We start from the raw sequence: 57671 nt of genomic DNA on the forward strand, positions 1-57671 counted from the left end.
AAAAAAAAGAGGTTAAGATTTTGGGTCTTAGATTTTAGATTGTTGAAAATCTGAGATTTGGATTCGAAAATCTCAAATCAGAACTCTCTGCCGGTGTAGCTCAGGGGTAGAGTGCTTCCTTGGTAAGGAAGAGGTCTCGGGTTCAAATCCCGACATTGGCTCAAGTAAGTAGGAAATTGAAAATTAATATATAACTAAGATTAAAAATTAAGTAAAATGGCAAAGGAGAATTTTAATCGTTCCAAACCGCACTTAAACATAGGTACAATTGGACACGTAGATCACGGAAAAACTACATTAACTGCTGCAATTACAAAAGTATTGTCAGATGCTGGTTACTGTCAAGCAAAATCGTTTGATCAAATCGATAACGCTCCAGAGGAGAAAGAAAGAGGTATTACTATCAATACATCTCACGTAGAGTATGAAACAGCTAACCGTCACTACGCTCACGTTGACTGTCCAGGTCACGCGGATTACGTAAAGAACATGGTTACTGGAGCTGCTCAAATGGACGGAGCTATCTTAGTAGTTGCTGCTACAGATGGTCCAATGCCACAAACTCGTGAGCACATCCTTTTAGGTCGTCAGGTTGGTATTCCAAGAATCGTTGTTTTCATGAACAAAGTGGATATGGTTGATGATGCTGAGTTGTTAGAGCTTGTTGAAATGGAAATTAGAGATTTATTATCTTTCTACGAATATGATGGAGATAATGGTCCTGTAGTTCAAGGTTCTGCTTTAGGAGGATTAAACAATGATCCAAACTGGGTACCTAAAATTATCGAATTAATGGAAGCTGTTGACAACTGGATCGAAGAGCCAGTACGTGACGTTGCTAAACCATTCTTGATGCCAGTTGAGGACGTATTTACAATTACAGGTCGTGGAACTGTTGCTACAGGTCGTATCGAAACTGGAGTTGCTAACACTGGAGATCCTGTTGAAATCATTGGTATGGGAGCTGAAAAATTAACTTCTACTATTACTGGAGTTGAGATGTTCCGTAAAATCCTTGATAGAGGTGAAGCTGGAGATAACGTAGGTTTATTGTTAAGAGGTATTGATAAAGCTGATATCAAAAGAGGTATGGTTATTATTAAGCCAGGTTCAGTAAAACCACACGCTAAATTCAAAGCTGAGGTTTATATCTTGAAAAAAGAAGAAGGTGGACGTCACACTCCATTCCACAATAACTACCGTCCACAGTTCTACGTACGTACAACTGACGTAACTGGAGTTATTACTTTACCAGCAGGTGTAGAGATGGTAATGCCAGGTGATAACTTAACTATTGAGGTTGCTTTATTAAGCCCAATCGCTATGAACGTAGGTTTACGTTTCGCTATCCGTGAAGGTGGTAGAACAGTTGGTGCTGGTCAGGTTACTGAAATCGTAGAGTAATTCTATAAATAAATAAAAGCCAGTGATTTCTTATTTGAAATCACTGGCTTTAATTACGGGCGTAGTTCAAGGGTAGAATAGCGGTCTCCAAAACCGTTGATGGGGGTTCGAATCCCTCCGCCCGTGCAATAAAAAATATATCAAATGACAAAAGTTACTAATTATTTATCAGAGGCTTTCGAAGAGTTAAAGTCAAATGTTACTTGGCCAGCTTGGGCTGAAGTTCAAAAATTGACAATTGTTGTGGCTGTATTTTCGATTTTATTCGCTTTGGCAACATGGGGAGTAGACGAATTTTTTGCAAAAGCTTTGGCTGGATTTTTTAACTGGTTAAAAGGATAATTTTTTTGTGATGGCAGATAATAATGTGAAAAAATGGTACGTAGTTAGAGCGGTTAGTGGTCAAGAGAATAAAGTGAAAGCTTATATCGAGACTGAGATTGCGAGATTAGGTATGGAGGATTATGTTTCTCAGGTTTTGGTTCCTACTGAAAAAGTAGTTACTGTAAAAGATGGGAAAAAATCATCTAAGGATAAAGTTTACTTTCCTGGATATGTTATGATTGAAGCTAACTTAGTTGGTGAAATCCCTCATATTATTAAGTCAATTACTAGTGTTATTGGATTTTTGGGAGAAACTAAAGGTGGTGAACCTGTTCCTTTAAGACTTTCTGAAGTAAACCGTATGTTAGGTAAAGTAGATGAGTTGGCTGTAAATACAGATACTCGTTCTATTCCATTTAGTGTTGGAGAAACGGTTAAGGTTATTGATGGACCTTTCAATGGGTTTAACGGATCTGTTGAGAAAATCAATGAAGAAAAGCGTAAACTTGAGGTAATGGTTAAGATTTTCGGAAGAAAAACTCCATTGGAATTAAGTTTTATGCAAGTTGAAAAAGTATAATTTTTTGTTACACTATAATAAACCATTGTGATCGCTTCCATTGATCACAGTGTTAAATTTTTTAAAAATGGCTAAAGAAATTAGTAAGGTAGTTAAACTACAAGTTAAGGGAGGTGCTGCGAACCCGTCGCCACCGGTTGGACCTGCTTTAGGAGCTGCTGGGGTTAACATCATGGAGTTTTGTAAGCAATTTAATGCTAGAACTCAAGATAAACCTGGCAAAATTTGTCCAGTGCAAATCACTGTGTACAAAGACAAATCATTTGATTTTGTTGTTAAGACTCCTCCAGCAGCAGTTCAGTTAATGGAAGCTGCAAAGCTAAAATCTGGTTCTGGTGAGCCTAATCGTAAAAAAGTAGCTAGCGTTACTTGGGAACAAATTAGAACTATTGCTGAAGACAAAATGCCTGACTTAAATGCTTTCACAATTGAGAAAGCTATGAGTATGGTTGCTGGAACAGCTAGATCTATGGGTATAACTGTATCAGGAGATGCTCCTTTTTAATTAAGAAAAAGAAATGGCAAAATTAACAAAAAAGCAAAAAGAGGCTGCTTCAAAAATTGAAAAGAACAAATTATACTCTTTAAAAGATGCTGCTGCATTAATTAAAGTTGTTGCTTCTGCAAAATTTGATGAGTCTGTTGATATCGCAGTTCGTTTGGGTGTTGATCCAAGAAAAGCGAATCAAATGGTAAGAGGTGTGGTAACTTTACCTCACGGAACAGGAAAAGACGTTAAAGTATTAGCGTTGGTTACTCCAGATAAAGAGGCTGAAGCAAGAGAGGCTGGAGCAGATCACGTTGGTCTTGATGATTACTTACAAAAAATTAAAGACGGTTGGACAGATGTTGATGTTATCATCACTATGCCTGCTGTAATGGGTAAATTAGGTCCATTAGGTCGTATTTTAGGACCTAGAGGTTTAATGCCAAACCCTAAAACAGGTACTGTAACTATGGATGTTGCAAAAGCTGTTCAAGAGGTTAAAGCTGGTAAAATTGACTTTAAAGTTGATAAAACTGGTATCGTACACGCAGGAATCGGTAAAGTTTCTTTTGGAGCTGAGCAGATTGTTGACAACGCACACGAAATTATTCAAACATTAATAAAACTTAAACCAACTGCTGCTAAAGGTACATACATCAAAGGTATTCACCTTACAAGCACAATGAGTCCTGCTATCGCATTAGACCCAAAAGCAGTATAATTGGTAGTTAAAAATTTTTAGTATGACTAGAGAAGAAAAATCAATCGCGATTGAAAATTTAACTGCGCAGTTAGCTGGTACAAATATCATTTATGTATCTGATATTTCTGGTTTAAACGCAGAGACAACTTCAAACTTACGTAGAGCTTGTTTTAAAGCAGGTATCAAATTAGAGGTTGTAAAGAACACTTTGCTTGCAAAAGCAATGGAAGCTTCTTCTAATGATTATGGTGATTTACCTACAGTTTTAAGTGGTAACAGTGCTATCTTTATTTCTGATGTTGCTAACGCACCTGGAAAAATTATCAAAGATTTCCGTAAGAAATCTGATAAACCAGTTTTAAAAGGAGCTTACATCAATTCTGAAGTATATATTGGGGACAACCAATTAGATGCATTAGCTACTATTAAATCTAAAGAAGAGCTTATTGGAGAAATCATTGGATTATTACAATCTCCAGCTCAAAGAATTATTTCTGCTTTACAAAACAAATTCGCAGGAAGCGAGGAAGAAGGAGCAGAGTAATTATCGTAAGGGAGTTTGCTTCCTTACTGCTTAATTAGCGCACAATAATTAAATTATATTTTTTACACAAATCATTTTAAACGATAGAAAAAATGGCAGATTTGAAACAATTCGCAGAACAATTAGTTAACTTAACAGTTAAAGAAGTTAACGAATTAGCAACAATATTAAAAGATGAGTACGGAATCGAGCCTGCTGCTGCTGCTGTAGTAGTTGCTGCTGGTGGAGGAGACGGTGCTGCTGAAGAAGCACAAACTGAATTTACAGTTGTATTGAAAGATGCAGGAGCTTCTAAATTAGCTGTTGTAAAATTAGTTAAAGAATTAACTGGTTTAGGTCTTAAAGAAGCTAAAGATGTAGTTGACGGTGCACCAAGCAACGTTAAAGAAGGTGTTTCTAAAGAAGAGGCTGAAGGTCTTAAAAAATCTTTAGAAGAGGCTGGAGCTACTGTTGAGCTTAAATAATTAAACTCAGTTTAAGAACTAGGTTTAGGTCTTGAGTTAACACTCAAAGGCCTAAACCATTTTTCGTATAATAAAATATATCAATTTTATTATCCCATAGTTTAAAATACGAAAAAGTTTTTGATCAATACGAAGAAAGAAAATTAGACTTAATTTATAGAACTAATTTTTAAAGATGTATTGATTATAATAAGAAAGTATAGATTAAACAATGTGTATTCACACAAAAATAAATTACTTTTTTTTAATCAAAATTTTGTCCATTGATGATAACAAATCAGACTGAAAGATTGAATTTTGCCTCTACAAAAAATATCCCTGACTATCCTGATTTCTTGGATGTTCAGGTTAAATCTTTTAAAGATTTCTTTCAATTAGAAACGAAATCTGACGAAAGAGGCAACGAAGGGTTATACAATACCTTCATGGAAAACTTCCCAATTACAGATACAAGAAACAACTTTGTATTGGAATTCCTAGATTATTTTGTTGACCCGCCACGTTATACAATTCAAGAATGTATAGAGAGAGGTCTTACTTATAGTGTGCCTTTAAAAGCTAGGTTAAAACTATACTGTACAGATCCAGAACACGAAGATTTTGAAACAATTGTACAAGATGTTTATCTTGGAACAATTCCTTACATGACTCCTAGTGGTACTTTTGTTATTAATGGTGCCGAGCGTGTTGTAGTATCTCAATTACACCGTTCTCCAGGGGTTTTCTTTGGACAGTCATTCCACGCAAATGGAACTAAACTTTATTCTGCAAGAGTAATTCCTTTTAAAGGTTCTTGGATAGAATTCTCTACTGATATCAACAGCGTAATGTACGCATATATCGATAGAAAGAAAAAATTACCTGTAACAACTTTATTCCGTGCTATCGGTTTCGAAAGAGATAAGGATATCCTTGAAATTTTCGACTTAGCTGAAGAAATTAAAGTTTCTAAAACTGGTATTAAGAAATATATTGGAAGAAGACTTGCTGCGCGTGTTTTGAATACATGGCACGAGGATTTCGTAGATGAAGATACTGGAGAGGTAGTTTCTATCGAGCGTAACGAAATCATCCTTGATCGTGATACGATTATCGACAAAGATAATGTTGAAGAGATTATTGATTCTAACGTAAAATCTATTTTGTTACACAAAGAGGATAATAACCAAGCAGATTATGCTATTATCCACAACACGTTACAAAAAGATCCAACAAACTCTGAAAAAGAAGCTGTTGAGCATATTTACCGTCAGTTGCGTAACGCTGAACCGCCTGATGAGGAAACTGCTCGTGGTATTATAGATAAATTGTTCTTCTCTGATCAACGTTATAACTTAGGTGAAGTTGGTCGTTACAGAATGAACAAAAAATTAGATTTAGATATCCCTATGGATAAGCAAGTGCTTACTAAAGAAGATATCATTACAATCGTTAAATATTTGATCGAATTGATCAACTCTAAAGCAGAGATTGATGATATCGATCACTTGTCAAACCGTCGTGTTAGAACAGTTGGAGAACAATTGTCTCAACAATTCGGTGTTGGTTTAGCACGTATGGCTAGAACTATTCGTGAGAGAATGAACGTTAGAGATAACGAGGTGTTTACACCAATTGATTTGATTAATGCTAAAACATTATCATCAGTTATCAACTCTTTCTTTGGTACTAACCAGTTATCTCAATTTATGGACCAAACGAATCCATTAGCTGAGATTACACACAAAAGAAGACTTTCTGCACTTGGGCCAGGTGGACTTTCGAGAGAGAGAGCTGGTTTCGAGGTTCGTGACGTTCACTATACTCACTATGGTCGTTTATGTCCGATTGAAACTCCTGAGGGACCAAACATTGGTTTGATTTCATCTCTTGGTGTTTATGCAAAAGTTAACGGAATGGGATTCATCGAAACTCCTTACCGTAAAGTAACTAATGGTGTAGTTGATTTAGAAAGTACTCCAGTTTACTTAAGTGCTGAAGAAGAAGAAGGTAAAATGATTGCTCAGGCAAACATTGAAATGGATGCTTCTGGTAAAATTACAGCTAGTAATGTTATTGCTCGTGAGGAAGGTGACTTCCCAGTTGTTGAGCCATCAGTTGTTCATTATACAGACGTTGCGCCAAACCAAATCGCTTCGATTTCTGCATCTTTGATTCCTTTCTTGGAGCATGATGATGCGAACCGTGCGTTGATGGGATCAAACATGATGCGTCAGGCAGTTCCTTTGATCCGTCCTGAAGCTCCGATTGTTGGTACAGGTTTAGAGCGTCAGGTAGCTTCAGATTCAAGAGTATTGATCAATGCTGAAGGGCATGGAACTGTTGAATATGTAGATGCTAATATCATTACTATTAAATACGATCGTACAGAAGACGAGAGAATGGTAAGTTTTGATGCTGATGAGAAAACATACAACTTAATTAAATTTAGAAAAACCAATCAAGGTACAAGTATCAACTTGAAACCTATCGTAAGAAGAGGTGATAGAGTTGTTCCTGGACAAGTATTGTCTGAAGGATATGCTACTCAAAATGGAGAATTAGCTTTAGGTAGAAACTTAAAAGTTGCGTTCATGCCATGGAAAGGATACAACTTCGAGGATGCGATTGTAATTTCTGAAAAAGTAGTTCGTGATGATATTTTTACTTCTATCCACGTTGATGATTATTCATTAGAGGTTAGAGATACTAAGTTAGGAAACGAAGAGTTAACAAACGATATTCCTAACGTTTCTGAAGAAGCTACTAAAGATTTAGATGAAAACGGTATGATTAGAATTGGAGCAGAGGTTAAGCCTGGCGACATTCTTATCGGAAAAATTACACCAAAAGGAGAATCAGATCCTACTCCAGAGGAGAAATTGCTTCGTGCAATCTTTGGAGATAAAGCAGGTGATGTAAAAGATGCTTCATTAAAAGCTTCTCCATCTTTACACGGTGTAGTTCTTGACAAAAAATTATTTGCAAGAGCCGTAAAAGATAAACGTAAACGTACTCAAGATAAAGATGCTTTAGGCGCTTTAGAAATGGAGTTCGAAACTAAATTTGTTGAATTAAAAGACAGATTGGTTGAGAAATTGTTCCTGATCGTTAATGGAAAAACATCTCAAGGTGTAATGAATGATTTGGGTGAAGAAGTTTTGCCAAAAGGTAAAAAATATACTCAAAAAATGCTTTACGCAGTAGAAGATTTTGCTCACTTAAGCAAAGGTCAATGGGTTGCTGATGATGCTACTAATAAAATGGTTAATGATTTAATTCATAACTATAAGATTAAGCTGAACGACTTACAAGGGGCTTTAAGGAGAGAGAAATTCACTATTACAGTTGGAGATGAATTACCATCTGGAATCTTGAAATTGGCTAAAATCTATATCGCTAAAAAACGTAAGTTAAAAGTTGGTGATAAAATGGCGGGACGTCACGGTAACAAAGGTATTGTTGCAAGAATCGTTCGTCACGAAGATATGCCTTTCTTAGAAGACGGAACACCAGTAGATATCGTATTGAATCCACTTGGGGTACCTTCACGTATGAACATTGGTCAGATTTATGAGACTGTATTAGGATGGGCTGGTATGAACTTGGGTAGAAAATTTGCTACTCCAATTTTCGACGGAGCTTCTCTTGATGAGATCAACGCTTTGACTGATGAAGCTGGAGTACCACGTTTTGGACATACTTACCTATTTGATGGTGGAACTGGAGAGCGTTTTGCACAAAAAGCTACTGTGGGTGTAATTTACATGCTTAAATTAGGACACATGGTTGATGATAAGATGCACGCACGTTCTATCGGACCATACTCATTGATTACGCAACAGCCACTTGGAGGTAAGGCTCAATTTGGAGGTCAGCGTTTTGGAGAGATGGAGGTTTGGGCACTTGAGGCTTATGGAGCTTCTAGTACACTACGTGAAATCTTAACTGTTAAGTCTGATGACGTTATTGGTAGAGCTAAGACTTACGAGGCTATCGTTAAGGGTGAAACTATGCCAGAGCCAGGTTTACCAGAATCATTCAACGTATTAATGCACGAATTGAAAGGTCTAGGTTTAGATCTTCGTTTGGAAGAATAATAAAAGTTTTGAAATCAGTCTCATTTTTTAATGGGACTGATTACTCATTTATAATAAGTTTTTAAAGATTTATACCCGTAACCCGTTCCGATTTTTTATAATAATGCGAGGCATTTTATAACTAGCACTTCAGATAAGAATTTGAGGTTTAGAGAAGTAACCCGAGGTAGTAGCTGAATGATTAACTCTTAATTTTCTTAAGAGTAGATTATAAATCTAAAATCAATTTTTTAATTGCAAATAAATCAATAGTAAAAACTATGATGAATAACAGAAACAATAAAGATAAGAATCCAGTAAAAAGATTTAACAAAATCTCTATTGGATTGGCTTCGCCAGAATCTATCTTGAAAGAATCAAGAGGAGAGGTTTTAAAGCCAGAAACAATCAACTATAGAACTCACAAACCAGAGCGTGACGGACTTTTCTGCGAAAGAATCTTCGGACCAGTAAAAGATTTTGAATGTGCTTGTGGTAAGTATAAAAGAATTCGCTACAAAGGTATCATTTGTGACCGTTGTGGTGTTGAAGTTACTGAGAAAAAAGTACGTCGTGATAGAGTAGGGCACATCAACCTTGTTGTGCCAATTGCTCACATCTGGTACTTCCGTTCTCTTCCAAACAAAATTGGTTATATCCTTGGTCTTCCTTCTAAGAAATTAGATATGATCATTTACTACGAAAGATACGTAGTAATTCAGCCAGGTATTGCTAAAAATGCAGATGGAGAATCATTACAAAGATTAGATTTCTTAACTGAAGAAGAATACTTAAATATTTTAGATACTCTTCCGCAAGAAAACCAATATTTAGATGATTTAGATCCTAATAAATTTGTTGCCAAAATGGGAGCAGAGTGTATTATGGATTTATTAGCTCGTATTGATCTAGATGCTTTATCTTATGAATTAAGACACAGCGCTAACAATGAGACTTCTAAACAAAGAAAAACTGAAGCTTTAAAAAGATTACAAGTTGTTGAGTCTTTCCGTGAGTCTAACGAAAACCGCGAAAACCGTCCAGAATGGATGATTATGAAAGTGGTTCCAGTTATCCCACCAGAATTACGTCCGCTTGTACCGCTTGATGGAGGTCGTTTTGCAACTTCAGATTTGAACGATTTATATCGTCGTGTAATCATCCGTAACAACCGTTTGAAAAGATTAATGGAGATTAAAGCTCCAGAAGTTATCTTAAGAAACGAGAAACGTATGTTACAAGAATCTGTAGATTCATTATTCGATAACACACGTAAAGCTTCTGCTGTTAAAACAGAATCAAACAGACCATTAAAATCATTATCTGACTCATTAAAAGGTAAGCAAGGACGTTTCCGTCAAAACTTACTTGGTAAACGTGTGGATTATTCTGCTCGTTCGGTAATTGTCGTTGGTCCTGAATTAAAATTGTATGAGTGCGGATTGCCAAAAGATATGGCTTCTGAGTTATACAAACCTTTCGTTATCCGTAAATTGATTGAAAGAGGTATTGTAAAAACAGTAAAATCTGCTAAGAAAATCATCGATAAAAAAGAGCCTGTAGTTTGGGATATCCTTGAAAACGTAATTAAAGGACACCCAGTATTGCTAAACCGTGCTCCTACTTTGCATAGACTTGGTATTCAGGCTTTCCAGCCAAAATTAATTGAAGGAAAAGCGATCCAGTTGCACCCATTAGTATGTACGGCTTTCAACGCCGATTTCGATGGTGACCAGATGGCGGTTCACTTACCATTAGGACCAGAAGCTATTTTAGAAGCTCAATTATTAATGTTGGCTTCTCACAATATCCTTAACCCTGCAAATGGTGCTCCAATTACTGTACCTTCTCAGGACATGGTCTTGGGTCTATACTATATGACCAAAGAGCGTATCTCAACAGAAGATCACAAAATTATTGGTCAGGATTTGACTTTCTATTCTGCTGAAGAAGTAAACATTGCATTAAACGAAGGAAGATTAGAATTGAATGCTCGTGTTAAAATTAGAGCAAAAGATTTTAATGACGCTGGAGAATTAGTGTACAAAATCATTCAAACAACTGCAGGACGTGTATTATTTAACGAAGTAGTACCTGAAGCAGCTGGATATATCAACGACGTATTGACTAAGAAAAACCTTAGAGATATTATTGGACACATTTTAAGTGTGACTGATGTACCTACAACGGCAGCTTTCTTGGATAATATGAAAGATATGGGGTATAAATTCGCATTTAGAGGAGGTTTATCATTCTCTTTAGGTGATATTAGAATTCCAGAACAAAAAACTAAGTTAATTGCAGATGCTAGAGAGCAAGTTGAAGGTATCTCAACTAACTATAACATGGGTCTTATCACAAATAACGAGCGTTATAACCAAGTTATTGACGTATGGACTTCAGCAAATGCTCAGTTAACAGAGTTAGCAATGAAAAATATTAGAGAAGACCAACAAGGTTTCAACTCTGTATATATGATGCTTGACTCTGGGGCGAGGGGTTCTAAGGAGCAGATTCGTCAGTTAACTGGTATGCGTGGTTTGATGGCTAAGCCTAAAAAATCTACTGCTGGTGGTGGTGAGATTATTGAAAACCCGATTCTTTCTAACTTTAAGGAAGGTCTTTCGATTCTTGAGTACTTCATTTCTACTCACGGTGCTCGTAAAGGTCTTGCGGATACGGCTCTTAAAACAGCCGATGCTGGTTACTTGACAAGAAGGCTTCATGACGTTTCTCAAGATGTTATTGTTAACATCGAAGATTGTGGAACTTTAAGAGGTGTTGAAGTTGCGGCATTGAAGAAAAATGAGGAAATCGTTGAATCTTTAGGAGAGAGAATTCTTGGACGTGTTGCATTACAAGACGTTATTAATCCTCTTACTAATGAAGTAATGGTTAAATCTGGAGAACAAATTACTGAGTCAATTATGAGAACTATTGAAGCTTCTCCAATTGAGAAAGTTGAAGTTAGATCTCCATTAACTTGTGAAGCTTTAAAAGGTATTTGTGCTAAATGTTACGGTAGAAACTTAGCTACTGGTAAGATGACACAAAGAGGTGAAGCTGTCGGAGTTATAGCAGCTCAGTCTATTGGAGAGCCAGGTACACAGTTAACACTTCGTACGTTCCACGTTGGAGGGGTTGCTGGAGGTATTTCTGAAGAGTCTAGTATTGTTACAAGATTCAACGGTAGACTTGAAATCGAAGATTTAAAAACAGTTAAAGGTGAAGATAGTGAAGGTAACGAAGTTGATATCGTTGTATCACGTTCTACGGAGTTGAAATTAATTGACGAAGGAACCGGAATTGTTTTAAATACGCATAACATTCCTTACGGATCTAGTATTTTTGTAAATGATGGAGATGTAGTTACTAAAGGAACTGTAATCTGTAAATGGGATCCATATAATGGTGTAATTGTTTCTGAATTTACTGGTAAGATTGCTTACGAAGATTTAGAGCAAGGACAATCATACATGGTTGAAATTGATGAGCAGACTGGTTTCCAAGAAAAAGTAATTTCTGAGGCTAGAAACAAAAAATTAATCCCAACTTTATTAGTTTATGGTAAAGAAGGTGAATTGATTCGTTCATACAACTTACCAGTAGGTGCACACTTAATGGTTGAGAATGGTGAGAAAATTAAAGCAGGTAAAGTATTAGTAAAAATTCCTCGTCGTTCTTCTAAAGCAGGCGATATCACGGGAGGTTTACCAAGAATTACTGAGCTTCTAGAGGCTCGTAACCCTTCAAACCCAGCGGTTGTATCTGAAATTGATGGTGTTGTATCATTCGGAAAAATTAAGAGAGGTAACCGTGAGATTGTTATTGAATCTAAATTTGGTGAGATTAAAAAGTATCTAGTTAAACTTTCAAGCCAAATCTTAGTACAAGAGAATGACTTCGTAAGAGCGGGAGTTCCATTATCTGATGGTGCTATTACACCAGATGATATCTTAAGAATTCAAGGTCCAGCTGCTGTACAACAGTACTTGGTAAATGAAATTCAAGAGGTTTACCGTTTACAAGGGGTAAAAATTAATGACAAGCACTTTGAGGTTGTAATTCGTCAAATGATGCGTAAAGTAAGAGTTGAAGATCCAGGAGATACTTTATTCTTAGAAGATCAATTAATTCATACTAAAGATTTTATTGTTCAAAACGATAAATTATATGGTATGAAAGTGGTTGAAGATGCTGGAGATTCTTCAGTATTGAAACCAGGTCAGATCATTACACCTCGTGAATTGCGTGATGAAAATTCATTATTGAAACGTACAGATAAAAATCTTGTTGTAGCAAGAGACGTAATTACTGCAACTGCAACGCCAGTTCTACAAGGTATTACAAGAGCTTCGTTACAAACTAAATCATTCATTTCTGCGGCTTCATTCCAGGAGACAACGAAAGTACTTAACGAAGCTGCAGTAGCTGGTAAAGTAGATGATTTAGAAGGATTAAAAGAAAATGTAATTGTTGGACATAGAATTCCTGCGGGAACTGGTATGAGAGAATACGATAACACTATCGTAGGATCTAAAGATGATTACAACGAAATGATGGCTAATAAAGAAGAATACATTTATTAATTAAGGAAACTATGAGTAATCCGAAACAACAACAAGAGCAAATTAACATTGAGTTAGACGAAACGATTGCAGAAGGAATTTATTCTAATCTTGCAATTATAAATCACTCATCATCTGAGTTTGTTTTAGATTTTGTGAGTATTATGCCAGGTATTCCTAAAGCCAAGGTAAAATCAAGAATTGTCTTGACGCCACAACATGCTAAAAGATTATTAAAAGCAATAGGTGAAAATATCCATAGATTTGAGGCAGCTCATGGCGAAATCAAAGAAACGGAACAAGCACCAATTCCGCTTAATTTTGGTCCAACAGGACAAGCATAAATTTTAAAGCCCCTTGAAAAAGGGGCTTTTTTTATGGATAATGATAAAGATTGTAGTTTATCGGATTTAATTTACTTTGGTCGAGTAATTTTCTTTTCGGATAAGTATTGTTTTAACTTGCTATAGCCTAAAAAAGATTGAATTTTGAAATATTAATGACTTAGTAAGGTTGATTTAATTCAAATTATTAAAAGTGCTAATTATATTAGCGCTTTTTTTTATGCTTTTTTTATTTCTTTCCCAACCTTTTGTTCAAAAACATACTCTATATAAGTATAATGATCTCTTTGAGGTATTAACTTAAATGATTACAGTATGAAAAAGAAATTCACCTTAGAAATAGCAAGTCCATGTTCTGAAAACTTCGATAAAATGATTCCGAATGCAAACGGTTCGTTTTGTAATTCCTGCATGAAAAATGTAATTGATTTAAGTAAGAAAACCAATTCAGAAGTTGCTAAATTCATTACTGAAAACGAAGGAAAATCTATCTGTGCGAGGTTGAGAACAACACAATTAGATGAACAGTTTGTATACAATGAAGCTTCTAAAATGAATACTTTAAAATATGCAGCAGTTGCCGCATCTGTTTTGTTGGCATCAAATCTTTCAGCACAAGAAAAAGAGCCTATTCAAACTGAAGTAAGCAGTCCGCAACCCAATACTTATAAAGTAGGGAAAGTGGCTTATAATCAAACTCGAAATAAAGAGATTTTGATAACAATAAAAGGAAAATTATTAGAGACTAAAACTAATAAACCTTTTGATAAAGAAGTGTATTCAAACTTAATGCTTGCTGTTGACGGTTCGCAGAATCCTGTTAAAGTAAATCCTAAAACAGGAGAGTTTATTATAGAAACCAAAGTTTTAAAGGATAGTAATGCGTTAATGGTTACAATTACAGCAAATGACTATTATTTATCAAAGGAAATAGCTTTTGATATAAAATCTGCTAAAAATAATGTTGTGATAAAAAATATAATTGTTGATTCGGGTGAGCTTATCAGAATCTATATCGCGGGTGGATTAGGAATTAATTATACTCGTTAATAATCAAATTTACATATTGGGGAATGTAAATAGAAAAGGCTGTCTAAATAAATTGACAGCCTTTTTATATTTTTAGTATAAACTAAATTAATCGAACTCAGATGTAAAGTACAACTTAACAGTTGGATATTTGCTTTGTGTCATTTGAATTGTGAAATCAGAATCAGCTAAGAATACCAGCTGTCCATATTTGTCATGAGCCAAGAATTTTTGTTTAATACGCTTAAATTCTTTGAATTCTTCGTTTTTAGCATCGTCAGGTTTTACCCAGCAAGCTTTGTGTACAGGAAAGTTTTCGTAAGTACATTTTGCACCATATTCGTGCTCCAAACGGTATTGGATAACCTCGTACTGAAGTGCTCCCACAGTTCCAATAACTTTACGGTTATTCATTTCCAAAGTAAATAACTGTGCGACACCTTCATCCATTAATTGATCGACACCTTTATCTAGTTGTTTTGCTTTCAGTGGATCAGCATTATTGATATATCTAAAGTGTTCTGGAGAGAAGCTCGGAATTCCTTTAAAACTCATGATTTCACCTTCTGTCAAAGTATCACCAATTTTAAAGTTTCCTGTATCGTGCAAACCTACAATATCACCTGGATAAGAAACATCGACAATCTCTTTTTTCTCGGCAAAGAATGCATTTGGACTAGAGAATTTTAAATTTTTCTTTTGACGAACGTGGTAATATGGTTTATTTCTTTCGAAAGTTCCAGAAACGATTTTAATGAAAGCTAAACGATCTCTATGTTTAGGATCCATATTGGCGTGAATTTTAAACACAAATCCACTCATTTTTTCTTCTGTTGGATCAACCAAACGAGTTTCAGAATCTTTTGGTCTTGGAGATGGAGCGATTGTAATGAAACAATCTAACAATTCACGAACCCCAAAATTATTTAATGCAGAACCAAAGAATACTGGTTGAATTTTTCCATCTAAATAATCCTGACGTTCAAATTTTGGATAGACTTCATCGATTAATTCTAGTTCTTCACGAAGTTTTGTTGCTGCTTTTTCACCAACAATTTTATCTAGTTCAGGATTATTTTGGACATCAGAAAAAGCAATCGTTTCCTCTATGTTTTTACGGCTGTCTCCGCTGAAAAGATTAATGTTTTCTTCCCATAAGTTGTAAATTCCTTGGAAATCATAACCCATACCAATAGGGAAGCTTAATGGCGTTACTTTTAAACCTAATTTTTGCTCCACTTCATCCATAAGATCAAAAGCATCTTTACCTTCACGATCTAATTTATTGATGAAAACAATCATCGGAATGTTACGCATTCTACAAACTGCAACCAATTTTTCAGTTTGCTCCTCAACCCCTTTTGCAACGTCAATTACAACAATTACACTGTCAACAGCAGTTAAAGTTCTAAAGGTATCTTCAGCAAAATCCTTGTGTCCGGGAGTATCAAGGATGTTGATTTTTTTATCTTTATAATTAAAAGCAAGTACAGAAGTCGAAACCGAGATACCTCTTTGGCGTTCAATTTCCATAAAGTCACTCGTTGCTCCTTTTTTAATCTTATTACTTTTTACCGCTCCAGCTTCCTGAATAGCACCTCCAAACAACAGTAATTTTTCAGTTAAAGTTGTTTTACCGGCATCGGGGTGCGAGATAATTCCAAATGTTCTTCTGCGTTGTATTTCTTTTAAAAAGCTCATATTTCGTATAAATAGGTTGCAAAAGTACTATTAAATACGGCTTTATAAAAATATTCACTTCCTAAATTTGGAAGTCTTTTGTCTTAAGCGGTTTTTTAGAGCAAAAAATAAGGCTGTTTTTGCAACAGCCTTAAATAGTCATTTTTAAAATTACTGATTAATTGACCAAATTGAATATCCTTTAGGAGGACATTGTATTTTTACCCATTTGTCTGCTTGAGTTGTTGGATACCAAGATGAGTTTCCTGTAAAATCTTTAATTTGAGTATTAGCCCAATTGGTCTGAATCCATCTTTCTTGCCAAACATCTGAATTGTTAATGTAAACTACTAATCCAGGATTGCCGTTGTAGCCATTTCTTCTTGCAACATATTCATCATTATCAGAATATAAAATAGAAGTTGTTCCAGTTGCTTTGTTATTATGAATCCAAATTAGATTATTCAGTTTGTTTTTGTCTAGCCATTCTTCATAATCTCTATAGAAAATTGTTGGATAACCCTCATGAGTTAATATATAGGAGTAAGCTAACATTTTGCTCCAGATTTCATCTGTATCATGATTGGTTACAAAAGTTACCGCTTTATATGGATTACGTTTCCACATCATATCATCATTCAAAAGAGCAAGATTGTTTCCATCAAATGCATCATTCATTTTGTAGTAACAAGCAAAGTCAAATACAGAACTATTGGCAGCGTTTGCCCAGTCATTTAAGACATTTACATTTGAATCCCATAATTCTCCAACAGAAAATCCGCCAACATTGGCATTCCATGAATTTACAACCCATGCACCAAAACCTTTTACATAGTCGAATCTCCAGCCATCAAATTTCATAGTGTTTTTATAATATTTACCAACTCCGTCAGTACGCAACCACAACCAGTTTTGTACATTTGGCGCAGCGTGACATAGATCAGGGAAACCTCCAAAAGATCCTTCGTCATTATTTCCATAGCTGTTTTTATAAAAATCATTATAGTTACGAGGAAATTTACCTGAAGCAACTCCTGTAAAATTAGTCCAAGTATTTGTTCCTGTAAACGGATTTGCTTCAGATTGCCCGCCACTGTTATGGTTGATTACGATATCTGCATAAACTTTGATGTTCTCGTTGTGAGCAGCTGTGATTAGATTTACTAATTCAGTTTTTGACCCAAATCTGGTTTCAATACTTCCATTCTGATTGTAATCTCCAAAATCAAAATAATCTGTTGGATCGTATCCCATAGAAAATGCTCCGTTTTGTGCTTTTGAAGCTGGCGGTAACCAGATAGAACCAATTCCAGCATTACCCCAAGCCGTAACTTTACTGCTTACGGTATTCCACCAAGTTCCTCCAGAAGGAACATCCCAATAAAAAGCTTGCATCATCACACCTCCACCAGGATTATCGACATATTTTCCTGTTGAAGAAGAATTGGAAGTTCCTGTGCTAAACGGTTTTCCATCGTGATGCGTAACATCAATGACTTTAAAATTTTGGCTTTCAGCTTTTGAATCGGATTCGCTCATTTCGTTCTGAGAACACGAATACAACAGTCCAGTGAATGCCGTAATAAGGCATAATTTTAAAATAGGTTTTTTCATAATAGATGTGGTTAAGTTAAATAGTGAGTTTTGTAATTGTCAAATTCAAGCTTTAAAAAAGTAAAAATTGTTATTTTTTAATACTGTAAAATGATAATTACGCATCTAAAGTAATTTTTTTTTGATTTAATTTTAATTTGTAAGAAAACAACCCTTCACGAAAACGTTGTAGTGTTGAGAACTTTTTTTTAGAGCGCTTATAACTAAGTGTTTATTCGCTATTAAAATTCAAATTTTAGAAGGATTTATAAAGATGCCTTTCGTTGTATTATGAAAATTGAAATAACTGATTTGGTATACTATTATAGAACTATCCTATAATTTTTTGTTAATAGTATATCGGATAGTTGGATTATGTAATTGAATTGTTATTTTTGTTCGTTATAAGTTACGAAAGAACTATACTTTAATTATTTATGTTTATGTCGGACATATGTAATTTTAGAGGGATTATCTAAAAAAGGCTTTACATTCAAATAAAAATTAAAATAATGTTATTAAAAAAATTACAGCTAAAAACAATTGATTTCAAGTTTGCACTAACAGTTTGTTTTTTTCTTTTTTTAACTCCAATTATCACAGCGCAAGAAATTATTCCTGATGTTGTTGCTCAAAAGCCAGTTGAAACTCCTTCTGGTGGGAAATTGAAGATCGATGGAATTATTGCTACAGTAGGAGATTATATTGTTTTAGATTCTGATATCGATAAAGGATTTTTGGAAATTACTGCGCAAGGCGGATCTGTAAAAGATATTACAAGATGCCAGATGCTTGGTAAACTTTTAGAGGATAAATTATATGCTCACCAAGCCATTCAAGATAGTATTATTGTGAGCGATGCTGAAGTTAGAAGCATGATGGAAGAGCGTCTGAATTATATGACACAACAAGTTGGTGACATCAATAAAGTAGTTGAGTACTATAAAAAAAGCTCTGTAGAAGAATTTAAAACTTATTTTGCTGACATCTTGAAGGAGCAAAAATTGGCTTCGGAGATGAGAGATAAGATTGTAAAAGATGTTGAGATTACTCCAGAAGAGGTTCGTAATTTCTTTAAGAAAATCCCAAAAGATGAATTGCCAACTTTTGGAGCCGAAATGGAAGTAGCACAAATTGTTGTAGAACCTAAAATTTCTAAAGAAGACAAGCAAAAAGTAATTGATAGATTAAATGCTATAAGAAAAGATGTTCTTGAAGGTTCTAGTTTTGCTACAAAAGCCGTTTTATACTCTCAAGATCCAGGATCATCACCAAATGGAGGGTATTACAAAATGACAAGAAAAACTCCTTTTGTTAAAGAATTTAAAGATGTAGCGTTTAGTTTGCAGGCTGGAGAAATTTCAGAGCCATTTGAAACAACTTTTGGATATCATATTATTATGGTAGAAAAAATTAAAGGGCAGGAAGTTGAGCTTCGTCATATTTTGATTGCTCCAACCGTATCAGAAGCGGCTTTAAAAGAAGCAAAAGAAAGAATTACCAATATTAGAAATAAAATTGTTAATAAAGAGATAACTTTTGCTGAAGCTGCAAGAACAGAATCTGACGAAAAAGAGACTAGAACAAACGGTGGAACATTGGTGAATCCAACAACACAAGATACTCGTTTTGAATTGACAAAAATGGATCCGACTTTGTATAGCCAAGTTTCAAATTTAAAAGGAGACGAAGTTTCTCAACCACTTTTAAATACGGATGACAAAGGTAAAAAGACATATAAGTTAATTACTGTTACAAATAGAATTGACGAGCACACTGCTGATTATGCTAAAGATTATACTAAGATTAAAGAATTAGCATTAAAAGAAAAGCAGATCAATGCAATTGCAAAATGGTTTGATACTAAAATTAAAGATACTTACATCAAAATCATTGGAGAGTATAAAGATTGTACTTTTGCGAACAATTGGTTGAAAAAATAAGTTTTAATAAATAAATAAAAAGAGTTAGTTTTATGATTTCATAGAATTAACTCTTTTTAATTTTAAATACATTCATAAATGTCTGACGTAACAGCAATTCACAATTTAGTTCAAAAAAGAAACGAATTAAAAAAAGAAATAGCGAAAATCATTGTAGGGCAGGACGCCGTTGTTGATCAAATTTTACTTTGTATATTTTCTGGAGGACATGCACTTTTAATTGGAGTTCCTGGTTTGGCAAAAACCTTGATGATAAATACTTTGTCTCAGGCGTTAGGTCTAGATTTTAAAAGAATTCAGTTTACACCAGATTTAATGCCTTCCGATATTTTAGGAAGTGAAATTTTGGATGAAAATAGAAACTTCAAATTCATTAAAGGGCCAATTTTCTCTAACATCATTCTAGCTGACGAGATCAACAGAACACCTCCAAAAACTCAAGCAGCGTTGTTGGAAGCTATGCAGGAGAGATCGGTAACTATTGCTGGCCAGCATCACAAATTAGATTTGCCATATTTTGTTTTGGCAACTCAAAACCCAATTGAGCAGGAGGGAACTTATCCTTTGCCAGAAGCTCAGTTAGACCGTTTTATGTTTGCTATTAAATTAGAATATCCAACTTTTGAAGAAGAAGTTCAAGTAGTAAAAAGAACAACATCTGATGTTAAAACAGAAATTAACCCGTTGTTTACTGCACAGGAAATAATCGATTTTCAGCATTTAATCCGTAGAATTCCAGTTGCAGACAATGTTATTGAATATGCCGTAACACTAGTAAGCAAAACACGTCCAGATAATAGTTTGACTAACGACTTTGTGAAAAATTATTTAGATTGGGGAGCGGGACCAAGAGCTTCGCAAAATTTAATTTTGGCAGCGAAAGCGCATGCTGCTTTCAATGGAAAGTTTTCGCCAGATATTGAAGATGTTCAGGCAGTGGCAACAGGAATCCTTCGTCATAGAATTATTAAAAATTATAAAGCAGATGCTGAAGGAATTACAGAAGAAACAATCATTAAAAAACTGATGTAATTTCTACAAAATATATTTACTAAATCCCGATAAGCTATTATCGGGATTTTTTGTTTTAGTCTGGAATTTTAAAATCGATCGGCGAAGCTCAAATGACGGTAAATAGACCAACTATAACGTTATAATTGCTTATTTAGAAAGATTCTTTGTGAAAATTGAGGTAAAAACTTACTTGCTTTATAACATCGAATTTCGACTTTGTTAAAGAAAAGATCTTTAAATGTTAATAATTCATTATTTTAATTCAAAATTGATTTTTTAGCAAAAACAAGCAGTGAAAATCGTTTTTTAGCAATAATAATTTTTGAAAAGGCTTGTTCTATTATATTTTTTTTAATTATCGGGTTTAATGCTTAAATTTGCCTCAAAAAAATAAATCCGCTTTTATTATGAATATTTATCAGGATTACCTTCAAGAAATTGAAGAAAGAAAAAATCAAGGGTTACACCCTAAACCAATCGATGGAGCTGAATTATTAAGCGAAATCATTGCTCAAATTAAAGATGTTGATAACGCAAATCGCGAAGACTCTCTTAAGTTTTTTATTTACAATACTTTACCAGGTACGACAAGTGCCGCAGGTGAAAAAGCTAAGTTCTTAAAAGAAATTATTTTAGGTCAATCTGTAGTAAAAGAAATCACTCCGACTTTTGCTTTTGAATTATTATCACACATGAAGGGTGGACCTTCTATTGAGGTATTATTAGATTTAGCTTTAGGAAATGATGCTGCGATTGCTCAGCAAGCTGCAGATGTTCTTAAAACGCAAGTTTTCCTTTACGATGCAGATACTGATCGTTTGAAAGAAGCTTTCAAAGCTGGTAACTCATTCGCTAAAGAAATCATTGAAAGTTATGCAAAAGCTGAATTCTTCACTAAACTTCCAGAAATAGCAGAAGAAATTAAAGTTGTTACTTATATCGCTGGTGAAGGAGATATCTCTACAGATTTGCTTTCTCCAGGAAACCAAGCTCACTCTCGTTCAGATCGTGAACTTCATGGTAAATGTATGATCACTCCTCAAGCACAAGAGGAAATTCAAGCATTACAAGCAAAACATCCAGATGCAAGCGTAATGTTAATTGCTGAAAAAGGAACAATGGGTGTTGGTTCTTCTAGAATGTCAGGTGTAAACAACGTGGCACTTTGGACAGGAAAACAAGCAAGTGAGTATGTTCCATTCGTAAATATTGCTCCAATTGTTGGAGGAACAAATGGTATTTCGCCAATTTTCCTTACTACGGTTGACGTAACAGGAGGTATTGGAATTGACCTTAAAAACTGGGTTAAAAAATTAGATTCAGACGGAAAACCAGTATTGAACGAGAACAACGAACCAATTCTTGAGCAAGCTTATTCTGTTGCTACAGGAACTGTTCTGACTATTAATACTCAAACTAAAAAATTATACAACGGTGATCAAGAATTAATTGATATTTCTAGATCATTTACTCCTCAGAAAAAAGAGTTCATTAGAGCTGGAGGATCGTATGCAATTGTATTTGGTAAAAAACTTCAAACATTTGCTGCAAAAGTTTTAGATATTGAAGCTCCAGCTGTATTTGCTCCGTCTAAAGAAATTTCTAACGAGGGACAAGGTTTAACTGCAGTTGAAAAAATCTTCAACAAAAATGCTGTAGGTATTGCTCCAGGAAAAGTTTTACACGCAGGATCAGATGTTCGTGTAGAAGTAAACATTGTAGGTTCTCAAGATACTACAGGTCTTATGACGGCTCAAGAATTAGAGTCTATGGCAGCCACAGTTATTTCTCCAATTGTTGATGGTGCTTACCAATCTGGTTGTCATACTGCTTCTGTTTGGGATAAAAAAGCTCAGGCTAACATTCCTAAATTGATGAAGTTCATGAACAACTTCGGTTTGATCACCGCTCGTGACCCAAAAGGTGTTTATCACTCAATGACAGACGTAATCCATAAAGTACTTAATGATATTACTATCGACGAATGGGCAATCATTATCGGTGGTGACTCTCACACGAGAATGTCTAAAGGTGTTGCTTTTGGTGCTGACTCAGGAACTGTTGCTCTTGCATTGGCTACGGGAGAGGCTTCTATGCCAATTCCAGAATCTGTAAAAGTGACTTTCAAAGGAGATATGAAAGGTTATATGGATTTCCGTGATGTGGTTCATGCTACACAAGCTCAAATGCTTAAGCAATTCAATGGTGAGAACGTATTCCAAGGAAGAATCATTGAGGTTCACATCGGAACTCTTACTGCTGATCAAGCATTTACATTTACAGACTGGACTGCAGAGATGAAAGCAAAAGCTTCTATCTGTATTTCAGAAGATGATACTTTGATCGAATCATTGGAAATTGCTAAAGGCAGAATCCAAATCATGATCGATAAAGGAATGGATAACGACAGACAAGTTCTTCAAGGTTTAATCAACAAAGCAGATAAGAGAATTGCAGAAATTAAATCTGGAGAAAAACCAGCTTTAACTCCAGATGCAAACGCTAAATATTATGCTGAAGTTGTAGTTGATTTGGATCAAATTGCTGAGCCAATGATTGCTGACCCAGATGTTAATAATAAAGACGTTTCTAAACGTTATACTCACGATACTATTAGACCATTATCTTTCTATGGTGGAGAGAAAAAAGTAGATCTTGGATTTATTGGTTCTTGTATGGTTCACAAAGGAGATATGAAAATCCTTGCTCAAATGTTGAAAAACGTTGAAGCACAAACAGGAAAAGTAGAATTTAATGCGCCTCTTGTAGTTGCTCCTCCAACTTACAACATCGTTGATGAATTGAAAGCTGAAGGTGACTGGGAAGTTTTACAAAAATACTCAGGTTTCGAATTTGATGATAACGCTCCTAAAGGTGCAGCTCGTACTGAATACGAAAACATGTTATACTTAGAGCGTCCAGGATGTAACCTTTGTATGGGTAACCAAGAGAAAGCGGCTAAAGGAGATACTGTAATGGCAACTTCAACACGTCTTTTCCAAGGTAGAGTTGTAGAAGATGCTGAAGGTAAAAAAGGTGAATCATTGCTTTCTTCTACTCCAGTCGTGGTTCTTTCTACAATTTTAGGTAGAACTCCAACTATGGAAGAATATACTGCAGCGGTAGACGGAATCAACTTAACTAAGTTTGCTCCTTCTAACAAACAATTAGTTATGTAATCAAAAGATTATTTATTAATATTTTAAAAGCCCGAGTCGTAAAACTCGGGCTTTTTTAGTAATAATTGTTCTATTTTTTGTAACTTGTCATGTTCAAAAAAGAATAATAAAAAACAAAAAATCTATGGCTTTTGATATCGAAATGATTAAAAAAGTGTACGAAAACATGCCAGCGCGAGTTGATAAAGCGCGAGAAATTGTTGGACGTCCGCTTACTTTAACAGAGAAAATTTTATACAATCACCTTTGGGACGGAAATCCGACTAAGGCGTTTGGAAGAGGAATTGATTATGTTGACTTTGCACCGGACCGCGTTGCTTGTCAAGATGCGACAGCACAAATGGCCTTATTGCAGTTTATGCATGCAGGTAAATCTAAAGTGGCAGTGCCTACAACGGTTCACTGTGATCACTTGATTCAGGCAAAAGTAGATGCTGCAACAGATTTGGCTAGAGCTAAAACTCAAAGTAATGAGGTTTTTGATTTCTTGTCGTCAGTTTCTAATAAATACGGAATCGGTTTCTGGAAGCCAGGAGCTGGAATTATTCACCAAGTTGTACTTGAAAATTATGCTTTCCCAGGAGGAATGATGATTGGTACCGACTCTCACACTGTAAATGCAGGTGGTTTAGGAATGGTGGCAATTGGTGTAGGTGGGGCAGATGCTGTAGATGTTATGTCTGGAATGGCTTGGGAACTTAAATTCCCTAAATTGATCGGAGTTAAATTAACTGGTAAACTATCTGGCTGGACAGCTCCAAAAGATGTTATTCTTAAAGTTGCTGGTATTCTTACTGTAAAAGGTGGTACTGGAGCAATCGTAGAATATTTTGGAGAAGGTGCAAAAGCAATGTCTTGTACGGGTAAAGGAACTATTTGTAATATGGGAGCTGAAATTGGAGCTACAACTTCGACTTTTGGCTACGATGATTCAATGGGGCGTTACCTTCGTTCTACAAATAGAGCAGATGTTGCTGATGCAGCAGATAAAATTGCTCCTTATTTAACAGGAGATGCAGAAGTATATGCTAATCCTGAAAAATATTTTGATCAAGTAATTGAAATCAACTTATCTACTTTAGAGCCACACTTAAATGGTCCTTTTACACCAGATTTGGCTACTCCAATTTCTAAAATGAAAGAAGAGGCAATCAAAAATAACTGGCCATTACAAGTTCAGTATGGTTTGATTGGTTCTTGTACAAACTCATCTTACGAGGATATTTCTCGTGCAGCTTCTTTGGCAAAACAAGTAGCTGCTAAAAACTTAAAAACGAAGGCGAAATTTACAATTACGCCAGGTTCTGAAGTAGTGCGCTCTACAATAGAAAGAGACGGATTTATTGATACGTTTAATAAAATCAATGCAACTGTATTTGCAAATGCATGCGGACCATGTATTGGTATGTGGGATAGAGAAGGGGCAGAGAAAGAAGAAAGAAATACTATTGTGCATTCTTTCAACCGTAACTTCTCAAAACGTGCCGATGGTAACCCAAATACTTTAGCTTTCGTAGGTTCTCCTGAATTGGTGACTGCTTTGGCTATTGCAGGTGATTTAGGATTTAATCCATTAACAGATAAATTAATCAACGAAGATGGTGAAGAAGTAATGCTTGAAGAGCCAACAGGAGATGAGCTTCCTGCTAAAGGTTTCTACGCTGAAGATCCAGGATTCCAAGCGCCAGCTGAAGACGGATCAAATGTTCAAGTCGTAGTTAATCCAACTTCAGAGCGTTTGCAACTATTGGCTCCATTTGATCCTTGGGATGGAAAAAATATTGCAGGAGCTAAATTGTTAATCAAAGCATTCGGAAAATGTACAACTGACCACATTTCTATGGCCGGACCATGGTTGCGTTTCCGCGGACATTTAGATAACATTTCAAACAATATGTTGATCGGAGCTGTAAATGCTTACAATCAAAAAACAAACTCTGTTAAGAACCAATTGACAGGTCAATATGATGCTGTTCCTGCTGTAGCTCGTGCATACAAAGCGGCTGGAGTTCCGTCAATCGTAGTTGGAGATCATAACTATGGTGAAGGGTCTTCTCGTGAACATGCGGCTATGGAACCTCGTTTCTTAGGTGTAAAGGCGGTATTGGTAAAATCTTTTGCTCGTATCCATGAAACTAATCTTAAAAAACAAGGTCTTTTAGGATTGACTTTTGCAAATGAAGCAGATTATGATAAAATTCAAGAAGATGATACAATCAACTTCTTAGATTTAACAGAATTTGCTCCTGGCAAACCTTTAACATTAGAATTTGTTCATGCAGATGGTACAAAAGATATTATCTTGGCTAACCATACATATAACGAAGGACAGATTGGTTGGTTTGTTGCAGGTTCTGCATTAAACTTAATTGCAGCTGGAAAAGCTTAATGTTACACTTATATATTGCAAAATGCCCTGTTTTTACAGGGCATTTTTATTATGATTAATTTACTTTGCTAATTTGCGGTAGAGAAATTCAAGCCGGATGACAAAACTTTGATATGATTGAGTTGTGTTTTGTCAAATTCTTCCATGTCAATGCTATAAATGTTTTGAGAAGGAGTGTTTGAATAATCATTTTGAAGAGTTCCACCAAGTATGTATAATTTGTTATTGTAATAATGCATACTGGAATTTTTTAATTGAATGTCAACCAGATATTCTTTTAATTGTTTTGTTTTAATGTCATACAGGTAGATCTGATTGTTTTCAAAGAAATAAATTATATTTTCATGAAAGGTTACAGCTGGTCTTTCTAATCCTGCAAATAATTCACCTTCAGTCTGCCATTTTTCAGTTTTGAGATCAAAAGTTTCAATTTGAGATAAAGAATTTTCATTGCTTCCTCCAATTAAATAAATTTTATCAGCTATTAGAACGCCTGAAGTTTCTTTGGCCACAGGCATACTTGCAAGCTCATACCAATAGCCCGAAGTGATATTGTATTGATGTACTTTATTTGTAAATGTTTTTTTGTCTTTGTCATTCATTTTTATTGAACCACCAATCACAATTATATTATCATTATAAGTAAATGTAGCAGCATTAGATGCTTGATGCGGATTTGTTTTATCAATTGTGATACTTTGTTTTTTAGTATCAAATACCTCAATCTCATTTTGTAGATATTCAAAAACTCCATTATCGGAAATCTTTTTCCCTCCTAAAATATAGATTTTACCCTCGTAATAATTGAGGTTATGGTAAGCTCTTTTGTTGAATTTTAGATTTGATTCTTCCCAAGAATTATTTTGAATGTCATATACCAGTAAATTTCCTTTATAAGAGAAATAATTTGGATTAGTGCGAATTTCTCGGAGGTAATCTTTCAAGGTAAAATCTGGCCGTTCTCGTTTGACTTTTTCCCAAGGATCTGTTTTATAACTTGCATCTCCTCCTATAATATAGATTTTATTGTCTTGTAAAACTGATCCAAAAGAGGTAATTCTATATTGCAAAGGAGCTAATTTGGTTGTATTCAATTTAGATTTTAATCTTAATTTGTGGTTTTTTCGAATAACTAAGCCTTCTAAATTTTCTACATTTTCTTGAAGAAGAATTTTGAAGTCTGTTTTTTTTAAATCGCTTAAAGCAATTTTTGTGGTAATAAATCCAATATGCGAAAATTGTAAACTATCTTGATCTTTGAAATTAGAAGGGAGTTTTAAAGTGAATTCACCATTGCTATTCGTTAAAGTTCCAAAACTTCCTGATATGCTTGTAATGTTGGTGTCTTCTAAAGCTTTTTTGTTTTTTCGAGAAATGACCATCCCTTTTATAATTTGTGCATTTATAATAAAAGGAAAGAAAATGATGATATAGAATAGTTTTTTCAAAATATCTTAGTTTTTTTATTAGGTTAAATTTAATAAAAAAATATATTTTTTGTAAAAAACTGCCTTTCAAAAAGTTGAATTAATTTCTATTCCGAGACTGTTAATTCGAGGTAAAATAATTGTTAAAAACACAGGTTTTTTTACTTTAAAAAGTTAAATTCGCTTTTAAGGCAATATATTTGTCTTTTTTGAGTTGGTATTAATGTATAATATAGAAAAAGTTGTAAAAACTTTAAGAAAGAGAGTATGGTTTACAGGTTAATAATAGTATTGTTTTTTTTCAGTGTTGGAGCCTTTGCGCAAGATAATTTTATTAAGCACAAAATTTCACAAGGAGATAACCTTTCTGTTATTGCTAAAAAATATGGAGTAAAAGTAAAAGACATTGCAGATGCAAATCCGAATGCTCCTAAAATATTAAAACTAAATTCCACTCTTTTAATTCCGAACAAAAATAAAACTGCTGCAAAGACAAAAAATAAAAATGTTGAAGTTGCAGATAATACTACTTCTTCTGTAACTTCTTCTGGTACTCATGAAGTGGCTTCCAAAGAAACGCTTTGGGGGATTTCTAAAAAATATAATGTTTCTGTTGATGATTTAAAGAAAGCGAATCCATCTCTGGAAAGCGAAGGCTTAAAAATCGGACAGCAAATAAATATTCCTTCAAATAATTTAGTGTCAAATAGTAGTTCACCAAGTGATACTCCTGTTAGTTCGGAAGTGGTTTCGACGGATGTAGAGTTTATAAGAGAAGTGAAAACCAAAGAAACAAAATATGGCATTTCTAAAGAATATGGAATTACGGTTGCAGAACTAGAACGCCAGAATCCATCAATTAAAGGAAAAGTGCCAGTTGGATATTTGTTGAAAATTCGTGTTCCAAAAGAAAAAGCAGATGCTATTCAAGCAACAAAAACTTTGCAAGAAGCTAATGTGCAAGGAGATGCTTCTTCTGGTCAAATAGCAGAAACGGCTCCAGATATAAAAAGAGATTCAACTATTGTGAGGACGGGAGATTATTCTGGATTAATTGATCAGCTTATAGCAAGTGCAACAGGGAATATAGGTATTAGATATAGATCAGGTGGAACAACAAAAGCAGGTTTTGACTGTTCAGGATTAATGTTTTGCACTTTTGGAAATTTTGATATTAAATTGCCTAGAAGTTCAATAGAACAATCTCGAATAGGAACAAAAGTAGCTTCAGACGAGGCGCAAAAAGGAGATTTAATTTTCTTTAGAACCAATGGTAGACGCCATATAAATCACGTAGGTATGGTTGTTGAAAATGTTGATGGCGAGATTAAATTCGTGCATTCATCTACTCATGGAGGCGTTATGATTTCCTCAACAAAAGAGCCGTATTACACAAGAGCTTTTTCTCAAGTAAATCGTGTTTTGAATTAAGCTTCAAGAAAAACACTTTTTAATGTTTCTAATCTAAAAGGTTTATTCCAGAAATCAGATACATATTTATTTTCTTTAACTTTTTTGATTTCGTCACTATCTAAAGTAGAAGAGAGTACAAAAATTTCGATATTTTCTTTTACATCTTCTGGGAGATTGTCAAATTCTTTCAAAAATTCAAATCCATCCATAACAGGCATTTGAATGTCTAAAAGAATAATCAATGGGTTTTGATTCTGATTTTTTAGAATCCAGTTCATACCTTCCCTTCCATTGTTTGCAATATAAACAGGATTAACATCAAGCCCTTTTTTCAGTAGCTTTTTAATGACAAATTGATCAATCAAGTTGTCTTCTATAATTATAAATTGAGATCTATACGGCATAAGAATTTGGTATTGTTACTATAAATTTACTTCCCACACTGCTTTCGGAAAAAACAGAAATATCACCTCTGATATTTTCAACTGCTTCTTTTACGATATATAAACCTAGGCCAGAGCCTTTGTTTTTATTTGTTCCAAAATACATATCAAAAATATTCGCTTTGTAATCGTCATGAATTCCGATTCCATTATCTGTCACTTCAAGTTTATTTAAACCGTCACTAAAATAAGTTTTTATCGTAATAAACATTTCTGGCTTGTTACAATCTGCATACTTAATAGCGTTAGAAAGCAGGTTGTTAATGATAATTTTTAAACGAAGCCCATCACTTTCAATATGATCCACTAAAAGCTCTTGTGTGAATTTAATTTTGTTTGCATTTTCAATATGCATTAATTGTTGAATAGCTTCATTGCAAAGCTCTTTTAAACTCACAGGCTCCATTATTATTTGTTTTCTTTTGTTTTTAGAGTAATCAATAATATCGCTAATAAATTGATCTTGCCTTGCTAGGCTCTGATGCATCATTTGCAAATAATTTCGAACCTGCTCCACATCATCTTCTAATGCTGTTATTTCGATAAGACCTTTTAATGAAGTAATAGGAGATCTCAAGTCGTGTGATGCGCTGTAAACAAATCGGTCCAATTCTCGATTTACGGTAACAAGGTTTTCATTTTTTACCTCTATTTCTTTTTTCGAAACTAATAGTCTTTTTACCATTATCGAATAATAAAGACAAACGCTGCATACTATAACCAAAATGAAAAAGATATTTGTGATAATTAGTAAATCCTTTATTTTTCGTGTTCCTTCTCCTAATGTGTTCGAAAAATTCCGTTCGTTAACCGTTAATCGGTCACTTATCGCACTTATTTCTTTTAAATATTTCTTCTGATCTTCAGCAGTTAAAATGTCATGCTCAATTTTGGCGTTAATCTGCTGGCCAATAACAAATAAATCGAAAATTAGTTTATCTCCTTGTCCCCATTCATTTATGGCTTTAGATAAAAATTCCACATTTTTAAAGTTTTCAAATAGCCATATAATATCATCTAAATCATCTTCATTATTTCGGCCAGTTAAAAATCCTTTTCGTGCAATTTCATTATCTCCAGCTTTCAATAGTGTAACTCGTGCAATGCCATCTCCTTGTGGTACTTTTAATTCTTCGAGATACAATTTCCATTGTGCGTGGTTTTTGGTGAATAAATAGGTAATTAAATGTCTAGATGCATCTTTTTGTCCTTTAGAATAATGTGATTCCCCATTTACGTAAGCCCTATTTGCTGATAAGATTTTAATAGTAAAAAAATTGATACAGATTAATAATGCGCACGAAATGAATACTATTAAAATAAGAATGAAAACATTTGGAAAACGAAAATTTTTTAAAGCTTGCAATTTAGACATAATCTTAAAATTAGTAGGTTAATAAAACGTGCCTTTTGCGTGTTCTGCAAGTATGAATGAAAAATTATGGGGGATAATTTAATTCACGTTTTGTTAAACACTTGTTAAGATATTTTGCTATTTATAAATGCTTATAAAATGATTCTCTCAAATATAATAAAATTTATCTTATGATTTTTGCAAAAAAGATGTTATGAAAGTGAAAAAAGTTCTAATGCTAGTGTTTTTGTTTAAGTGTTGATTAGTAGTTGAGCTGAATTGTTTGATTAAAATTTAGCATAAATAATCAATCTTCTAAAGGCGTAAATAGACGGGACTATTGGAAAATAAGTATCTATTCTTTTTTTGAATTCAGCTGATAATGCTGCAAATTCCTTTTCTCCCAATTTTTCTTGATATACAGTTAATGCAGAGCCTGAAATGAAGTTAAAAAAATCATCTTTTTTATTAGAAATTATAGGGTAAACTTTCTCGTAAAGAACCAAATTGTTGCCGCCATTTTCGAACAGGATTTTTGCGTATTCATCTAAAGTCAATACTGGAGAAGGACGTGTCCAATTTTTGAGATATGTGGCAAAAGGCTCTTCTTGAACAAGCTGTAGAAGTATTTTATTCAAGATGTTTTCATTTTGCTGTGGCATCTGGACTGCCAGTTGTCCGCCTGGATTTATTCGGGAGATAATTTTCGGAAAAAGTTCGTTGTGGTTATCAATCCATTGCAATGCGGCGTTCGAAAAAATTAAATCCCATTTGGTTTCGTCGTTGATCTGCTCTAAAATCGTTTTTTCTTTAAATTCAAGATTTTCTTGCACTGGAGCTTTTGCCAGCATTTCAGCAGAATTATCAATGCCAAGAACAAACGGATTAGTTAATTTTTGATGCAATTTTTGGGTAAGTTCACCCGTTCCGCATCCGAGGTCTACAACTTTCAGATTGGGTTTGTCAATAATATGACTTGTTAGATCATCAAACGGTTTAGAACGTTCTTCTTTAAACTCATTGTATTTTTTCGGATCCCAAGTCATGATTTTCTTTTTCTTTTAAAGTTAAAGAAAATTTCTTTTGCTTCTAAAGGAAGATATGGTACATCTCATTTATCTTAAAAGCTAATATGTTTATTAAGAATCTTTAGTCAAGTTCATGCCAAAAATGACCACAACCATTTTTGCATTCTGTATTTCTTCTTTCTGTATCTGTAATTTTAAAAATCCAAAGTAAAGAGATTATTACTTTTTTATTTTCATTTTTGGGTAATGAAGCCAATTTATTGAAAGCAATTTTAGTGGAAAAACTTTTTAAGATTACAATTGGCGTATAAGTTGGTTTTAGAGGAATAGTATTTATTGCTCTTTGATAAGTTTCTGAATTATAATCGGTTTTATTTGGAATAGAGTTTAGAATATAAACTTGAAGTGTTTCAAAAATCTTGTCAAAACTATTCTTTTCCAATAATAGTTCTAAACCAATATTGAAATCCACTTTGTCTTGAGCAATTTTATTGATTATTTCTTCCATTCTTTTCAAGTTCTTTATTTTTCATTAGGCAATTCGTAAAAATCAAATATATAAAAGTTGGAATTACTAATGTTGGTTTATATATCGTTTTTGAATGCACTTTTTGTTTGCGTGAGGGATAGGAGAGGCATCCTTTTATGGTGGGGTTCACCATAAAAGATAAAGTGGATAGCCCGACCAGTCTTTTTCGATGAGATACGCCCAAAAGATTTTAATAAAGATTTGGGTTAAATCTTGATAAATATGATCTTTTTTAAGAATATATAGAATTTATAATTTAAAGATTAAGATTTCAGAAAAAAGTATATCTTTAGCCAACTTAAACCAATAAAAATGCAAGAAAACGACCAAGAACATTTTAAAAGAGAACTCGGACTCTTAGACGGAACCATGCTTGTGGTTGGCTCTATGATCGGATCCGGGATATTTATTGTAAGCGCCGATATCGCTAGACAAGTAGGTTCGGCAGGATGGCTTACTTTAATCTGGCTTTTGTCTGGATTTATTACCGTTGTCGCAGCAGTCAGTTACGGCGAATTGAGTGCTATGTTCCCAAAAGCGGGAGGCCAATACGTTTACCTAAAAGAAGCTTATAACAAGCTGATTGCCTTTTTGTATGGCTGGAGTTTTTTTGCAGTTATTCAGACCGGAACTATTGCGGCTGTAGGAGTGGCTTTTTCTAAATTTGCTGCTTATTTGTATGAACCGCTAAGTGATGAAAATATTCTTTACCAACTTGGTGCTTTTAAACTGAATGCAGCTCAACTAGTTTCGATTTTAACCATTATCATTCTGACTTTTATTAATAGTCGAGGGGTAAAAAATGGAAAAATTCTACAAACTGTTTTAACAATAATTAAAATTTTGTCGCTTCTTGGATTAGTCGTTTTCGGATTAACGCTTGCCGCGAAAGCTTCTGTTTGGGATGCAAACTGGGCAGACGGATGGAGCACAAAAACATTTAACAAAGAAAGCGGATCATGGCTGCCAATTAGTGGAACAGCTTTGATTTCTGGAATTTCAGCGGCAATGGTTGGATCTTTATTCTCTAGTGATGCTTGGAACGGTGTGACTTTTATTGCTGGTGAAATTAAAAATCCGAAACGAAACGTGGGACTTAGTCTGTTTCTAGGAACTTTTATTGTGACTTCTCTTTATGTTGTGACAAATCTTATGTATTTGGCTGTAGTACCGTTTGATGAAATAGCAACAGCAAAATTTGATCGTGTTGCAGTTGTGGCTTCAGATTATATTTTTGGAAATATTGGAGCGCTTATTATTGCAATTATGATTATGATTTCAACTTTTGCCTGCAATAACGGATTAATTATGGCTGGTGCGAGAGTATATTATACTATGGCAAAAGATGGTTTGTTTTTCAAAAAAGCAGCTGTTTTAAACAGTTCGAGCGTTCCTGCTTGGGCACTTTGGGCACAGTGTATTTGGGCTTCGGCTTTGTGCTTGACAGGGAAATATGGAGATTTGCTTGATTTTGTAATTATCATTGTATTGATTTTTTACATACTTACGATCTACGGAATTTTTATTCTAAGAAAAAAAATGCCTGATGCAGAAAGACCTTATAAAGCATTTGGATATCCGTTTTTACCAATGTTATATATTGTTGTAGCATCAGCAATTTGTATTTCGTTATTAATTACAAAATTCTCAACCTGTGGTTGGGGAGTATTAATTATGTTAACTGGAATTCCAGTGTATTATTTAACAAAACCAAGTGAATAATATTTTAGCTTCAATTAAAATTTAATAAAAAAAGCATCTTGATCTTTCAAGATGCTTTTTTTTTGCTTTATAGGTTTTAAGAATTAGATAAATCATTCGTAATTCTTTCTTCGGTTGGTCTTAAATAAAGAAGATAAACAATGAGAAGTATTCCAAACAAGATGAATTCGGGTTTAATGAATAATATCAAAAAAGCGGCGCCTTCAAGAACCGCCCATCGCATAATAGAAGCAGTCTGGTAAACGGGAAGCTTGTCTTCGAGTTTTAGTTTCGGGTCGATCTGTTTTAATTGGGCTTTAAATAATATGCTGCTTGAAACAAAGGCAAGAATCGGAATAAGAAGATATAGTATTGAATTCGAGTCAATAGCAGGAATATTTAGTGTTTCTAATGAAATATCTCCTACAATGAAATATACAATAATTGTCCCGGCACAAATGCCAAAATGAATAATTTGTAAGGTTCTGATTTTTTCAGTCATAATTTGGTTTAGATTTGAGGTTGATTATGCAAGTTAATGCTAATTATTTTTAAATAAACAAATTAAGATCTTGATTTTAGCAAATGATGTAGTTGTAAACAAAAAAAAGACACTAGAATTAGTGTCTTTTAAATGTAAATAATCGCTGTAAACTCGAGTTATATTGTAACTGGTTCATCAACAGATTTTATAGTTGAATTAATAATAGACAAAGTAAGCGGATCGTTTTCTCCAGAGAAGAAAGCTTCCAGAATTTCCTGAAATATCGGATTTGCATTTTCTACCAAAGAAAACAAAGTCATGCAAGAACGTAATTTTCGGGCATCTAAGTCTCCAAAAATTCCATCAGCCGATTTCATTTTAAAGGTCAATAGCAATTCTGAAATTTCAATTAAATGTTTTCCTAGAATAGGATGTTCCAAATAATCTGAAGCTTCTTTTAAATCATTAATGGCATAAAGATTTGCAGTATCGCTTTTGCCCAATCCTTTAATTTGAGGAAAAATAAACCACATCCAATGCGTCTCTTTTTTCCCTTTTCCTATTTCAGAAAGAGCAGTAAGATAAAGTTTGTTTTGCGCATCTAAGAAGCGCGCTAAATCGTTGTTTGAATAAGCCATTACGGTATTATATTTTTTTAAAAGGTTGCAAAAATAGTAAAAAAGGAAGGTTCAGCCTAATAAAACGTTCATACAATCAGTATTTTAACTTTTTTCGACAGAATTTTCCTCGTTGAAATTAAGCTAATAAATCAGCTAGTTTTTAGTTCTGAATGCATTACGTATTACGTTGCGTTTGCCTAAAAGTTAAATTTATTCTAGGCAAAACTTTGCGCGCTGTTTTGGGTACATGATGTTGCCAAAAACTATTGGTAGTCCCCGCCATCAGTAGGAAAGATCCATGATGAAGCGGAATTTCAACCAATGGAATATCCTTTCTAAATTTGTGGCGAAGTTTAAACATTCTGGTTTCTCCAAAAGTCACAGAAGCTATAATTGGATCTTTGCCAGATTTGTCTTCTCGGTCACTATGCCAGCCTACGCCGTCTTTTCCGTTTCGGTATAAATTTAACAGAAGACTGTTAAAATCGAGTTGGGTTTCTTTTTCCACGCGACTTCTGATTTTTAATAATTCATACGTCCAATCAGGTCCGTTTGGATCTGCTCCTTCGTTGTCTTTATCTTCGTACCACGCAATCATTCTGGGAACAGTATAGGTTTTATCATAAATTTCCATTTCATATTCTCTCCATTTCGTTTTACGCAGTATTCTTTCATAAAAAGAATCCGATTCTTCTTTGCTGAAGAAATTTTCAATCAGAATTAGTTCGCAATCCGGAAGATCAAATATTTTTTTACCTCCGTGCCCAGTGGTAAATAATTCGGTGTCGGTAAATAGTGTCATAATTTTGATTTTTACAGCTCTATTTTTCTCTAATTTTGATTTTAGACTAAGAAATGCTTTTTAAAGAATACTTTTCTAGGATGCTTTTCTGCATAAGAAAAAATCAGTTGCTCAATATATTGATTGCTTTTATAGGGCGTAACATAATTTTTTACGTCTGAAGGCTCATGAATCGAAACATCAGAAGGAAGATATCCCATGCCATAAAAATGCCCGTTTTCGATCCAAATACAGCTGCGTTCTTCTTTTGATTTTCCTTTGTCAATAATGGCAAAAGAAGGTCTGTTATTCAATAGATAATCAATGGCATTATCGACTTGTGCATTATGCATTATAGCATCGGGAAGACTTTGAGGACTATTATTATAGAAAAAATCTCCCTCTTCAGATCTTGAATATTTGCAGAAACGATGATCGATTTCAAAACGTTCGGCAAGATTTCGAAGTAAATTGATGCCTTCATGCAAACTGCTAAATTCATGAATGCAAACCTGAAACTTACTTACTTTGCCAATAGCGAGATATTTGTAGCCATTTCTAGCTTCGTACTGATAAATACCAAATTTAGCTTCAAAGCGTTTTAAGGCTCTATTATAAGTCGGCCAAAGTTTTTTGATTTCGGTACATTCTAAAAGAAGCGCCATTAATTCAGTAGCGCAGATTTCAAAAGAAATTCCGTGAATATCTCTCAGAAAATGTTGTCTCTGCGGATTGATATTATTACCACTGAAATGAGAAGAAACACGTTTTTTTAAATTAATCGCTTTTCCAACATAAATCACTTTTTTTGCCTGATTGTAGAAATAATACACGCCGGGTTTATCGGGTAAATTATTGAAATCATCTGGCGGAAGATTAGGAGGCAAGCGCTGGTCCTGTGCTGTTTTTTTAATCATTTTTTCGATTTCTCCAGCATCGTCCCATTCTAGCAAAAGAGAAAACAAAAGTGCAGTAGCATCTGCATCTCCGCCGGCACGGTGTCTGTTTTCTAAATTGATATTTAAAGAATTGCAAAGATTCCCTAAACTGTAAGAACCCAATCCAGGTTTGATTTTTCTGGCAGCGCGAACCGTACAAAGCTTTTTGGCGGACCATTTAAAGCCGGCTTGTTCCAGCTGATGATGAACGAATGAATAATCGAAATTGACATTATGTGCAACGAAAATGCGATCAGTAAGCATTTCCAAAACTTTCTCAGAAATATCGTCAAAGATTGGCGCATTGGCTACCATTTCGTTATTAATGCCCGTTAATCCAAAAATAGAAGGAGGTATGTCCTGTTCGGGATTTACAAGTGTTTCGTAACGATCCAGTACATTTTTACCATCATGAATAATGATCGCAATTTCTGTAATGCGGCTGCCACTGGCATTTCCGCCTGTGGTTTCAATATCGACTATAGCATATTCCGTATTTTTCATCTTTATATAACGTAAGTTGTTCTTTAGTTATTTAAAATTTAACACATAGATTTAAAGTTAAAAATGGCATTTCTACAAGCTAATAAACTATTTTTCTATGTGTTAAATCATTCTACTTATTTAAAACTTCATTCGGTGTCTCGGCAAATTAATTTCATGTCCCTGCGGATAAGGTTTTCTATGAGTAAGGCTTATATCTTCTTTAATTTGGTTTTGTGTTCTATATTGATCTTTCGAATCCATATAGCGCGGATCTGGAATAAAAGGCATTTTTGCCATTTTGAGAATCGTAATGGTCGGAAAATGATAATCAACCTCAACATTTCCTAACAAAAGATAACAGCCTCCTCCCTGAAATGGATATTTTTCTAAACTATCAGGAAAATGTGCTGTGTCAAAATAAGTGCCTTCATGATCGATCCAGGTTCCAAAATACATGGTTCCTTTTTTGGTTGGGACGTGTTTTCTGGAAATGAGATAGGCCAGCATTCTAACTTGTTTTTTATGATATTGAACTAAATCTTTAGCCATCACATCACCGCGATGTTTGGTTTGTAAAAGATCAAAAACCGTACAGGAAACAGGAAAACTCAAAAGCTCAATTTCGTCAAAAGCGTCTTCAAAAACAGAACGTTCCAATGTTGGGAGTTTATATTCTTTGACTGGTTCCTGCAGTAATTTTAAATCTCTATTTTCAGGTTTAAAATTATTCAACAGTAGACTGGCAGTTACCAAAAGCTGATTTTTGGTTTTTCCTGTAAAACGAAAAGCGTCAATGAAAATCATAGTTTTAACGCCTTCGATTCCAATTGGAATTCGGTTGATAAAATCTTCCAGAGAATTAAAATCACCCTTTTTATTTCGATCTTCTTCAATTAAATGCGCGATTTTAGATTCTAAACTTTGAATGTGCATAAAACCTAAATAAATATCTGTACCATACAAAGTGGTCTGATATTCACTTTTATTCACACACGGATTATGAATTGTTCCGCCAGACATTCTTGCTTCGTGTACATACACTTCAGTTCTGTAAAATCCGCCCTGATTGTTGATTACTGCCGTCATAAATTCAACAGGATAATTGACTTTCAGATATAAACTCTGATAACTTTCGACCGCATAAGAAGCCGAGTGTGCCTTGCAAAAAGAATATCCTGCGAAAGATTCAATTTGGCGATAAATTTCCTGACTCAAAGTTTCAGGATGCCCTTTTTGAGCACAGCTCGCAAAGAAATTATCTTTTACTTTTTGCAACGCTTCCAAAGATCTTCCTTTTCCCGACATGGCACGACGAAGAATATCACCGTCAGGAGCGGGAAGTCCGCCGTAATGCTGGGCAATTTTAATGACATCTTCCTGATAAACCATAATGCCGTAAGTTTCGCCAAGATGTTCCTTGAAAACCTCATGAAAATACTCAAACTGAGTTGGGTTATTATGACGGAAAATATACTCCTTCATCATTCCTGATTGTGCTACTCCGGGACGAATAATAGACGACGCGGCAACCAGAATTTTATAATTATCACAATTTAGTCGACGCAATAATCCTCGCATCGCAGGACTTTCGATATAAAAACAGCCAATCGTATTTCCTTTTGCTAAATAAGAATTGCAAACAGCCTCGTCTTTAGAGATTGAAGTATCTCGAATATCTACTTTTATACCTCGGTTTTTGGCGATCAGTTTTACGCTGTCGTCAATATGGCCAATGCCTCGCTGACTTAGAATATCAAATTTGTCGAAACCAATTTCTTCGGCAATGTGCATATCAAAAAGCACAATTGGAAATCCTTTTGGAGGCATTTCCAATGGTGTATAATTCGTAATTGGTTCTTCAGAAATCAAAATTCCACACGCATGCATACTTCGTTGGTTGGGATATTTCTGCATCATTTTTCCGTATTCCTGAACCAATTTTACAATTTTGTTTGTTGGATGAAGTTCTTCTGGATTTTTTGCCAAAAGATCTAATTCTTCTTTAGGAAGACCAAAAACTTTTCCGACTTCTCTAAAAATGGATCTATATTTAAACTCGACGTTCGTTCCGCAAAAAGCAACATGATCTTTACCGTATTTTCCAAAGATATATTCTAAAATTGTGTTACGCTCCTGCCAACTCCAGTCAATATCAAAATCGGGTGGTGTTTTACGGTTTAGATTTAAAAAGCGTTCAAAATATAAATCGAGTTCAATAGGGCAGATATCGGTAATTCCGAGACAATAGGCAATGATGCTGTTGGCACCGCTTCCGCGACCAATGTGCATAAAACCTTGGCTATTGCTATATTGAATAATATCCCAAGTGATTAAAAAATAACCACTGAATTCTAATTCATCAATAACTTTTAATTCTTTTTCTACGCGAGCTTTTGCTTCAATATTTTCGTTTCCGTAACGTTTGTAGAATCCTTCCCAAGCCAATTCGGTTAGTTTTTCTAAATCTTTTTGACGGTTTTCAGTATAGAACTTTTTATTTCTTTTAGCCGAAAAATCGTATTGAAAATTACACTCGTCAATGATACGTTGTGTATTTAAAATAATTTCAGGGTATTTTTCATAAAAAGGCAAAAGAGATTCTATTGGTTTCATCACATCAGAAACTTTGCAATAATCAGCTTCTGTAAGTTTCGATAAAATAATATTCGTATCAATAGCACGAAGTACTTTATGCAGGTTATATTCTTTTTTATTGCTAAAAGTAACAGGCTGTAAAATCACCATTTTGGAGATTTTATTTTTATGTTTTGAAGTTAAAAGACTTGAAACTTCTTCGGGACGAACTCCGATAAATTCATTTTCAAAAAGTGTTTCGGGAGCATTTTCTAAAGTATAGATCACAAAAACCGATTTGAATTTTGGAGCACGCAAAGGCAAAGTTTCTCCGCTGAAATTATGGTCAGTTAAGAATCTGTTCATCTCTGCTAAGCCTTCTGCATTTTTAGCAAGACCAATATATCGGAATTGATGATTGCATCGAAATTCTATTCCAACCAATGGTTTAATTTCTTTTTCCTGACACGCTTTTATAAAATCGTAAATTCCTGTAACGGTATTAATATCTGTCAATGCCATTGCTTTTAGGCCATGCAAAACGGCTTCAGCAATCAATTCCTTAAGCGGAATTGTGCCGTAACGTAATGAATGGTAGGAATGACAATTGAGATACATTATTTCTTGCGTTTTAAAATTTCGTCTTTAGTATTTGGTTTAAAATGAGCTCCGGCACAACGCATTACGGCGTCAAAACCATAACGGCTTTTCATTTTATCCATAGCTTCATAAAGGGATAGCATTTCCTGTGTATCTTCAAAAAGATCAATTTGATAAGTGCCGCGTACCAATCCGCTAAAGCGAACGCCAATCAAACGCAGACGCATTCTACGCTGATACACTTTTTCAAAAAGTTCTATTACGTTTTTAGTCAAAATATGATCGGCCGAAGTATAAGCTACTCGGCATTGTTTGGTTTCAGTATCAAAATTGGCGTAACGTATTTTAACGGTAACAGTCGAAGTCAGCCATTGTTCTGCACGAAGCTGAAATGCCAGTTTTTCGACCATTCCTAATAATATTCTTCTCAGTTTTGCAAGATCAATTGTATCCTGAGAAAAAGTGGTTTCAGTCGAAATTGATTTTCTTTCGGCATAAGGTTCAACAGGCGTGTGGTCAATTCCGTGCGCTTTTTTCCAAAGTTCCAGACCATTTTTACCAATCATTTGCTGTAAAACCTCAGCAGGCATTTCTGCCAAAGTCTGAATTTTACGAACGCCAATTCGGGACAAAAGCTGAAAAGTAACTGCTCCAACCATTGGTATTTTCTGTATCGAAAGCGGATTTAAGAAGTCCTGAACTTTTTGTTCTGGAATTTCAAGATTTCCGACAGGTTTGCCTTCTCCGGTTGCAATTTTAGAAACAGTTTTATTGATTGATAATGAAAAACTAATAGGAAGTCCTGTTTCTTTAATTACTTTTTGTGCCAATTCATTTGTCCATTTATAACTTCCGTGAAATTTATCCATTCCGGTAATATCCATATAGAATTCATCGATGCTGGCTTTTTCTAAAACAGGCGCTTTTTCCTGAAGAATTTCAGTAACATCATGAGATAATTGCGAATATAATTCCATGTCTCCTTTCATTACTTTAGCATCTGGGCAAAGTTTTAACGCCATGCGAATTGGCATCGCAGAGCGCACTCCAAATTTGCGGGCTTCATAAGAGCAAGAAGCAACAACACCGCGGTCTCCGCCACCTATAATAAGCGGAATTCCATTGAGTTCTGAGTTGGTGCGCCTTTCGCAGGATACAAAAAAGGTATCCAAATCCATATGTACAATTGCCCGTGCCATTTTTTCCTTTTGTTTTTGTATGAAACAAAATTAGTACAGATGATAACATTTTTAGTATATTTGCTGTTCCAAATTATAACAAATTTATTATGTCCTTATTTTCAGACAACATCAGAGCATTAAGGGTTAAGCATAAAATATCTCAGGAAAAATTAGCTGAAAACCTGAGTATTACCCGAGGAAGATATGTGAAATACGAAGACGGAACTTCAGAAGCACCGTACGATATTTTAAAGAAGATTGCATTATATTTTCATATGAGTATTGACTTGATATTATCTGTCGATATACGTAAAATCGATGTGCAAAATTTGATAAAACTAGAAGGCAACCGACTTATTTTGCCAATTCAAGTGGATAGTTTTGGAGAAAATTATATCGAAATTGTATCTCAAAAAGCAAAAGCAGGTTACCTAAACGGATATGCTGATCCAGAATATATTGAAAGTTTACAGCAGATTACACTTCCTTTCTTGGGACCTGGAAAACATCGCGGATTTCCTGTAGAAGGCGATTCTATGCCTCCACACGAAGATGGTTCTATCATCATTGGCCGTTATGTGGAAAAGCTAGGAGAGGTGATGGATGGCAAAACCTATATTCTTATTACTAAAAATGAAGGAATGGTTTATAAGCGTCTCAATAAAAACAAAAAAAACGCTTTGGTTTTAGAATCCGATAATAGTTTTTATCCAAATTATGAAGTGAAGGCTTCTGATATTTTGGAAATATGGGAATACGAATGCAACATTGGCCGTTCGGATAAAAAACAAGAAACTACGGAAACTGGAGCAATGAAAGATTTGCTTTTAGAATTGAAAAGGGAAGTTCGAGAGATTAAGAATAATACTTCGAATACGTAATATTTTTTTCGCCACAAATTCACGAATTATTTTAAATCAAAATTGGTGAATTTGTGGCGAAAAATAACTTATTTAATTCCCCTTCACAATCGCCGATGCAATTTGCCCGCAATGATGTGAATTGTGAAAAAGAATGATAGAAAATAATTTAAGTTTTTGAATTTTCCCAAAAAAAGGAGCTTCAATTTCTTCGAACCAATCGCTATCTAAAGATTTTTTTATGGTATTTTCCAACATTTGATAACCTTGTTCAATAAGCTGATGACTGGTTTCAAGGTCATATTTGTTTCCAGTATCTGATTGCCCAATTGTAGTGTTTTCAACATTCGTTTCAGTTCCGAAAGCCTGTCCTAAAATATTTGCGGTTTCTCCTATATGTTGGTAAATAAATCCAACCGAAGCTGTTTTTTCAGTCAATCGAAAAGTAGCGTTTTCTTCCGTAATGTTTTTAAAAGTGGCCTGACAGCCTTTGCGGTTTTGATCTAAAAGACCAAATAATATTTCCTTTTGCATAATTCTAATATTTTGATCAATCTTTCTTTTTGTTCAGAATAGTTTCCAGTTTGCTAAGTTTATTTTCCCAGAACTGGTCAAAATGACTAATAAGCGCTTTAACATCATTAAATCCTTTTTGATTTAAAACACAATGACGTTCCCTCCCAATTTCCTGAATAGAGATAAAACCTGCTTGTTGCAATATTTTAATATGCTTTGAAACAGCAGGGCGGCTCATATCAAAATTTTCAGCCAAAGCGTTTATGTTATACGTTTCTTGGGTAAGCAATTGCAGAATCTGTCTACGGCTCGGATCTGCAATTACTTGTAAGGCATCAAGATTAGGTAATGACATTATTTTTCGTTTAAAAGATTCTCGATTTTTTCCATTTTTTTCAACCAGCCTTCTGTCATTCCAGTTAGGATAGAAACATTTTCTTCTTTAAATCCAGTATGAAGAAGACGTAATTCGGTACCATTATCTTTCTTTTCCAGAGTCCATTCGACAATAGTGTCAAAGATCGTTTCATTATTTCCCGGTCCGCCTTTCCAGCTGTAAACAAGCTTTTTCAAAGGAACAATTTCTAGTATTTTGCAATGAAAAATTCCATCAAGATTTAAACTTGGAATAGGATTGGTGCGAAATGTAAAATGATGCCCTAAGAGAAGTTTAAAATCATTTGGCATAATCCATTGGGCAATTAATTCTGGCTCTGTAAGATACATCCAAATTTCTTCAGGAGCTTGGCTGTAAAACCATTTGTGGTTAATTTCTGTTTTCATATTTAAGTAACTTTAAGGTTACGCAAATGTATATGTAACTTTTGAGTTACGCAAATATTTTTTAATATTTTTCATGAATGTTGTTAAGAATAAACTACTTAACTTTATTGATTAGATGAAAATAAGATATAAATGAATATCCTAAAAGCCACAACTGAAGATCATATTCTACTAACAGAAATCACCAAAAGGTCAAAAGCCTACTGGGGATATTCTGAAGAACAAATTGAAAAATGGAATAATAATCTAACTGTAACGGCAGATTATATTGAAAAGAATAATGTTTGTAATTTAGTTGTTGAAAATCAAATAATTGGATATTATTCTTATTTGAAATTAGAAGAGAATCAGGTAAAATTGGACAATTTATTTATTTTACCTGAATATATAGGAAAAGGATTTGGTTCTTATTTAATGAATGATTTTTTGGAAAGAATGCGAAATGAAAAATGCCAAAAAATTATTTTGGACTCAGAACCAAATGCAGAACAATTTTACCAGAAAATTGGATTTACAAAAATCGGAGAATTTGAAACTTCAATAAAAAATAGATTCATGCCGATTATGGAAATGAAGTTATAATTTCGAAGAAAAAAATCCGCCATGAATTCACGAATTTTAATTTAAAATAATTCGTGAATTCGTGGCTAATAAATTTACACAAAGCGATTCAAAATTTTTTTTAATCTGTGAAATCTGTGGCTTTTAAAAAAGTTACTACTTAGTGCTTTCGTGGCTATAAAAAAACTAAAAGACCTTCGCAAATCCCAATCCATATTGCTGTCCATTATAGAAAGGCATTATCATAGAAGTTGATTTATTTTCGGCTGATGATTTGAATAGTTTTTTTGTGATATACGGATTAATCCAATAAGCAATTTTGGTACTCAAAATCCCGATTCCTGCTCCAGCCGCGACATCAGTTAGCCAATGGCGGTTGTTGTAAATTCTGAAAAGTCCAGTTCCAGTTGCAACGGCATAACCTGCAATTCCGTACCAAATCGATTTGTCTTTGTATTCTTGATATAAAAATTCTGCTCCGGCAAAAGCAGTTGCAGTATGCCCAGAAGGAAAAGAATTATTAGAACTTCCATCTGGTCTTTCTTCATGAACAATCGATTTTAAGCTTAAAACCGTTGTTGCCATAATGATATACGAAGTTGCAAATATGACCGAACGATCACGCATATTATTTTTCCCTTCTACGCCAAAAGCATTCAAAGCATAAACAGAGGCAGCAGGCGCATATTGAGAGAAGTCATCAATTGTGATTTTTTCGTCAATATCTTCTTTAACTTCATCCCTTATTTGGTGGTTGAAACTTAAAAGTTGATCATTTCCAATTCCAATAACGCCGTACCCAATCAAAACCGATGGAATAATTAGCTGTTTGTAATTGAATTTCAAATTATTTGACGTACTGTCAATTTTTGCAATGGAATCATTTTGCTGCGCATTGGCAGAAAAGAATCCGAAAAAAAATAGAAGGGAAATCGCTTTGTAGAACATTTTTTTGGCTGTTATATTTTACAAATTAACGAATGTTTTGAACCTAGTATTTTGTGCTTAATTGAACCTTAAGTGAATATTAATTAAAGACAAAATTCAATTATAAATATATTATATTTTTTTAAATTTTATAAGAATTGTTTTATTTTTTTTTAAAATAATTTAGATAGTTGTAAAAATGAATCTTTAAATCAGATCGGTAAAACTTTACACTTTCAGTGTAAACCAAAAAGTACTGCCCAATCCGAGATTACTTTCTACACCAACACTTCCATTTTGCGCTTCAATAAATTCTTTGCTAATTGCCAAGCCCAATCCCGTTCCAGATTTCTGACTTCCTGGAACTTGAAAATATTTATCAAAAACCCTGTCTTTGTACCGTGTATCAATTCCTTTTCCGGTGTCAATAACCTGAAAAACCATTTGATTATTTTCTTCTTTTAATTTAATGAGAACCGTACTTTTTTCAGACGAATATCTGATGGCATTCGATAAAAAATTAATCAAAACCCAGCCTGTTTTTTCGGCATCGGCTTTTACATTTTTGAGGTTTTCATGGGCGTCAACAACCAACTGAATCTGTTTTTGGTCTGCCTGAACCTTTACTGCTTCAACAGCATATTTCACAATTTCATGTGGATTGCTTTTACCGATATTCAGCTGAATATTTCCAGTTTCCAATTGCGATAAATTCAGTAATTCGCCTGTAATTTTCAATAAGCGCTGACTGTCTTCTTTTATACTTTCAACCAGTTGTTTCTGATCGTCATTCATATCGCCCGTTTTTCCATTTTCAAGCAATTGGAGACTTAATTTTATTGAAGCAATTGGCGTTTTTAATTCGTGTGAAACGGTGGCAATGAAATTCGTTTTAGCAAAATCTAATTCTTTAAAGAGCGTAATATTTCGCAGAATAATCACATCGCCGATATTAATTTCTTTTTCTTCGCCAGTTGGTGTTATCGTTATGTTGTGAATCTCTTTTTCGAAATAACTTTCTTTTCCATGAGCAAAAATTTTGAGAGGCTGTTTTTTCGGAGTTTCACTTTCTTTCAGAATCAATGAACGAATCAAATCATTAGAAACGGCTAATTCAGATGCAGGTTTTCCAATAATATCTTCCGATTTTAGACCGATAATTTTCAGTGCTTCATCATTCACAAACAAAACAATTTCTTCATTATCCAAACCAATAATCGGGTCGTTCATATTATTAATCAGGGTTTCCAGTCGTTTTTTCTCAAAAAGAAGTTTATAAACATTGCTGTCATGATATTCTTCGAGTTTTTGTGCCATCGTATTGAATGATTTCGCAAGATCTCCAAATTCGCTATGGCTTGTAAAATGAACTCTTTCAGAATAATTTTTATTCGCAATTTCTTTAATACTCAGCGTTAATTCCCTAATTGGATTCGCAATATTATTAGGTAGATTAACTAATAAATTAAACGCAATCAAAAAGCATAAAGATCCTACAATGGCAATCGACAAATTAGCCGTTTCAGCTGAATGCTTAGCAATATCGCTTTTCTGTTTTATGGCGTCAAGATTTAGCTTCATAATCGCAAAAATGTCTTGACGGATTTGCACTTTTACAGTTTCATCTGCATTGTTTTTGGCTAAAAGGGCAAAACTGGCTTTCAGCTTTTCAGTAGCTTGTTTTTCGCCTGGTTCAGTAATGTTTTGAGTCTGTTTTTCGAGATTTTCCTCGAAACTCTGAATCGTTTCTGTTGAACCCGATTTCATTCCATCCAAAGCAAAAATCATATTTCTGGAATATTCCAGCGTATTGTAATTGGATTTCAGAATGTTTTCAGTGTCCTGCTTAATCAGAAAAACAGAATAAGCACTCACTAATGAGAGAATGATGATCATTAAAAATAATAATCCAACACCCAGATTCAATTTGGTTTTAATTCTCATGACGTTTATTTAAAAACAAGTTTTTTTTATTTGAACCATTAAGATATTAAGGAAATTAAGCTTTGAACTTAATGAAGCTTACAAAGAGAAAATTAAGTATAGCCTTTATTTTCTTAATATCTTAATGGTTAGAAAAATTACGACAGTATTACAAGATCAACGTTTGACAAAGACAATTTGTTTAGCAAACGTCTGAAAATTGTTGTAGACAAAATTACTTTAAACAAATTAAAATGTGGTTTTCCGATACAGACAGTTGTAATTTGTTTTTGCTCTACCGTTTTTAAAATAGCATCTGTAATATTTGAATTTTCCAATTTAATAACCTCAGCGCCTAATTGCACAGCGAGTTTAAAGTTATTAATTAAATGTCTTTGTTTGTCGAGTGCAATTCTGTTACTGCTTTCTTTTGGCGTTTCGACATACAAAACATACCACGATCCGTTGTAATAACTGGCTAATCTTGCTGCTTTTCTAATAATGATTTTAGCCGTTTTTTCATTACTGCTAATGCAGGCTAAAAGCTTTTCATGTCGCAAAGCATGCAGATTCGGGACTTCACTTTCTACTTTTCGAACTACCTGACTTGCCACTTCTTTCAAAGCCAATTCACGCAATTGCAGAATTTGTTCCGATTTAAAAAAGTTCGCCAAAGCAGTCGGAATTTTATCTGCCGTATAAATTTTTCCTTCTTTGAGACGGGCAATCAAATCTTCTGAAGTTAAATCAATATTTACAACCTCATCAGCCAAACGTAAAACATTGTCGGGAATTCGCTCCTGAACATCAATATTTGTAATACGTTTTACATCTTCGTTTAAACTCTCAATATGCTGGATATTAACCGCCGAAATCACATTAATTCCTGCATCCAAAATCTCCAGAACATCCTGCCAGCGTTTTTCGTTTTTGCTTCCCTCAACATTTGTATGCGCCAATTCATCAACAATAACCACTTCTGGTCTAAGGTTGATGATAGCCTGAACATCGAGCTCATCGAGTTCTTTTCCTTTATAAAAAATAGTCCGCCTCGGAATAATCGGCAAACCCGCCAATAACTCATGCGTTTCCTTCCGCATGTGCGTTTCGATGTAGCCAATTTTTACATCGATTCCGTTTTTCAATAACGAATGCGCTTCCTGAAGCATACGAAAAGTTTTGCCCACACCGGCGCTCATCCCAATGTAGATTTTAAATTTTCCTTTCCGAGACTTCTGAATTAAATCGAGAAAATGCTGTGCGTTGTTATTTTCGTTTTCCATATTTTTTGCCACGAAGGCGCTAAGTCACAAAGTTTTTTTTAAGCCACAGATTAGAAAGATTAGAAAGATTATTTGAATGGCTCTGTGTTGATTTATCTGCCACGAATTACACGAATTTTCACGAATTATATTTAATAAAAATTAGCGAAAATTTGTGTAATTCGTGGCGAAAAAAAATCCTTTTAATCTGTGAAATCTGTGGCAAAAGTATTTCTAGAAACTAATAGCCAATGAAGTTGTCACAAACGTATTCGTATCCGTTGGAAGATTGTCTTTATTTGTGAAAATTTCATCCTTGCTTGAAAGATTTCTCGCTTCAATTCTAAACATAACATTATCAGTTACTAGGTAATCAAAGTTAGCTGAAAAACCGTAAGTTTTAAATCCGTTTGGAGTTTCAGTTGAGATAATCACGCCTTTTTCGTCGCTATAATATTCTCCTCGAGCTGCAAGCTGAATTTTATCAGTTGGTTTGTATTGCAGAATCAAGACTGGCGAAAACCAAGTATCGTATTTGTTACTGTTTTTTGCCGATTGCTGTGAACCAATATCAAAACCAGTTGTCAAATTTACTTTTTCAGCCACTTTAAATTGTCCATAGAAATTATTAAAATAACGCCATTTTTTATCTACATCAGGTTGTTCGTTTCCAATATATGTACTCCAGTTTAAAACAACCCGATCAGATGGTTTGTACGTAACTTGAGTTCCAAATGCAGGTGTTTGATTACCGTCAATTTTCTGAATTCTCTGCCAGCCGTTCAAATACATTGCCGCCAAATACCATTTTCCAGAATCAGAAGTATAGCCAATTTTAACTCCTGCTTCATAATAAGGCGAATTCTCAGCCAAAATGCTTCGGGTTAAAGTCTGACAGTCTTTTCCAATCGCACTTTCAAAACCAATATGCGAAGGCATAATTCCTGCATCAATCCATAAATCATGTTTTTGAGAAATCTTCACACCTACATTCGCTTCATAAACATTCTGTAGTAAATCCTGTTCAGCCGACGTATTATATTGCGTATAAGTTCCCGCCATCAGTGCTAAATTTGCTCGAACATTTCCCTTCGAATAATTCACTTTCGCCAGACCTAAATTCAGGTTTACTTCATTGCTTCGATTATAATTGTAAAAAAATCCTGGTTTTGTATGATTTTCTGGTTTCGCGAAATCATAACTGTAATAAACATCTATATATCCAGAAAACGTAAACGGACTTTTAGATTCTTCTTGTGCGTGTAAATTGCTAAAACCAAAAGCGATTAAAGCAGTAAGTATTATTTTTTTCATTGTGGTATTCTATTATTTGTTTAGTAGATTTTTTAGGAGCTATTTCCCGCTATCCGTTTCAATCTTTTGTGCCGAACCCCGGCACAAAAGGATTTCCACTACTATCGGGGCTAGGGCATTTGGGGTAAAAAGGCGTTTTTGTTTCCTGCAAGGTTTTCAAAACCTTGTAGGTATTATTATAATTTTAGTTTTTCGATTCCAATTCTCGCCACAGTTTGTCATCCTGAGGAACGAAGGATCACACTAGAAGCTCGACAAAGATTGGTGATCATGCGGACGGAGTTTCTCGTGTGATCCTTCGTTCCTCAGGATGACAAACTACACGGTTACTTCATGATAATACTTGATACAGATTTTTCATACCTAACAGGTTTCTAAAACCTGTTAGGATAAAAATCTTAAAACCTTAGCAACTCAGTCCCGAAGCTTCGGGATCAGAACCTTTTCTAGCGAAGCGAATCTACAGCCACATTCAATTCCAGAACATTAACCGTTTCAGGTCCAACAACAGCCGAATTAATTTTAGATTCTACCAAAGCTTTTACTTTAGCTTCATCCAGTTTTCGTTCTTTAGCCACACGTTTCACTTGGATCAAAGCACCTTGTGGAGAAACATTTGGATCTAAACCGCTTCCAGAAGCCGTAACCATATCGGCAGGAATATCAGATTTTTTCAAGTACGGATGAACCAATAAAAGGGTATCAATTCTTTTTTGAACCAAAGCTAAATATTCAGCGTTGCTTGGGCCTTTATTGCTTCCTGCACTTCCCGCAGCATTGTAATCAACAGCCGAAGGTCTTCCCCAGAAATAATTTGATTTATCGAACTTCTGTCCGATTTTTTGATAACCGACAACTTTTCCCTTAACAGAAATAGTTTCTCCTTTTCCTTGATTTGGAGCCACTTGTGCAATTGCATAAATGGCTAGAGGATAAATAACGGCTAGTAAAATAAAAGTAACCGCAGTAAGTTTTAGTATTGAGAATATAGATTTCATTTTTTTTATTTTTAGAGGTTCTAAGGTTCTAAGGTTCTGAGGTTCTGAGGTTCTGAGGAAAAAAAACTTAGTATCTCAGAACCTTAGCACCTTTTGTTTACATAAATAAGGCAACAATTACGTCAATCAGTTTGATTCCGATAAAAGGAACAATCAATCCGCCAAGACCATAAATCAAAAGATTACGTTTTAGAATGGCACTTGCCCCAATCGGACGATATTCAACACCTTTCAATGCCAGCGGAATCAAAATCGGAATGATAATCGCGTTGAAAATTACAGCTGATAAAATCGCACTTTCTGGACTGTGCAAGTGCATAATATTTAAACCTTGAAGCGCAGGAATCGCAGTAATAAACAATGCAGGAACAATCGCAAAATATTTGGCAACATCATTGGCGATTGAGAAAGTTGTCAACGTTCCTCGAGTCATTAAAAGTTGTTTTCCAATTTCAACAATTTCAATTAGTTTCGTTGGGTCATTATCAAGATCGACCATATTTCCGGCTTCTTTTGCCGCTTGAGTTCCACTGTTCATTGCAACTCCAACATTCGCTTGCGCAAGGGCAGGAGCATCATTTGTTCCGTCTCCCATCATGGCAACCAAACGACCTTCAGCTTGTTCTTTTCTGATGTAGTTCATTTTATCTTCAGGCTTAGCTTCAGCAATAAAATCATCAACACCAGCAGCTTCGGCAATAAATTTCGCTGTCAGCGGATTATCGCCAGTAACCATAACTGTTTTGATTCCCATTCGGCGTAAACGCTCAAAACGTTCTTTCATTCCAGTTTTAATAATATCCTGAAGTTCAATAACACCTTGAATTTCATTGTTTTTGATTACAACTAATGGTGTTCCTCCGTTAGACGAAATAGAAATTACTTGCTGTGCTGTATCTTCAGGGAAAGAATTTCCAGCTTGTTGCGCAATGTTTTTTGCAGCATCTTGCGCTCCTTTTCGAATGTTGGTTCCGTCTTTTAATACGACTCCAGAAGTTCTGGTTTCGGCAGTAAATTTTATAGTGTGTGAAATATCAGAAGTAGTCTTTAAGAAACTTGCTTTTGTTTCACTTTTCACATCAATCATTTCACTTAACTCTAAAATACTTTTCCCTTCAGGGGTATCATCGGCAAGTGAACTCAAAACAGCCGATTTAACAAAATCATCAAAAGTGATTCCTTTTGTGGGATAAAAATTAGTTGCTTTTCTATTTCCGATTGTTATAGTTCCTGTTTTATCCAAAAGTAAAACGTCAATATCTCCAGCAGTTTCAACTGCTTTACCAGATTTTGTAATTACGTTAGCTCGTAAAGCTCTGTCCATTCCTGCAATACCAATTGCAGAAAGCAGACCTCCAATTGTGGTAGGAATCAAACATACAAACAAAGCAATGAAAGCAGCGATAGTAATAGGAGCATTGGCATAGTCTGCAAACGGTTTTAAGGTAACGCACACAATGATGAAGATTAACGTAAAAGCAGCTAACAAAATGGTCAAAGCGATTTCGTTTGGTGTTTTCTGGCGGCTTGCACCTTCAACCAAGGCAATCATTTTGTCTAAGAAACTTTCACCAGGTTCAGAAGTTACTTTTACTTTAATTTTATCAGACAGCACTTTTGTTCCTCCTGTAACCGAAGATTTATCTCCGCCCGCTTCACGAATTACTGGAGCACTTTCTCCTGTAATGGCACTTTCGTCAATAGTAGCCAAACCTTCGATGATTTCTCCATCAGCAGCAATTAAATCACCCGCTTCACAAATGAAGATGTCGTCTTTTTTTAATGCGGAAGAACTCACTTTTTTAATTTCTCCGTTTGGCAGAATCTGTCTCGCTGGAGTTTCTTCACGAGTTTTACGCAAACTGTCAGCTTGTGCTTTTCCTCTTGCTTCGGCAATAGCTTCAGCGAAATTGGCAAATAAAAGCGTTGCAAGTAAAATTAAAAAAACAATTAAGTTATAAATAAAACTTCCCTGATCGTTAGCGCCCATTAAGATCGAAACGCAAACGGCAAACATAATTGCAGTTCCAATTTCTACGGTAAACATTACCGGATTTTTAACCATCATTTTTGGATTCAGCTTCACAAAAGATTGCACTAAGGCTTCTTTTACCTGTTTACTTTCAAACAATGATGTGGATTTATTAGTTGTCATTTTTTTTGTTGTTTAATTGGCTGAATAGTTTTTAAACACATAGAAACATAGATTTTTACTTTGAGAGAAAGGCGTTTCACTTGCATCAACACACATAGCTATGTGTTAGAAACTAGTTTCTTTTGATTTTCTTTTTTAGGTAAAGAAAAGACTATGTTTCTATGTGTTTAAAATGTTTTCAGCATTGAAAAATGAATTGTTATTTTAAAGTGAAGAATTCCGCTAAAGGTCCAAGTGCCAGTGCTGGGAAGAACGATAAAGCGGCAATAATTGCAATCACAGCAAAAATCATTATTCCAAAAATTGAGGTATCAGTTTTTAAAGTTCCTGCGCTCTCTGGAATGTATTTTTTACCTGCCAGTAAACCTGCAATTGCTAGTGGACCAATAATTGGAATAAAACGGCTTAGTAGTAATACAATTCCAGTAGTGATATTCCAAAACGGATTATTATCTCCTAATCCTTCAAAACCAGAACCGTTGTTGGCAGCGCTCGAAGTATATTCGTATAACATTTCTGAGAATCCGTGATTGCCAGGATTGTTTAACCAACCTGTTGCATTTCCGCTAAACCAATAGCCCATTGCGGTATCATTCGCAGCAAAATAAGAAGCCAAAGCTGTTCCTGCCAAAATCAATAATGGATGAAGAATGGCAATAAAAGCAGCAATTTTGACTTCCCGAGCTTCGATTTTCTTTCCTAAAAATTCAGGAGTTCGGCCAACCATTAAACCAGAAATAAATACAGCTAGAATAATGAAAATGTAAAAGTTGAGGTATCCGACACCACATCCGCCGTAAAAGGCATTAACCATCATCGCTAATAACTGCATTGCTCCAGAAATTGGCATTGCGCTATCATGCATGCTGTTTACCGATCCTGTAGAAATTACGGTTGTAGCAATACTCCAGAAACCTGAAATTGCTGGACCAAAACGAACTTCTTTCCCTTCCATAGCTCCAGTTGTTTGTGCGATTCCCATTTTTGCAATAGCAGGATTCCCATTGATTTCGCTGGAGATTGTCGGAATCACAAGAAGTAAAAATCCAACTGTCATGACACCAAAAATGATGTAAGAGAATTTTCTCTTGTTAAGGAAAAATCCAAGTGCAAAAATCATCGCAAACGGAACAATCATTTGCGCCCAAAGTTCAACAGCATTGGTAAAATAAGTTGGGTTTTCTAATGGGTGAGTAGAATTAGCTCCAAAGAATCCACCGCCGTTTGTACCAATATGTTTAATAGCGATGAAAGCAGCAGCTGGTCCGCGAGAAACCTCAACATGGTCACCTTGCAAAGTTGTAATAGCATCTTTGCCTTCAAAAGTCATCGGAGTTCCACTGAAAACTAAAGCAGTAGCAACAATTACTGAAAGTGGCAATAAAATTCGAGTACAGCTTTTTACAAAATAATTGTAGAAATTCCCCAGTTTGTCTGTGGTTCTTTCTTTCATTGCGGTAAAAACCATTGCAGCAGCGGCGATTCCAACACCAGCAGAAACAAATTGTAAAAACATCAAGACCATTTGCGATAAGTAAGAAACCCCGCTTTCGCCTGAATAATGCTGCAAATCGCAATTGACTAAAAATGAAATAGCAGTGTTAAAAGCTAAATCGGGTGTCATTGACGGGTTATTATCTGGATTTAAAGGCAAAGAACCTTGAAAAAGTAAGATAAAAAAGCAGAGGAAGAACCAAGCCATATTGATACTCAAAAGTGCTTTTAAGTGCTGTTTCCAGTTCATTTCTTCGGCTGGATTAATACCGCTGATTTTAAAAATAAATTTTTCAATCGGATTGAAAATCGGGTCAAGAAGTGTTTTGTTTCCCGTAAAAACTTTAGCAATATATTTCCCTACCGGAATAGCTAAAATAATGGTAAGGATAAAAATACCTATGACACCTATTAATTCTGTGTTCATATTTTATTTGTTAGAAATTATTTAATTTTTAGATTTTTATAAAAACAGGATAAGTACGATAAAGGCTAATGTCCAGACAGCACATGCATACAATAGAGATGTCTTTTTATTTTTATAATTTGACTTTTTCATTTTAAAATTTTTCGGGTTTGATTAATACATAAATCAAATACACGAAAACGGCAATTGAAACAATAAATAGTGCAGTCATGATTTAGATTTTTTCAAAGAATTCAACTGACAGAAAACAAATCGCAAACAGTAAAACTGCTAAAGCGAGAAGGAGGATTGTGACCATGATTATTTTAGATTTTAGATTGTAGACTTTAGATTTTTTCGATTAAACAATTAAACAATTAAACAATTAAACAGTTAACCGATTAAACGTTATACTCCCGAAGTATTAACCTGTTTGGTATATTCTGCTTTAAGCGTTTGAGGGAAAAGATGTGAAATATTACAGTGGCGCATTTCCATAAAAGACGAAACTGAAAAAACATACACATTAGAAATGGCATTTTTAGTTTCGATACTTCCGGTGATGAATAGGCGTTCTGCAAGAGCCAGACATTTTTTCGCTCTTACGATATTGCCAGATATAATAGATTTTTTGGTTATCTCAGCAAACCGTTCGGCTTGTTTGTAGATTGAGGTTACTTGATTTTTCATTTGGAATGAATTTTTAATGTTCTTCCTCTTTATGCCAAAAGATGTTCCGAAAAAATCAGGTTGTGTTTAAAGTGTTGTGAATAAAAGGAATGTAGTTGTGTGCCAAAAATTAGGCATAAAAAAAGCCTATCATTTTGATAAGCTTTTCTCGTTTTGATATGTTATTGTCAAGCTCCGGAGGAGCGAAATATTTATAGAATGGTGTATTCACATTTACCAGAACCCCAGCGGGGCGACATGTTTTTTTAGATTGTGTGGGTGTCGCTCCTCTGGAGCTTTTAATCAATGCGGTTAAAAATTTTGCTATAAGTATGTTGCTTCTCTGAAGCTTTAAAAATTGATGTTGAAATTTACATTGATATCCCCCTATTGATATTGGAATTTGGAATTTAAATTTTGGAATTTTCAATCCCATATTCTTCCAACTTTCTATACAAAGTCGCAATTCCAATTTCTAATAATCTAGCCGTTTCAGCCTTATTGCCTTTAGTATAATTTAAAACCTTTTGGATATGCAATTTCTCAACACTTTGCATGGAGAAAGCCGAAAGTGGTTTCGAATTGTTTTCAGTTTGATATTGCATTTCATAAGGAAGAACATCTGCGCTCAAAATATTTCCATTGCTCAAAATAACCGATCTTTCAATAACATTTTTGAGTTCGCGGATATTTCCTGGCCAAGAATAGTTTTCCAGTTTTTGTAAAAAATCATCAGCAATCTGTAAATCTTTTTTATTCGTTTTTTCTGAAAATTGCTTCACGTAATAATTCGCCAATAGCGGAATATCTTTGATTCTTTCTCGCAAAGAAGGCAATTTGATTTCGAAAATATTCAAACGGAAATACAAATCAGAACGGAAACGATGTTCGTCGCTTTCTGTTTTTAAATCTCGGTTCGTAGCTGCAATTAATCTGAAATTTGATTTTTTTGGAGTTGTGTCTCCAATGGGAATATATTCGCTGGTTTCTAAAACACGCAATAATTTGGCCTGAAGATCAATTGGCATTTCGCCAATTTCATCTAGAAATAAAGTTCCGCCATTGGCTTCTTCAATAAAACCTTTTTTATCTTTTATAGCTCCTGTAAAAGCACCTTGTTTATGACCGAAAAGTTCGCTTTCTAAAATTTCTTTGGTGAAAGTACTGCAGTTTAATGCCACAAAAGATTTCCCAACACGATTACTGTTTTCGTGAATTGCCTGTGCAAAAACCTCTTTTCCGGTTCCCGTTTCGCCCATAAGTAAAACAGTCGAATCGGTTTTGGCTACTTTTTGAGCCAAATCAATAACTTGTTCGATTCCTTTTGATTTTCCAATTATGGTATTGAAAGAATATTTATCATTGATTCGTTTTTCAAGCTGTTGCACTTTTTTTTGCAAATGCACTTTTTCGACAGCTTTATAGAGAAGCGGAATAATTTTATCATTATCATCACCTTTTACAATATAATCAAAAGCGCCATTTTTCATCGCTTGAACGCCGTCAGGAATATTTCCGAAAGCAGTCAGCAGAATAACTTCTGTTAAAGGAAAACTGTTTTTTATGTTTTGAAGAAAATCAACGCCGTTTCCGTCAGGAAGTTTTACATCGCATAAAACGACATCAATTTCGGTTTGTTCCAGTTTCTTAAAACCCGATTTTAAATCTTTGGCTTCAAAAACTTCAAATCCTTCCGATTTTATAATTCTCGCGAGCAGACTTCTCAGTTTTTCTTCGTCGTCTATAATTAAAATTTTGTGTGTCATTTTGCAGATAAGCTAAAACCGAATTTGGTATTCGATGTACAAATTTAGGTTTAAAATTACTTCTCTTTTTTGATTCAGAACAAATTATTTTTAAAGACAGAATCAGTTTTAAAATATTTTTTCAAAAAGAAATGTACTTTTAGATCGCAAAAGAACCAATAAAATTTATGTCAAA

General features: G+C 34.5%; 46 protein-coding genes and 2 tRNA genes (1 of these 48 running past the window's edge). 22 read left to right on the forward strand and 26 right to left on the reverse strand.

Going from position 1 to position 57671, the window contains the following annotated elements; genetic code table 11:
* The first annotated feature begins 89 nt into the window (after positions 1–89).
* The 13 genes from DMA14_RS00550 to DMA14_RS00610 all read left to right on the forward strand — a co-directional run bounded on the left by DMA14_RS00550 (position 90) and on the right by DMA14_RS00610 (position 14526).
* Positions 90–161, forward strand: a tRNA-Thr gene (locus DMA14_RS00550).
* 55 nt (positions 162–216) lie between these two features.
* Positions 217–1404: an elongation factor Tu gene (gene tuf, locus DMA14_RS00555; protein ID WP_109192121.1), complete on the forward strand. Its 1188-nt coding sequence runs from the start codon at positions 217–219 to the stop codon at positions 1402–1404.
* A gap of 55 nt (positions 1405–1459) precedes the next feature.
* A tRNA-Trp gene (locus DMA14_RS00560) sits at positions 1460–1530 on the forward strand.
* A gap of 18 nt (positions 1531–1548) precedes the next feature.
* On the forward strand, positions 1549–1746 hold the full coding sequence (gene secE / locus DMA14_RS00565; protein WP_008466927.1) for a preprotein translocase subunit SecE: 198 nt from the start codon (positions 1549–1551) through the stop codon (positions 1744–1746).
* Positions 1747–1756: 10 nt separating this feature from the next.
* Positions 1757–2308: a transcription termination/antitermination protein NusG gene (nusG, locus tag DMA14_RS00570; protein ID WP_008466925.1), complete on the forward strand. Its 552-nt coding sequence runs from the start codon at positions 1757–1759 to the stop codon at positions 2306–2308.
* A gap of 67 nt (positions 2309–2375) precedes the next feature.
* Complete coding sequence (gene rplK, locus DMA14_RS00575) at positions 2376–2813, forward strand: 50S ribosomal protein L11 (protein WP_008466923.1); 438 nt, start codon at positions 2376–2378, stop codon at positions 2811–2813.
* 13 nt (positions 2814–2826) lie between these two features.
* The gene (rplA, locus tag DMA14_RS00580) at positions 2827–3516 is read left to right on the forward strand and encodes a 50S ribosomal protein L1 (RefSeq protein ID WP_025572415.1); all 690 of its coding nucleotides are present in this window, start codon (positions 2827–2829) and stop codon (positions 3514–3516) included.
* Between the two features lie 22 nt (positions 3517–3538).
* On the forward strand, positions 3539–4042 hold the full coding sequence (gene rplJ / locus DMA14_RS00585; RefSeq protein ID WP_111422296.1) for a 50S ribosomal protein L10: 504 nt from the start codon (positions 3539–3541) through the stop codon (positions 4040–4042).
* 92 nt (positions 4043–4134) lie between these two features.
* Complete coding sequence (rplL, locus tag DMA14_RS00590; RefSeq protein WP_008466917.1) at positions 4135–4506, forward strand: 50S ribosomal protein L7/L12; 372 nt, start codon at positions 4135–4137, stop codon at positions 4504–4506.
* A 266-nt stretch (positions 4507–4772) separates the two neighbouring features.
* Positions 4773–8585, forward strand: a complete 3813-nt coding sequence (gene rpoB / locus DMA14_RS00595; RefSeq protein WP_111422298.1) for a DNA-directed RNA polymerase subunit beta — start codon at positions 4773–4775, stop codon at positions 8583–8585.
* A gap of 260 nt (positions 8586–8845) precedes the next feature.
* On the forward strand, positions 8846–13153 hold the full coding sequence (gene rpoC / locus DMA14_RS00600) for a DNA-directed RNA polymerase subunit beta' (protein WP_111422300.1): 4308 nt from the start codon (positions 8846–8848) through the stop codon (positions 13151–13153).
* An 11-nt stretch (positions 13154–13164) separates the two neighbouring features.
* Positions 13165–13476 (forward strand): DUF3467 domain-containing protein, encoded by a 312-nt coding sequence (locus tag DMA14_RS00605; protein ID WP_055094614.1) that lies wholly within the window; start codon positions 13165–13167, stop codon positions 13474–13476.
* A 315-nt stretch (positions 13477–13791) separates the two neighbouring features.
* Complete coding sequence (locus tag DMA14_RS00610) at positions 13792–14526, forward strand: hypothetical protein (protein WP_111422302.1); 735 nt, start codon at positions 13792–13794, stop codon at positions 14524–14526.
* 87 nt (positions 14527–14613) lie between these two features.
* Here the strand turns inward: DMA14_RS00610 and DMA14_RS00615 are convergent, their stop codons facing one another.
* Together DMA14_RS00615 and DMA14_RS00620 are read right to left on the reverse strand one after the other, a co-directional pair.
* Positions 14614–16206, reverse strand: a complete 1593-nt coding sequence (locus tag DMA14_RS00615; RefSeq protein WP_111422304.1) for a peptide chain release factor 3 — start codon at positions 16204–16206, stop codon at positions 14614–14616.
* A gap of 150 nt (positions 16207–16356) precedes the next feature.
* Positions 16357–17799 (reverse strand): alpha-amylase, encoded by a 1443-nt coding sequence (locus DMA14_RS00620; protein WP_111422306.1) that lies wholly within the window; start codon positions 17797–17799, stop codon positions 16357–16359.
* A 491-nt stretch (positions 17800–18290) separates the two neighbouring features.
* Here DMA14_RS00620 and DMA14_RS00625 point away from each other — a divergent pair, with 491 nt between their 5' ends.
* The 4 genes from DMA14_RS00625 to DMA14_RS00640 all read left to right on the forward strand — a co-directional run bounded on the left by DMA14_RS00625 (position 18291) and on the right by DMA14_RS00640 (position 26303).
* Positions 18291–19721, forward strand: coding sequence for a peptidylprolyl isomerase (locus DMA14_RS00625; protein ID WP_111422308.1), 1431 nt, complete (start codon positions 18291–18293; stop codon positions 19719–19721).
* A gap of 78 nt (positions 19722–19799) precedes the next feature.
* Positions 19800–20753, forward strand: coding sequence for an AAA family ATPase (locus tag DMA14_RS00630; RefSeq protein ID WP_111422310.1), 954 nt, complete (start codon positions 19800–19802; stop codon positions 20751–20753).
* Between the two features lie 389 nt (positions 20754–21142).
* A complete protein-coding gene (locus DMA14_RS00635) occupies positions 21143–23914 on the forward strand; it encodes a bifunctional aconitate hydratase 2/2-methylisocitrate dehydratase (RefSeq protein WP_111422312.1) in 2772 nt (923 codons plus the stop codon).
* 124 nt (positions 23915–24038) lie between these two features.
* The gene (locus DMA14_RS00640) at positions 24039–26303 is read left to right on the forward strand and encodes an aconitate hydratase (protein ID WP_111422314.1); all 2265 of its coding nucleotides are present in this window, start codon (positions 24039–24041) and stop codon (positions 26301–26303) included.
* Between the two features lie 68 nt (positions 26304–26371).
* Here the strand turns inward: DMA14_RS00640 and DMA14_RS00645 are convergent, their stop codons facing one another.
* Positions 26372–27751 (reverse strand): Kelch repeat-containing protein, encoded by a 1380-nt coding sequence (locus DMA14_RS00645; protein WP_238989898.1) that lies wholly within the window; start codon positions 27749–27751, stop codon positions 26372–26374.
* Positions 27752–27997: 246 nt separating this feature from the next.
* Here DMA14_RS00645 and DMA14_RS00650 point away from each other — a divergent pair, with 246 nt between their 5' ends.
* Positions 27998–29161: a C40 family peptidase gene (locus DMA14_RS00650; RefSeq protein WP_111422318.1), complete on the forward strand. Its 1164-nt coding sequence runs from the start codon at positions 27998–28000 to the stop codon at positions 29159–29161.
* On the opposite strand, the gene DMA14_RS00655 is transcribed toward DMA14_RS00650, so the two are convergent.
* From DMA14_RS00655 to DMA14_RS00670, 4 genes are all read right to left on the reverse strand, one after another.
* Positions 29158–29547 carry a response regulator gene (locus tag DMA14_RS00655; RefSeq protein WP_111422320.1) on the reverse strand — a complete coding sequence of 130 codons (390 nt, stop codon included), beginning with the start codon at positions 29545–29547 and terminating at the stop codon, positions 29158–29160. The genes DMA14_RS00650 and DMA14_RS00655 overlap by 4 nt on opposite strands.
* The gene (locus DMA14_RS00660; protein WP_111422322.1) at positions 29537–30961 is read right to left on the reverse strand and encodes a sensor histidine kinase; all 1425 of its coding nucleotides are present in this window, start codon (positions 30959–30961) and stop codon (positions 29537–29539) included. Before DMA14_RS00660 ends, DMA14_RS00655 begins: the two co-directional genes overlap by 11 nt.
* A gap of 266 nt (positions 30962–31227) precedes the next feature.
* The gene (locus DMA14_RS00665; RefSeq protein ID WP_111422323.1) at positions 31228–31986 is read right to left on the reverse strand and encodes a methyltransferase domain-containing protein; all 759 of its coding nucleotides are present in this window, start codon (positions 31984–31986) and stop codon (positions 31228–31230) included.
* Between the two features lie 103 nt (positions 31987–32089).
* Positions 32090–32476 (reverse strand): DUF5958 family protein, encoded by a 387-nt coding sequence (locus tag DMA14_RS00670; protein ID WP_111422325.1) that lies wholly within the window; start codon positions 32474–32476, stop codon positions 32090–32092.
* 333 nt (positions 32477–32809) lie between these two features.
* Between DMA14_RS00670 and DMA14_RS00675 the strand changes: the two genes are divergently transcribed.
* Positions 32810–34219, forward strand: coding sequence for an APC family permease (locus tag DMA14_RS00675; RefSeq protein WP_111422327.1), 1410 nt, complete (start codon positions 32810–32812; stop codon positions 34217–34219).
* A gap of 76 nt (positions 34220–34295) precedes the next feature.
* On the opposite strand, the gene DMA14_RS00680 is transcribed toward DMA14_RS00675, so the two are convergent.
* From DMA14_RS00680 to dinB, 6 genes are all read right to left on the reverse strand, one after another.
* Positions 34296–34700: an MFS transporter gene (locus tag DMA14_RS00680; protein WP_111422328.1), complete on the reverse strand. Its 405-nt coding sequence runs from the start codon at positions 34698–34700 to the stop codon at positions 34296–34298.
* Positions 34701–34858: 158 nt separating this feature from the next.
* The gene (locus DMA14_RS00685; protein WP_111422330.1) at positions 34859–35320 is read right to left on the reverse strand and encodes a DUF1810 domain-containing protein; all 462 of its coding nucleotides are present in this window, start codon (positions 35318–35320) and stop codon (positions 34859–34861) included.
* A gap of 157 nt (positions 35321–35477) precedes the next feature.
* A complete protein-coding gene (locus DMA14_RS00690) occupies positions 35478–36104 on the reverse strand; it encodes an alpha-ketoglutarate-dependent dioxygenase AlkB family protein (RefSeq protein ID WP_111422332.1) in 627 nt (208 codons plus the stop codon).
* 41 nt (positions 36105–36145) lie between these two features.
* A complete protein-coding gene (locus tag DMA14_RS00695) occupies positions 36146–37525 on the reverse strand; it encodes an exonuclease domain-containing protein (RefSeq protein ID WP_111422334.1) in 1380 nt (459 codons plus the stop codon).
* A gap of 120 nt (positions 37526–37645) precedes the next feature.
* Entirely contained in the window at positions 37646–40699 is a 3054-nt protein-coding gene (locus DMA14_RS00700) for a DNA polymerase III subunit alpha (protein WP_111422336.1), read from the reverse strand.
* Positions 40699–41880, reverse strand: a complete 1182-nt coding sequence (dinB, locus tag DMA14_RS00705) for a DNA polymerase IV (protein ID WP_111422338.1) — start codon at positions 41878–41880, stop codon at positions 40699–40701. The genes DMA14_RS00700 and dinB overlap by 1 nt, the downstream gene beginning before the upstream one ends.
* Before the next feature lie 89 nt (positions 41881–41969).
* On the opposite strand from dinB, the gene DMA14_RS00710 reads away from it, so the two are divergent.
* Positions 41970–42743: an XRE family transcriptional regulator gene (locus DMA14_RS00710; protein WP_111422340.1), complete on the forward strand. Its 774-nt coding sequence runs from the start codon at positions 41970–41972 to the stop codon at positions 42741–42743.
* Between the two features lie 72 nt (positions 42744–42815).
* Here the strand turns inward: DMA14_RS00710 and DMA14_RS00715 are convergent, their stop codons facing one another.
* From DMA14_RS00715 to DMA14_RS00725, 3 genes are read right to left on the reverse strand one after another with little or no spacing between them, the layout of a single operon-like run.
* On the reverse strand, positions 42816–43256 hold the full coding sequence (locus tag DMA14_RS00715) for a DinB family protein (RefSeq protein ID WP_111422342.1): 441 nt from the start codon (positions 43254–43256) through the stop codon (positions 42816–42818).
* 16 nt (positions 43257–43272) lie between these two features.
* Positions 43273–43593, reverse strand: a complete 321-nt coding sequence (locus tag DMA14_RS00720; protein ID WP_111422344.1) for an ArsR/SmtB family transcription factor — start codon at positions 43591–43593, stop codon at positions 43273–43275.
* Positions 43593–44021 carry an SRPBCC family protein gene (locus tag DMA14_RS00725; RefSeq protein ID WP_111422346.1) on the reverse strand — a complete coding sequence of 143 codons (429 nt, stop codon included), beginning with the start codon at positions 44019–44021 and terminating at the stop codon, positions 43593–43595. Before DMA14_RS00725 ends, DMA14_RS00720 begins: the two co-directional genes overlap by 1 nt.
* Positions 44022–44153: 132 nt before the next feature.
* Here DMA14_RS00725 and DMA14_RS00730 point away from each other — a divergent pair, with 132 nt between their 5' ends.
* A complete protein-coding gene (locus tag DMA14_RS00730) occupies positions 44154–44603 on the forward strand; it encodes a GNAT family N-acetyltransferase (protein WP_111422348.1) in 450 nt (149 codons plus the stop codon).
* A gap of 165 nt (positions 44604–44768) precedes the next feature.
* On the opposite strand, the gene DMA14_RS00735 is transcribed toward DMA14_RS00730, so the two are convergent.
* The 10 genes from DMA14_RS00735 to DMA14_RS00785 form a co-directional block, all read right to left on the reverse strand.
* Positions 44769–45530, reverse strand: a complete 762-nt coding sequence (locus tag DMA14_RS00735) for a phosphatase PAP2 family protein (RefSeq protein WP_111422350.1) — start codon at positions 45528–45530, stop codon at positions 44769–44771.
* 207 nt (positions 45531–45737) lie between these two features.
* A complete protein-coding gene (locus tag DMA14_RS00740) occupies positions 45738–47453 on the reverse strand; it encodes an ATP-binding protein (RefSeq protein WP_111422352.1) in 1716 nt (571 codons plus the stop codon).
* Between the two features lie 137 nt (positions 47454–47590).
* On the reverse strand, positions 47591–48715 hold the full coding sequence (locus DMA14_RS00745) for a sensor protein KdpD (protein ID WP_111422354.1): 1125 nt from the start codon (positions 48713–48715) through the stop codon (positions 47591–47593).
* 213 nt (positions 48716–48928) lie between these two features.
* The gene (locus DMA14_RS00750) at positions 48929–50008 is read right to left on the reverse strand and encodes a porin (protein WP_111422356.1); all 1080 of its coding nucleotides are present in this window, start codon (positions 50006–50008) and stop codon (positions 48929–48931) included.
* A 446-nt stretch (positions 50009–50454) separates the two neighbouring features.
* On the reverse strand, positions 50455–51006 hold the full coding sequence (locus DMA14_RS00755) for a K(+)-transporting ATPase subunit C (protein ID WP_111422358.1): 552 nt from the start codon (positions 51004–51006) through the stop codon (positions 50455–50457).
* 97 nt (positions 51007–51103) lie between these two features.
* Complete coding sequence (kdpB, locus tag DMA14_RS00760; RefSeq protein WP_111422359.1) at positions 51104–53161, reverse strand: potassium-transporting ATPase subunit KdpB; 2058 nt, start codon at positions 53159–53161, stop codon at positions 51104–51106.
* Positions 53162–53360: 199 nt separating this feature from the next.
* On the reverse strand, positions 53361–55082 hold the full coding sequence (gene kdpA, locus DMA14_RS00765) for a potassium-transporting ATPase subunit KdpA (protein WP_111422361.1): 1722 nt from the start codon (positions 55080–55082) through the stop codon (positions 53361–53363).
* A 133-nt stretch (positions 55083–55215) separates the two neighbouring features.
* Positions 55216–55293 carry a K(+)-transporting ATPase subunit F gene (gene kdpF, locus DMA14_RS00770; protein WP_073418200.1) on the reverse strand — a complete coding sequence of 26 codons (78 nt, stop codon included), beginning with the start codon at positions 55291–55293 and terminating at the stop codon, positions 55216–55218.
* Between the two features lie 176 nt (positions 55294–55469).
* A complete protein-coding gene (locus tag DMA14_RS00775) occupies positions 55470–55751 on the reverse strand; it encodes a DUF7674 family protein (RefSeq protein ID WP_111422362.1) in 282 nt (93 codons plus the stop codon).
* Positions 55752–56140: 389 nt separating this feature from the next.
* Positions 56141–57496, reverse strand: a complete 1356-nt coding sequence (locus DMA14_RS00785; protein WP_111422366.1) for a sigma-54-dependent transcriptional regulator — start codon at positions 57494–57496, stop codon at positions 56141–56143.
* 167 nt (positions 57497–57663) lie between these two features.
* On the opposite strand from DMA14_RS00785, the gene DMA14_RS00790 reads away from it, so the two are divergent.
* Positions 57664–57671, forward strand: the start of a protein-coding gene (locus tag DMA14_RS00790; protein WP_111422367.1) for a polysaccharide deacetylase family protein. It continues 1204 nt past the right edge of the window; the window shows 8 of its 1212 coding nt (coding positions 1–8); the start codon lies at positions 57664–57666; the stop codon falls past the right edge of the window.

It is taken from the genome of Flavobacterium sharifuzzamanii (assembly GCF_003254585.1).
Lineage (GTDB): Bacteria > Bacteroidota > Bacteroidia > Flavobacteriales > Flavobacteriaceae > Flavobacterium > Flavobacterium sharifuzzamanii.

Excerpts from the sequence above, each read along its gene's own strand:
- tuf (WP_109192121.1), top strand. The coding sequence starts at position 217 with ATGGCAAAGGAGAATTTTAATCGTTCCAAACCGCACTTAAACATAGGT.
- secE (WP_008466927.1), top strand. The coding sequence starts at position 1,549 with ATGACAAAAGTTACTAATTATTTATCAGAGGCTTTCGAAGAGTTAAAG.
- nusG (WP_008466925.1), top strand. The coding sequence starts at position 1,757 with ATGGCAGATAATAATGTGAAAAAATGGTACGTAGTTAGAGCGGTTAGT.
- rplK (WP_008466923.1), top strand. The coding sequence starts at position 2,376 with ATGGCTAAAGAAATTAGTAAGGTAGTTAAACTACAAGTTAAGGGAGGT.
- rplA (WP_025572415.1), top strand. The coding sequence starts at position 2,827 with ATGGCAAAATTAACAAAAAAGCAAAAAGAGGCTGCTTCAAAAATTGAA.
- rplJ (WP_111422296.1), top strand. The coding sequence starts at position 3,539 with ATGACTAGAGAAGAAAAATCAATCGCGATTGAAAATTTAACTGCGCAG.
- rplL (WP_008466917.1), top strand. The coding sequence starts at position 4,135 with ATGGCAGATTTGAAACAATTCGCAGAACAATTAGTTAACTTAACAGTT.
- rpoB (WP_111422298.1), top strand. The coding sequence starts at position 4,773 with ATGATAACAAATCAGACTGAAAGATTGAATTTTGCCTCTACAAAAAAT.
- rpoC (WP_111422300.1), top strand. The coding sequence starts at position 8,846 with ATGATGAATAACAGAAACAATAAAGATAAGAATCCAGTAAAAAGATTT.
- DMA14_RS00605 (WP_055094614.1), top strand. The coding sequence starts at position 13,165 with ATGAGTAATCCGAAACAACAACAAGAGCAAATTAACATTGAGTTAGAC.
- DMA14_RS00610 (WP_111422302.1), top strand. The coding sequence starts at position 13,792 with ATGAAAAAGAAATTCACCTTAGAAATAGCAAGTCCATGTTCTGAAAAC.
- DMA14_RS00615 (WP_111422304.1), bottom strand. The coding sequence starts at position 16,206 with ATGAGCTTTTTAAAAGAAATACAACGCAGAAGAACATTTGGAATTATC.
- DMA14_RS00620 (WP_111422306.1), bottom strand. The coding sequence starts at position 17,799 with ATGAAAAAACCTATTTTAAAATTATGCCTTATTACGGCATTCACTGGA.
- DMA14_RS00625 (WP_111422308.1), top strand. The coding sequence starts at position 18,291 with ATGTTATTAAAAAAATTACAGCTAAAAACAATTGATTTCAAGTTTGCA.
- DMA14_RS00630 (WP_111422310.1), top strand. The coding sequence starts at position 19,800 with ATGTCTGACGTAACAGCAATTCACAATTTAGTTCAAAAAAGAAACGAA.
- DMA14_RS00635 (WP_111422312.1), top strand. The coding sequence starts at position 21,143 with ATGAATATTTATCAGGATTACCTTCAAGAAATTGAAGAAAGAAAAAAT.
- DMA14_RS00640 (WP_111422314.1), top strand. The coding sequence starts at position 24,039 with ATGGCTTTTGATATCGAAATGATTAAAAAAGTGTACGAAAACATGCCA.
- DMA14_RS00650 (WP_111422318.1), top strand. The coding sequence starts at position 27,998 with ATGGTTTACAGGTTAATAATAGTATTGTTTTTTTTCAGTGTTGGAGCC.
- DMA14_RS00655 (WP_111422320.1), bottom strand. The coding sequence starts at position 29,547 with ATGCCGTATAGATCTCAATTTATAATTATAGAAGACAACTTGATTGAT.
- DMA14_RS00660 (WP_111422322.1), bottom strand. The coding sequence starts at position 30,961 with ATGTCTAAATTGCAAGCTTTAAAAAATTTTCGTTTTCCAAATGTTTTC.
- DMA14_RS00665 (WP_111422323.1), bottom strand. The coding sequence starts at position 31,986 with ATGACTTGGGATCCGAAAAAATACAATGAGTTTAAAGAAGAACGTTCT.
- DMA14_RS00670 (WP_111422325.1), bottom strand. The coding sequence starts at position 32,476 with ATGGAAGAAATAATCAATAAAATTGCTCAAGACAAAGTGGATTTCAAT.
- DMA14_RS00675 (WP_111422327.1), top strand. The coding sequence starts at position 32,810 with ATGCAAGAAAACGACCAAGAACATTTTAAAAGAGAACTCGGACTCTTA.
- DMA14_RS00680 (WP_111422328.1), bottom strand. The coding sequence starts at position 34,700 with ATGACTGAAAAAATCAGAACCTTACAAATTATTCATTTTGGCATTTGT.
- DMA14_RS00685 (WP_111422330.1), bottom strand. The coding sequence starts at position 35,320 with ATGGCTTATTCAAACAACGATTTAGCGCGCTTCTTAGATGCGCAAAAC.
- DMA14_RS00690 (WP_111422332.1), bottom strand. The coding sequence starts at position 36,104 with ATGACACTATTTACCGACACCGAATTATTTACCACTGGGCACGGAGGT.
- DMA14_RS00695 (WP_111422334.1), bottom strand. The coding sequence starts at position 37,525 with ATGAAAAATACGGAATATGCTATAGTCGATATTGAAACCACAGGCGGA.
- DMA14_RS00700 (WP_111422336.1), bottom strand. The coding sequence starts at position 40,699 with ATGTATCTCAATTGTCATTCCTACCATTCATTACGTTACGGCACAATT.
- dinB (WP_111422338.1), bottom strand. The coding sequence starts at position 41,880 with ATGGCACGGGCAATTGTACATATGGATTTGGATACCTTTTTTGTATCC.
- DMA14_RS00710 (WP_111422340.1), top strand. The coding sequence starts at position 41,970 with ATGTCCTTATTTTCAGACAACATCAGAGCATTAAGGGTTAAGCATAAA.
- DMA14_RS00715 (WP_111422342.1), bottom strand. The coding sequence starts at position 43,256 with ATGCAAAAGGAAATATTATTTGGTCTTTTAGATCAAAACCGCAAAGGC.
- DMA14_RS00720 (WP_111422344.1), bottom strand. The coding sequence starts at position 43,593 with ATGTCATTACCTAATCTTGATGCCTTACAAGTAATTGCAGATCCGAGC.
- DMA14_RS00725 (WP_111422346.1), bottom strand. The coding sequence starts at position 44,021 with ATGAAAACAGAAATTAACCACAAATGGTTTTACAGCCAAGCTCCTGAA.
- DMA14_RS00730 (WP_111422348.1), top strand. The coding sequence starts at position 44,154 with ATGAATATCCTAAAAGCCACAACTGAAGATCATATTCTACTAACAGAA.
- DMA14_RS00735 (WP_111422350.1), bottom strand. The coding sequence starts at position 45,530 with ATGTTCTACAAAGCGATTTCCCTTCTATTTTTTTTCGGATTCTTTTCT.
- DMA14_RS00740 (WP_111422352.1), bottom strand. The coding sequence starts at position 47,453 with ATGAGAATTAAAACCAAATTGAATCTGGGTGTTGGATTATTATTTTTA.
- DMA14_RS00745 (WP_111422354.1), bottom strand. The coding sequence starts at position 48,715 with ATGGAAAACGAAAATAACAACGCACAGCATTTTCTCGATTTAATTCAG.
- DMA14_RS00750 (WP_111422356.1), bottom strand. The coding sequence starts at position 50,008 with ATGAAAAAAATAATACTTACTGCTTTAATCGCTTTTGGTTTTAGCAAT.
- DMA14_RS00755 (WP_111422358.1), bottom strand. The coding sequence starts at position 51,006 with ATGAAATCTATATTCTCAATACTAAAACTTACTGCGGTTACTTTTATT.
- kdpB (WP_111422359.1), bottom strand. The coding sequence starts at position 53,161 with ATGACAACTAATAAATCCACATCATTGTTTGAAAGTAAACAGGTAAAA.
- kdpA (WP_111422361.1), bottom strand. The coding sequence starts at position 55,082 with ATGAACACAGAATTAATAGGTGTCATAGGTATTTTTATCCTTACCATT.
- kdpF (WP_073418200.1), bottom strand. The coding sequence starts at position 55,293 with ATGACTGCACTATTTATTGTTTCAATTGCCGTTTTCGTGTATTTGATT.
- DMA14_RS00775 (WP_111422362.1), bottom strand. The coding sequence starts at position 55,751 with ATGAAAAATCAAGTAACCTCAATCTACAAACAAGCCGAACGGTTTGCT.
- DMA14_RS00785 (WP_111422366.1), bottom strand. The coding sequence starts at position 57,496 with ATGACACACAAAATTTTAATTATAGACGACGAAGAAAAACTGAGAAGT.